Below are 56,214 nucleotides of genomic sequence, written 5' to 3'. Positions count from 1 at the left end.
GTCGCTGGCCGCCGTCGACGTCGCCTGCAAGGAACTGGTCACCGGGACCAGCGACGTCGTCCTGTGCGGCGGAGCCGACCTGCACAACGGCATCAACGACTACATGCTCTTCTCCTCGGTGCACGCGCTGTCCCCGACCGGCCGCTCCCGCACGTTCGACAGCTCGGCGGACGGCATCGCGCTCGGCGAGGGCGTCGCCTGCGTGGTGCTCAAGCGGCTGGCCGACGCCGAACGGGACGGCGACCGCATCTACGGCGTGATCAAGGGCGTAGGAAGCTCCAGCGACGGGCGGTCGCTCGGCCTGACGGCACCGCGCCCCGAGGGCCAGCGGGCCGCCCTGGAGCGCGCCTACCGCAACGCCCGCGTCTCGCCCTCCGACGTCGGCCTGGTGGAGGCCCACGGCACCGGTACGGTCGTCGGCGACCGTACCGAACTGACCGTCCTCAGCGCGGTGTTCACCGACGCCGGGGCCGGGCCAGGGCGCTGTGCGCTGGGCTCCGTCAAGTCCCAGATCGGCCACACCAAGTGCGCCGCCGGGCTGGCCGGCCTGGTCAAGACCGTGCTGGCGCTGCATACCGGTGTCAAGCCGCCGACCCTCCACCTGAAACAGCCGAACGCCGCCTGGGAGCCGGGGAGCAGCCCCTTCTCCTTCCATACCGAGGCCCGTCCCTGGGCGGCGCCACCGGCCGAACGGATCGCTGGAGTCAGCGCGTTCGGCTTCGGCGGCACCAACTTCCATGTGGTGCTGGCGGCCCACGACGGCGGGGCGCCGCCGTCCCACGGCCTCGACGCGTGGCCCGCCGAGCTGTTCACCTTCCGCGGCGCCGACCGCGCGGCGGCAAACCGCGCCGTCGAGGAAACGCTGAAGACGGCCACGGCGAACGACGCGGCCGGGCGGCCCTGGCGGCTGCGCGACCTCGCGCTGGCCGCCTCCCGCCGCTCCGACACCAGCCACGAGCCCGTACAAGCAGCCGTGGTGGCCACACGCCTCGACGGGCCGGGCGGCCTGGTTGGGCAGCTGCGGCGGGTGCTGGCGGGCGAACACGATCCCGCCGCAGGAGTCCACCTCGCCGGTGCGGAACAGCAATCCGGCGGTACGACGGACAGCTCGGGACCGGGGACGGAAGTGCGGGCGGAACCGGGTCCCGGCAAGGTCGCCTTCCTCTTCCCCGGCCAAGGCAGCCAGCGGCCCGGCATGTTCGCGGAGCTGTTCGTCGCCTTCCCCGAACTCCAGCACCTCCTCGAACTCGGCCGTACGTACACGGATGTGCTCTACCCGCCGGCCGCCTTCGACGAGTCCGCGAAGGCGCGGCAGCAGGCCGGGATCACCGACACCCGGATTGCGCAGCCGACCCTCGGAATCGTCGGGCTGGCCGCGTACTCCCTGCTCACATCGGCCGGTGTACGGCCCGACATGGCAGCCGGGCACAGCTACGGAGAGCTGGTCGCGCTCTGCGCGGCGGGCGCCTTCACCCCACGCGACCTGCTGGAGCTGAGTGCCCAGCGAGCGGCCTCGATCCTGGAGGCCGCGGGGGAGGAGCAGGGCACCATGGCCGCGGTGGCGGCCGGGGCCGAAGACGTTGAGCGGGTTCTGTACGAGGCAGGGCTCGCCGGCCGGGTCGTCCTCGCCAACCGCAACGCGCCCCGGCAGACCGTGGTCTCCGGTCCGGAGCAGGCGGTGGGCACCGCGGTGCAGCTGTTGCGGGAGGCGGGGTACGGAGCCAAACGGATTCCGGTGGCCTGCGCCTTCCACAGCCCGCTGGTCGCCGGCGCCGGGGACCGGTTCGCCAAGGTCCTGGCGAGCCGACCGGTGATGGTGCCGGAGTTCCCGGTCTGGGCCAACCGCACCGCGGCCGTGCACGGCGACGCTCCGGACGCGCTCCGCGCGGAACTCGCCGCCCAGATCGGGGCGCCGGTCCTCTTTGCCCCGCAGATCGAGGCCATGTACGAGGCGGGGGCCAGGGTCTTCGTCGAGGCAGGGCCCGGCAGGGTGCTCACCCGGCTGGTCGGGGAGATCCTCGGCGACCAGCCGCACCGCGCCGTCGCCTGCGAGGGGCGGCGAGGTCACTCCGGCGGCGTGCGCGGCCTTCTCGACGCCCTTGCTCAACTGGCCGTCGCCGGGCTGCCCGTGCGTACCGGCTGGATGTTCCGTGACCGCGACGCCGTGGACGCGGGGCGCACCGCGCCGCCGAAGCGGCCCGGCTGGACGGTCGACGGCCAGCTGGTCCGTACGGCTGCCGGTGAACTCCTTCCCGGTGCGCTGGCACCGGCTCGACGTGTCATGGAGGCGAGTGTGAGCCAGGCGGAGCGGGCAGGCGGCACGCAGGGCGACGGGGACGCTCTGGTCTCCGAATTCCTCAAGGCCAGCCGGGAGATGGTCGCCGCGCAGCGGGACGTGCTCCTCAGCTACTTCGCAGCCGCGCCGGGCGGCCGGCCCGCGGCGCCGGCTGCGCTCGCCGCGTCCGCACCCGCTGTGTCCGCACCCGCATTCCAGGCGCAGCCGGTGTCCGGCGAGCCTCCGCACGGCATCACTCCGCAACCCGCACCCGCAGCGGTCCCCGCACCCGCAGCGGTCCCCGCACCCGCAGCGGTGCCCGCTCCCGTCGCGGTCACCGAGGACGAGGTGCTGCGGGTGGTCTCCGAGATCATCAGCGAACGCACCGGATACCCCGTCGACATGATCGAGCCCGACCTCGACCTCGAAGCCGACCTCAGCATCGACTCGATCAAACGGGCGGAGATCGCGGGTGAACTCGCCGAGCGTCTGGGTGTGGCCGGTACGGGTGCCGCGGCCCTCGGTGACGAGGAGCTGGAAGAGCTGGCGAAGGCCCGTACCGCCGCCGCCGTCACCTCCTGGCTGACCGGACGGCCGGCCGCCCCCGCCGTCCCGCAGTCCGCCCCTGAAACCGCCGCCCCGCCCGCGGCGGCACGGCAGGAGCCGCCTCCCATGAGCGGCGAGGCCCCCAGGCGGCTCCGGCTCCGGCCCGTGTCACTGGGCGATCCGGGCCGCGCCGCCGATCCCGGGTCCGTACTGGGCGGCAAGCGCTTCGTCCTGCTCGGGGACGGCGACGGAGCGGCTGACGCGGTGTCGGACCGGCTGGCCGCGTACGGCGCCGAGGCGCTGGCCGTATCCGCCGGGCATCTGCTCACCGAACAGGACGGCCCGGTGGACGGAGTGATGCTGCTCGACCCGCTGGCCGGCATCGGCGCACCGGTACTGCCCGAGGCGTTTCCCGTGGTCCAGGCGGCTTTGCGGCGCGGCCCGCGCTGGCTGTTGGCCGCCCGTCCGGCGGAGCCGCAGAGCCTCCGTGCGGCCGGGCTGCACGGGCTGTTCCGCACGGTGGCCAGGGAGTACCCGCAGACCGTGGCCAGGGTGGTGGACATCCTCGCCCCCGAAGCCCCCGAAGCCCCCGAAGCCCCCGAAGCCCCCGAAGCCCCCGAAGCCCCCGAAGCCCCCGAAGTTCCCCAAGTCCTCGAAGTCCTTGAGGCTCCCGAAGCCCCCGGCCTCACGCCCGCCGTCGTCGCCGACGCGCTGCTCGGCGAACTGCTCGCCCCCGACGGCCCGCCGGTTGTGGTGCGCAGCGCCGCCGGCCGGCACGGTCTGGAGCTGATGGAGAGCGGACTCGGCGTCCTCGGTTCCTCAGGCGCCGGCCCCGCGGGGGACGGAGCGGCGGAGGCCGCGGCCATCGGCCTCGACCGCGACTCCGTGGTCGTCCTGGCCGGCGGGGGACGGGGCATCACCGCGCGATTTGCCGCCACCCTCGCGGCAGCCGCCCGCTGCCGGATCGAGCTGCTGGGCCGCACCCCCGAGCCCGTCGGGCCCGAGGATCCGTCCACCGCCGGGGCCCGCGACGAGGCCGCCTTGCGCGCGGCTCTCGCCGCCCAGGGCAGCCGGACGCCCGCCGAGATCCAGCGGACCGCCGCCCGGATCCTGGCACAGCGCGAGGTGGCCGCCACGGTGGAGGAGGCGCGGAGCCTCGGCGGGCAAGTCCGGTACCGCTCGGTGGACTTCCGGGAGCCCGATGCGGTGCGCCAGGCGGTGAAGGGGATTCACGCCGACCACGGCCGGCTGGACGGCGTCGTCTACGCGGCGGGCGTCATCGAGGACCGGCTGATCGAGGAGAAGTCCGCCGAGTCGTTCCAGCGGGTCTTCGATACGAAGGCGGGTGGCGCGAGCACGCTGCTGGAGGCGCTGGAACAACTGCCGGACGGGCCGTCCTTCGCCGTGCTCTTCGGCAGCATCTCCGCCGTGCTCGGCAACCGCGGCCAGGTGGACTACGCGGCGGCCAACGACGTACTGGAAGCCCTGGGCACACAGTGGGCGGCCCGTACCGGCCGCCGGGCGCTGACCGTGCACTGGGGCCCGTGGGCTCCTGCGGGTTCGCACACCGGCATGGTCACCCCGGAGCTCGGGCGCGAGTACGCGCGGCGCGGTATCAAACTCATCGATCCCGAGGAGGGAACGCTCGCGCTGCTGCGGGAGCTCGCCTGGGGCGACGAGTCGGCCCGTGCCGTCGTCTACACGGCATCGGGATGGTGACCGTGGCGGACGGGAGGACGGCCGGCCGGATGCCCCCGGTCGCCATCGTCGGCATGGCGGTTCTGCTGCCCGGCGCCCCCGACCTGGCGGCGTACTGGCGGAATCTGGTGAGCGGCGCTGATGCGATCACCGACGTCCCGGCCGGGCGGTGGGACGCCGATTTCTACGATCCGGACGGCGGGCGCGGTCCGGCCGCGGCCGACCGGGTGTACTGCCGACGGGGCGGGTTCGTCGACGAGTTCGCCGAGGTGGAGGTCACCCGGTTCGGGATCATGCCCGCCACGGTGTCCGGCACCGAGCCCGACCAGCTGATCGCGCTGAACGTGGCCGCCGCTGCCGTCGCCGACGCGGGCGGCGAGGAGCGGCTGCCCGACCGGCACCGGGTGGGTGTGGTGCTGGGTCGCGGCGGCTACCTCACCCCCGGCCTCGTCCGGCTCGACCAGCGGGTGCGCACGGCCCGGCAGCTCGTACGCACCCTCGGCGAGCTGCTGCCCGGCCTCGGGTCCGACCAACTGGAGCGCGTCCACGCGGCCTTCACCGACCAGCTCGGCCCCGACCATCCCGAAGCGGCCATCGGTCTTGTGCCCAACCTGGCCGCCTCGCGTGTGGCCAACCGGCTCGACCTGCGCGGCCCGGCGTACACCGTGGACGCCGCCTGCGCCTCGTCGCTCGTCGCGGTCGACCAGGCTGTGGGAGAGCTGGCCTCCGGCCGGTGCGACGTGATGCTGGCGGGCGGCGTGCACCACTGCCACGACATCACCCTGTGGAGTGTCTTCTCGCAGCTCCGCGCGCTGTCGCCGAGCCAGCGGATCAGGCCCTTCCACCGAGGGGCCGACGGAATCCTGATCGGCGAGGGCACCGGCGTCGTCGTGCTCAAACGGCTCGCCGACGCGGAACGGGACGGGGACCGGGTCTACGCGGTCATCCGGGGTACCGGGGTGGCCGGTGACGGCCGTGCCGCGAGCCTGGTCAGCCCGGACCCGGGTGGTCAGGCGCGGGCGGTACGGCAGGCGTGGCGGGCGGCCGGCCTCGACCCGCGGGAGCCGGGCTCGATCGGGCTGCTGGAGGCGCACGGCACGGCGACGCCGACCGGCGACGCGGCCGAACTGGCCACCCTGGCCGCGGTGTTCGGCACCGACGCCACTCGCGGCACCGGCGGCACCGACCTCACCGGCGGCGACACCACCCACGACCGGGCCGTGATCGGGTCGGTGAAGTCGATGATCGGCCACACGATGCCGGCCGCCGGGGTGGCCGGCCTGGTCAAGGCCGCCCTGGCGGTCCATCACGGACTGCTGCTGCCCACCCTGCACTGCGACGACCCGCACCCCGCGCTGGCGCCCACCCGGTTCCGTACGATCGACAAGGCCGTGCCGTGGGAGACCGGCCCGGACCGGCCCGTACGCCGCGCCGCGGTGAACGCCTTCGGCTTCGGTGGGATCAACGCCCATGTGGTGCTGGAGCCCGCACCCGCGGCCGCCGCGCCGGGGCCCGCCCCGGCCGTACCCGCGGCCGCCGTACCTGGGGCACCCGTACCCAGGGCACCCGTACCCAGGGCCGCCGTGACCGAGCCGGAGCGCGTCCTGGCCCTGGCCGCCGACACTCCGGAGCAGCTGGCCGGGCTGCTCGCGGCGGACGACTCCGGCGTGCTCGCCACCGCGTCCGCGCGGCCCGACGACGCGCGGCGCAGCAGGCTCGGCATCGTCGACCCGACTGCCAAGCGGCTGGCCCTGGCCAGACGCATGGTGGCCAAGGGCCGCCCCTGGCGCGGCCGCAACGACATCTGGTTCACGCCCCGTCCGCTGCTCGGCGCCTGCGACCACAGCGACCCCGGCGACCCGGGCAAGCTCGCCTTCGTCTTCCCCGGCCTCGAGGGGGAGTTCGAGCCCCGGGTGGACGGCGTCGCCGAATACTTCGGGCTTTCCGGTCCCGCTGCCGACCGCTCCGTCGGGCAGGTGCGGGTCGGCGACATCGGCCGGCACGGGGCCGGCGTCTTCGGCGTCGGCCGCCTCCTGGACGGCGCGCTGCGGCGGATGGGAGTCGTGCCGGACGCGGTGGCAGGGCACAGCGTCGGCGAGTGGACCGCGATGGCGGCGGGCGGACTGTACTCCGGTGACGCGGTAGACGACTTCCTCGACTCCTTCGACCCCGACGCGCTACGCGTGCCCGGCCTTGCCTTCGCCGTCCTGGGCGCTCCCGCCGAGCGGGTGCTGGCCGCCCTCCGGGAGCGTACGGACGACCGCGTCGTGCTCTCCCACGACAACGCGCCGAACCAGTCGATGGTGTGCGGACCCGAGGCCCCCGTCGAGGAGTTCGTGCGAGCGATGCGTGCCGAGGGGGTGATCGCACAGGTCCTGCCGTTTCAGTCGGGCTTCCACACGCCGATGCTGGCCCCCTGCCTGGGGCCGATCAGGGCCGTCGCGGAACGGTTCGAGCTGTTCCCGCCGGCCGTCCCCGTGTGGTCGGGGACGACGGCCTCCCCGTATCCGCCGACCGAGGCCGGGGTGCGCGAGCTGTTCGTGCGGCACCTGCTGGAGCCGGTGCGCTTCCGGCTTCTGACGCTGGCCATGTACGAGGCGGGCTTCCGGGCGTTCGTACAGGTCGGCACCGGACAGCTGACCTCGCTCATCGGCGACACCCTGAACGGCAGGGAACACCTCGCCGTGGCCGCGAACTCGCCGCGCCGCGACGGTGTCGCGGGGCTCCGCCGGGTGGCCACCGCCCTGTGGACGGAGGGCGCGACCGTGGACCCGTCGCTGCCCCGTCCCGCCGCGGGGCATGGAGCGGTACGTTCCGCCCGGCCCGCGGCTGCCGCGCGACCGCCGGTGCGGCTCGACCTGGGGGGTGCGCTGATCTCCCTCGACGGGCCCGGCGTGGCGATCCTGCGCGGCGAACTCGCGTCCCACTCGGCGGACCTGACCCCTGATCGTGGACCGGAGTCGGCGCTCGCGCTGGACGCTTTTGCGGAGCGCTTCCCGGTGGCGGCCGAGCTCGGGGCGCTGCTGCGGGAGACGGCCGATACGGCCGCCGAGCTGATCGCGGCATCCGGCCGGCTCCCGTCCGCTCCCGAACCTCCGGCGGCCGCCGAGCCCGTGGCTTCCTCCGGCGGTGCGGCGGCGTCCCCGCCGACGGGGCTGACCGCACCCCGGGCGGAGGCGGCGGGCCCGGCCCGCGAGTGGCGCACCGTCCTGCGGGTTTCCACCGACGCCATGCCGTACCTGCGCGACCACTGCTTCTTCCAGCAGCGGCCCGGCTGGCCCGACGAGGCGGACCGATGGCCTGTCGTCCCGGCCACCACGATCGTCCAGCACCTCATGGACTCGGCGGAGCAGGCCATGCCCACGCTGCGGGCCGTCGGCGTGCACAGCGCCCGGTTCGACCAGTGGGTGACCGCCACACCGCCCACCGATGTGCCGGTCACCGTGACGCCGTCGCCCGACGCCTCGGACCGGTTCGCCGTCGCCTTCGGCCGCAGCGCGCGCGGCGAGGTGGAACTCGCGCCCCGGTACGCGGACATCCGCCCGGCCCCGTGGCGTACGGACCCGGCCGCCGAGCGCATTCCCGACCACAGCGCGGCCGAGCTCTACAGCGAGCGATGGATGTTCCACGGCCCGGCGTTCCAGGGCATCACGGAGATCACCGCGATGGGGGAGCGGCACGTACGCGGAAGGATCACCACGCCGCCCGCGCCCGGCGCGCTGCTGGACAACGTCGGCCAGCTCCTCGGTTACTGGATCATGGCGACCCGCACCGAGCGGACGGTGGTCTTCCCCGTCGGCATACGGCATCTGCGCTTCTTCGGTCCGCACCCGCGCCCCGGCACCGAGGTGGAGTGCCTGGTCAGGATCGCCTCGCTGACGGACGCCGTACTCGAAGCCGATGTGCAGCTCGTCGCGGACGGCGAGGTGTGGGCGGAACTCACCGGCTGGCAGGACCGCCGTTTCGACAACCATCCCGAGACCAGAGCGGTGGAGCGCTTCCCTCAGCGCAGCACACTGTCCAGGCCGCGGCCCGGCGGCTGGGTCCTGCTGCACGAGCGCTGGCCGGACCTGGCCTCCCGCGAGCTGATCATGCGCAACCATCTGGGCGGCGCCGAGCGGGCCGAGTACGAGCGCCGTCCGCCGCGCGGGCGCAGGCAGTGGCTGCTCGGCCGGATCGCGGCCAAGGACGCCGTGCGGCAGTGGCTCTGGGAGCGGGGAGAGGGCCCGGTCTTCCCCGCCGAGATCCAGGTGCGCAACGACGAACACGGCCGCCCGTACGCCACCGGCATCCACGGCCGGACGCTGCCGGAGTTGGCCCTCTCGCTCGCGCACCGGGCGGAGGCCGGGGTGGCGCTGGTGGTGCAGCGCCCACCCGGTCACCACACGGGCCACCACGGCGGGCCGGGCCCCGGCATCGACATCGAGGAGATCGCCGACCGCGACCAGCAGACCCTCACCGTCGCCTTCGCGGAGCCGGAGCGGAAACTCCTCGCCGCGGTGTGCGCCGCCACTGGTGAGTCGGAGGCACGGTGGGCCACGGCCTTCTGGGCGGCGAAGGAAGCCGTCGCGAAGGCGGAGGGCACCGGCTTCCTCGGCCGGCCGCGGGACTTCGCCGTGGTCGCGGCGGAACCGGAACGGCTCCTGGTCGAGGTGGCCGCGGCGGGCGAACGGCCGCAGCGCCGCTACCGGGTGCACAGCACATGGACGGTCAACCCTCCGGGGCTGCCGAGCAGGGACTACGCCGTGGCCTGGACGACCGGCCCGGCAGACGAGACCGAGGAGACCGATCAGTGACCAGCAGCGAGCGGACCGCCCCGGCGCCCGCGGCGGACGAGCCGGCCGTCCTCGCGGACATCGCCGGGATGCTCGAGGCGATGCTCGACGAGTACGGCCTCGACGACATCGAGATCACCATGGAGACCCGCTTCACCGAGGACCTGGAGCTGGAGAGCATCGACCTGGTCACTCTGGGGGGCAGCCTGGAGGCCCGCTACGGGCGGCAGGTCAACTTCGCCGAGTTCGTGGCCGGTCTGGAGCTCGACGAGATCATCGGCCTCACGGTCGGACGACTCGTCGAGTACGTCGTGCGCAGCCTCAGGGCCGCGGAGGAGAGAAGCCTCAGCGCTGCCGAGGAGAGCAGCCTCATGGCTGCCGAGGGGAGCTGACCCATGACGATGATCCACACCGGCGACGGGCCGGGCGGCATCAGGCTCCATGTGCAGCGCCTGGCCCCTGCCCACGGCCGCCCGGCCACCGCCACCGCCGTACTCCTGCACGGGCTGCTCACCGACAGCCTGGCCAGTTACTACTTCACCGTTGCCCCGGGCCTCGCCGCCGCCGGGACAGATGTGGTCATGTACGACCAGCGGGGCCACGGACGCAGCGAGCGCCCGGCCGACGGGTACCAACTCGACGCGTTCGTCACCGATCTGGAGCGGCTGCTCGACCGACTGGAGATCACCGGCCCGGTTCATCTGGTCGGCAACTGCTTCGGCGGAACGGTGGCCTTCGAGTACGCCATCCGCCACCCGGAGCGGGTGGCCGGCCTCTCGGTGATCGAAGCCAAGCCGGCCACCGAAGCCTGGGCGGCGGAGATCACCGGGATCCTCCGGCGTATCTCCACCGAACTGGTCGCGCACGAGGCCGAAACGCTGGCCTGGATCACTGCTCACCAAGGTGCGCACACCGCCCGGCTGGCGAAGTCGGCGGCCCGGCTGGTGCGTACCACCTCCCTCGCCCAGGAGGTCCCGGAAAGCCGACTGCTGAGCGAGGATCAGGTCAGGGCGGTGTGCTGCCCGGTGCTCGCCGTCTACGGCGCCGACTCGGAACTCGCCGGGGAGGTCCGGTGGTTGGAGGCGCTGCTTCCCGGCACCCGTTCGGTCGTCGTCCCGGGCCACGGACACTCCGTGCTGGCCGAGGCGCCCGCGCAGGTTCTCGACCTCCTCCTGTCATGGATCCGCGAGCCGGGCGGCATGCCGCCCGGCCTTGCCCTGGCGGAGGCTGACGCGCGGTGAGCCGCTTCCTCTTCGTCGTGCCGCCCCTCGTCGGGCACATCAATCCGACCATCGGCGTCGGGGCGGAACTGGCTGCCCGCGGCCACCAGGTGGCCTGGGCCGGAATGCCGGAGTTCGTCGGACAGCTGACGGGGGACGGGGCGGTGGTCTTCCGCTGCGCCGGGCAACGGCTCGGTGAGGGCGGTGCCGTCCGCCCGCCGGATGTGCGAGGGCCGGGCGCGCTGAAATTCCTCTGGGAGGGGTTCCTGGTGCCGCTCGCGGAGGAGATGGCCCCGGGTGTGCACGCGGCGGTCGAGGCGTTCCGCCCGGATGTGCTCGTCGCCGACCAGCAGACCGTCGCCGGCGGTCTGATCGCCGAACGGCTGGGCGTGCCGTGGGCCACGTCGGCCACCACCTCGGCCGAGTTCACCGGAGCGCTCGACGGCATGCCCAAGATCGACGCCTGGCTCAGCGGGCTGCTCCATGAGCTGCGCGGCCGCATCGGCGACCCGGCCGCCACGGCCGACCCCCGCTTCTCGCCGCACCTGGTGCTCGCCTTCACCACCGAGGAACTCGCCGGCCGGGCCTCCCGGGCCGGCGAGCGTATCCGCTATGTCGGCCCGTCGATCGCCGCGCGCCCCGTGGCGCCGGACTTCCCCTGGGAGTGGCTCGACCCCGCGCGCCCCACGGTACTGACCACCCTCGGCACCGCCAACGCCGACGCCGGGGCACGGTTCCTCGCCGAGTGCCGAGAGGCCGGGCGCAGCCGCGCCGACCGCCTGCAGATGGTGATCGTCGACCCGGCCGGTTCGCTCGGCACTCCGCCCTGCACCCCGGCCGGCCCGGAGGACAAGGACATCCTGGTGCTCCCGAGCGTCCCTCAACTGTCCTTGCTCGAACGCGTCGGCGCCGTCGTCTGTCACGCCGGGCACAACACCGTGTGCGAGGCCCTGTGGCACGGCGTCCCGCTGGTCGTGGCGCCCATCCGCGACGACCAGCCCGTCGTGGCCGCGCAGGTGGTGGACGCCGGGGCGGGCATCCGGGTCAGGTTCGGCAGGGTCAGGGCGCCACAGCTCGGCGAGGCGCTGGACACCGTCCTCCACGAGCCGGGTCTCCGCACCGCGGCCGAGCGCGTCGGGGCATCCTTCCGCGCCGCGGGCGGCGCCGCCGCAGCCGCCACCCACCTCGAGCAGCTGGCCGTCGAAGCCGCCGCCGAAGGCCCCAGGGAGAAGCGATGAGCAGCAGCACCGACGGACGACCCGAAGAGCCCGCGACGGCCGGCCGCGCCGGGGCCGTCTCCGCGCTGCGTCCGGGCTACCAGGCCGAGTTGGCCCAGGGCACCGAGCGGTTCTTCGAGCCGCGGCGGGACGACTGCCCGTGGTGCGGCTCGGGCCGGCTCCGGGAACGGCTTCGGACGTCCGATCTCTTCCAGCACAAGCCGGGCCGCTTCCTGCTCGACCGGTGCCTGCAGTGTGGTCACGTCTTCCAGAACCCCAGACTGAACGCCGAGGGCCTGGAGTTCTACTACCGGGACTTCTACGACGGGCTGGGGGAGAAGAGTCTCGGCGGCGTCTTCGCCGGACGGCAGAAGATGTACCGGCAACGCGCCGAGTCTCTGCGGCCCTTCGCCGAACGCCCCGGGACCTGGCTGGACGTCGGCACCGGGCACGGCCACTACTGCGAGACGGCCCGCACCGTCTTCCCCGGCACATCCTTCGACGGGCTCGACCTCAGCGCAGGCGTCGAACTTGCCGAGCAGGCCGGCCGGGTGGAGCGGGGAATCCGCGGCAGCTTCGTCGACCTGGCCGAAAGACTGGGCGACGGCTACGACGTGGTGAGCATGTTCCACTACCTCGAACACAGCACCGAGCCCAGAGAGGAACTCCGGGCGGCACGGCGGACGATCCGCCCCGGGGGCCATCTGCTGATCGAAGTGCCCGACCCGGAGAGCCGCTGGGCCCGGCTGCTCGGCCGATGGTGGCTGCCGTGGCTCCAGCCACAGCACCTCCACTTCATCCCGGTGGCCAACCTCCGCCAGGAGCTGGCCGAACTCGGTTTCACCGTGGTCGCGGAGCAGCACGCCGAGCCGCATGACCCGGTCGACCTGCTCGGTGCCGTATGGCTGCTGCTGGATGCCGTCGCCCCGCCGGAGGACGCTCCCTGGCTGGCGACGCCGCCGACCCGGCTCCGCCGTCTGCTGCGCACCGCGACTCTGCTGGCGGGCGTTCCCGCTCTTCTCGCCGCAGCCCTGCTGGACCGGCTCCTGGTCAAGCCCTTGGCACGCCCGTGGGGCCTGGCCAACGCCTATCGGGTGGTCGCCCGGCGGGACTGACGGTTCTCAATCCCCAGGGGAAATCGGCTCTTCCGCTATTTTCTCGTCCGGCCATTGCGGCTGCGACTCCCGTTTTCCCGGGGGTAGTTGAACATTCCATGTCTGTGGGGAAGGGGAATGCCCTCGAGAGCGCGAATGCTGTCCCCGGCGGCGTCCCCCGCTGGTCATCTCTTCGCAGGTGGGACGGCAATCACCGTCCCGCCGTCCCAAGATCCCCGCTCCCGGTTGTGCGGCCCTGACGCCTCCGGCGATTGTGCGGGCACATTGACGCCTTACATCAAGGGAGGGCAATGCCCAGGCCAGAAAGAGTGATAGATCCATCGGCCGGCACCGTGCAGCGGTTCGCCCATGAACTGCGTGAGCTGCGAAGGGATGCCGGAAGACCTTCTTACCGAAAAATGGCGGAGTCCGTTCACTACTCGGCCGCGACCCTCGCCGAGGCCGCTCGGGGACTGCAACATCCCTCTCTGGCCGTCACGCTGGCCTATGCCGAGGCGTGCGGCGGAGACGTGGACCTGTGGGAGAAGCGGTGGCACGCGGCCGCCGAGGAGATCGCGAACGAGCCGGAATCCAGGGGCTCACCTGTGAAGACCGAGGCTCGGCAGGCCCAGCGGGACGAGGCGGGGGACGCCGCGCCGCCGCCTGTCGCGATCTCCGTGGCCCACCGGGCACAGCTGGAGGCGTGGCGGCCCGCCCAGGCGTTGCTCGTCGTCGGTGCGGCGTCCGCCGCCATCGCCATCGTGGCCGCGATCGTGGGCTTCGTCGTGGGGGCGGCGGTGGTGTCCGATTGACCTGCCCCCGCAGCCCGCACGGTTGACAGGTTTTATGCGGGACGCCCTTGAAAGAAGCCGCCATCCCTCCCGCCGGATTCCCATACCGCTGACACGTTTTTGTGGCTAGCTTTTCGCTCGGTTCAACCCGCACTCCAGGTTGAGTAATAGTCGAGGAGGAACGAATGGCAACCATGTTGCAGAAGGTGAACGCCAGCGAGGAACTGCGTTCCGCCGCCTCCGGTCTCGCGGACGTGGAGAGTCTGTCCGCGAGCGAGCCGGTGCTCGCCACCCCCGCGGCCGTGGCCGCAGGCGTGACCGTCACCGCCGCCGCGTTCGGCGGGGGCATCGCGGTCAGCTGGGCCGTCAACGACTGATTCGTCCGAACCAGATCTGAATCCATAGAAAGCCAAGGAGAAGTAGATGTCTTCTGTCCTGGAGAAGGTGAACGCCAGCGAGGAGCTGCGTTCGGTTTCGATGCACTCGGCGGAGTCCGAGTGGATCAGTGCGATGAGCCCGGTGCTGGCCACCCCGGCCGCCTTCGCCGCGGGTGTCGCCGGCGCAGCCGCCTCGGCCGGTGCCTTCGCGGCCGGCGTGGCGGTCGGACAAGCGGTTTTCGGCTGAAGTCCCCGCCGCCGGGCGGTATCGACGCGCAAGCGTATGCGTATGACCGCCGTTGATTCCGGACGGCACATGAAGATCGATGGTCGGGGAAAGGAACGGGAACAGCAGTGGGGTCGGCAATTTCCTCAATCGCGAGGAGAGTGTTCTCCTCCCCGGCCATCGGTCGGAACACGGCCCTGACCGCCGGAGAGCAGATCAGCGCGATGACGCACCTCGTCAGCAGCCTGGAGCTCCTGGTCACCGAGCGGGACCGGCGCGAGGGCGGGCTGAACAACTGGGACCTGGCCCGGGAGAACTTCGCGGCGGCGCCACCCGTGGTGCGCAAGGCCCTCGACTTCATCGCGGACCGGAGAACCACCAGGATCATCCACGGCGCCCGGGCGGCCGCCGCCGCGTCGCTGCTCCTGCCGGGCACGCACCGGAACCACCGTGCGGCGGCGAACGGCTTCCTCGCGCTGTCCGCCCTTGCCACCTATCCTCGCCACCACTACGGCACCGACGGCTCGGACCAGCTCTCCTTCCTCGTACAGACCGCGTCGACCGTCGCCCGGATCGGCGAGCGGCAGCCCAGGATCGTCGACGCCTGCCTGTGGTACATCGCACTGCAGTCGACGATGTCCTACGCGATCTCGGGATACGTCAAGGTCGTCAGTCCGACCTGGCGCACCGGCGCGGCGCTGCCCGGAATCATGCGCACCGAGACCTACGGGGACGCGCAGGTCTTCCGGCTCATCCAGCGCTACCCCCGGTCCTCCAAGATCCTGGGGCACGCGGTGCTCGCCATGGAGTGCGCCTTCCCGGCGGTGTTTCTGGCGAAGGGCAGGGCCGCCGCCGCGCTGTTGACCGCGACCGGGGCCTTCCACCTGGTCAACGCCCGCGTGATGGGTCTCGGTCGGTTCGTCTGGGCGTTCGTGGCGACCTATCCGGCCGTGCTGTACGTGACCCAGCGCCGCGAGCTTCCCGGAGGCGGGCGATAAGCGGCAGGAGCAATATCCTTCCCCGCGTCGCGGGAGGGCTGCTGGGCGTCACGTGCGCGACGGGAGTCGCGGCCCAGTTCCTGCGCCACCGCGAGGTGCTGCGCGGTACGCGGGACGAGGAGCTCTTCGAGACGAGCGCGGGCAACCTGCTGGCGTACCGGTTCACCGGGACGGACCGCCAGACGGCGCCCCTCGATCCGGTCGTGGTCTTCGAGACGGGCCTGCTGTCCACCTCGGAGCACTGGGTGTGGCTCCGGCGCGCGCTGGCCCGCGACCACCCGGTGCTGTCGTACAACCGCGCCGGCTACGGCCGGAGCGAATACCGGCGGACGGATCCGTTCACGCTCGGCGCGGCGGTCGCCGACCTCACCGACCTCGTACGCGGGGTGGCCGGTGAGCGCCCCGTGGTGCTCGTCGGCCACTCGCTCGGCGGGTATCTCATCGTGCGGGCGCTCGAGTCGCTGCGCGACATCGCCGTCGGCGCGGTGCTCATCGACCCGAGCCACCCGGCCGAGCTGCACAGGTCGCAGTCCCAGGCCGAGGGCGCCCGGACCCTCACCTTCGCGCTGTCGCTTATGCCGCAGTCCATCCGCCTGGGCCTCGGCGCGCTGCTCCCGCCCCCGGAGTGGCTGGCCTGGCTGCCCGCGGACACGCGGGCGCTCGCCCTCGCCCAGTACCGCGACCGGAAACTGTGGCAGGCGGGCCGCCGCGAATGGCGGGCCGCCTATGCCGAATTCCTCAACCACGACGGAATCCTTCCCAAAATCGGTGTTCCGCTGCGCCTGGTCGCCGCGACCAGGACGCACCACAAGGACAGGGCCCAGGCGGAACTCCACGCGGAACTCGTGGCGTCGGCGCCGAGCGGCGACCAGCACTGCATCGACGATGCCGAACACGACGAACTGCTGCTCAACCAGCGGCCGGCAAGCGAGATCTCCGCGCTGATCGGCGCATTCGTCACCCAGCTCAGGACAACGGACGAGGGGCGGTGATGCCGATGCCCGGAAGAGGCAGGTCCGTGCCGGGGAAGGGGGCCGCCGCGGCCCGCGCGGTGGAGTTCGCTTTCGCCTCGTGGCTCGTGGTCACGCTGCTGAGCCAGCATCCGCTCCGGACGTTCGACCGGCTGCGCAGATACGACCACGTCGGCCTGCTGATACCGAACTGGAGGTTCTTCGCCCCCGAGCCCGCCAGACACGACTTCCATCTGCTGTTCCGGACCCTGTCGGTCACGGACGAGGAGTCACCGTGGAAGGCGGCCTCCCGGATCCACGAGAGGAAGTGGCGGCAGGTCGTGTGGTTTCCCGGCCGGCGCCAGGAAAAAGGGGTCTTCGACACCTGCAACGAGATCGTCGGAGTGGTGGGGAAGAAGGACGTGAAGATCGTTGACACCGCCGTGTACCGGTTGCTTCGCGACTTCGTGATCCGCCGGATCAGGGAAGAGGAGGACGAACGGCATGCGGCGATCAAGGGATTCCAGTTCCTGGTGGTGCAGTACAGCGGCCACGACGATTCGGAAGATCCCCAGTACGCCTTCATCTCACCGTTCGTACCACTGAATTCGGCAGGTATCGCATGACTCAGGTCGACGACATCGGATACGGCCGCCAGTTCGCGGCATTCTACGACCAACTGTTTCCCAAGGACGCCTCCGCGGACAGCACGGCCGGCACACTGGCCGCCTTGGCCGGTGACCGCGGTGCTCTCGAACTCGGGGTGGGCACCGGCCGGATCGCGATCCCGCTCGCCCGGCGGATCGGCACGGTCGTCGGGGTCGACTCGTCCCCCGAGATGCTCGACAGGCTCCGCCGCGATGCGGAGCACGCGGGTGTGGATGTGACGGCGGTCCACGCCGATCTGCGCACCTATACCGATGAGCGCGTCTACGACCTCGTGTACTGCGTCTGCGGCACGCTGTCGATGGTGCTGGACGCCGGGCAGCAGAAGGAGGCCGTTCGGCACGCGGCGGACCGGCTCGCTCCCGGCGGCCACCTGGTCATCGAGACGCACAACGCCCCCGGCATCCTGGCGATGGCCGAGGGAAAGCGCACCGCCACCTTCTTCGTCCCGTACGGCGAGCCGAACACCGGCCTGTTCACCTCGTGGATGATCGATGCGCAGGCGTCGCTGTGGCAGGCCTCCCACATCTGGTTCCACCAGGGCGAGTTCCGGATCGGCACCGAGCTGAGCAGGCTGACCACCCCCGCGGAGATCGACGGCTACGCCGCCGGCGCGGGCCTGGAGCCGGTCGGTCACCACGCGGACTGGACAGGCGGCCCGTACGCCGAGGAGGGGCCCATGTTCGTGGCGACCTACCGGAAGCCGGAGCAGAGCCGGTGAGCGCGGGCGAGAGCACCCAGGGCCTCGACATCGTCGGCCTCGTCAAGGCCTACGCGGACAAACCGGTGCTGCACGATGTCGGCTTCTCCGTACCGGCGGGGCGGATCGTGGGGTTCGTCGGAAGCAACGGCGCCGGCAAGAGCACGACCATGCGGATCGTGCTCGGCCTGACCTCGGCGGACTCCGGACGGGTGCTCGTCGACGGCGAGCCCATCGGCGTCAGGGAACGCAAGCGCATCGGCTACATGCCGGAGGAGCGCGGCCTCTACCCACGGATGCGCGTCCTGGAGCAGTTGACCTACCTCGGCCGGCTGAGCGGCTTCTCCGCGGAGGAAGCGGGCGAGGCTGCCAGGCAGTGGACCGGGCGGCTCGGACTCGGGGCGGCCGGGCAGGCCAGGCTGTCCGAGCTGAGCCTCGGCAACCAGCAACGGGTTCAGCTCGCGGCGGCCCTGCTGCACGATCCCCGGATGCTCATCCTCGACGAGCCCTTCTCCGGGCTCGACCCCACCGCGGTCGGTGTCATGAGCGACGTGCTCAAGGAGCAGGCGGCGCTGGGCAAGCCCGTGCTGTTCTCCAGCCACCAACTCGATCTCGTGGAACGGCTCTGCGACGAGGTGGTCATCATCTCCGGTGGCCGCATCGTGGCGTGCGGGTCGGTCGGCGCACTGCGGGAGAGCGAGCCCGTGAGCTACCGGATCGTCGGCGACGGGATGACGCCCGGATGGACCGCGAGCCTTGAGGGAGTGACCGAGCTCGAGTGCGAGCACAACGCCTGCCGTGTCGAGATCGAGAGGGGCCGTGACCAGGAACTGCTGGCCGCGGCCCAGTCCCTCGGACCCGTCCGCGAGTTCACCCTCGCCCAGCCCAACCTGACCGATCTCTACCGAGACGTGGTGAACTCCGATGGCCCCGAGCGAACCTGACCATCTCTCCGCGCCCACGTCCGTACGGCTCGTGGCCTCGCGGGAGCTGCGCACCCGGCTGCGCTCCGCGGGTTTCATCGCCGGCACTCTGCTGACCATGGCGATCGTCGCGATACTCGCGCTGCTGCCGAGCTTCTTCGGCGGCGACAACGGCAAGTCGGTCGCGATCGTCGGGCTGTCCACGCGTCAGAAGGCGGCACTGACGGCCCAGGGAGCTGCGGGTGAGCAGGTCGGGATCCGCGAGGCCGGGAGCGTGGCCCGAGCGCGTGGCCTGTTCGACGCTGAGGACGTCGACGGCATGGCCGTCGTCAACGGCGCGGATGTGACGATCACCGTGCGGCAGACGTCCGACCGGGCCTTGGCCGACTGGCTGACCGCCCGCCTGGAGCGGCAGGCGTTCACCGACGAACTGCGGCGGCAGGGCGCGGACGTCGAGGCACTGGCCGTCCACCCCCAGGTCCACTTCACCACCACCGACTCCGGTGACGAGCAGCGCGTGGTCCTGGCCTATGTCGTCTCGCTCATGCTGTTCAGCCAGATCGTCGGCTCCGGCGGCTCGGTCGCGCAGGGCGTCGTGGAGGAGAAGAGCACCCGGGTGATCGAGATCCTCCTCGCCAAGGTACGCCCGACTCCGCTGCTGATCGGCAAGGTTCTCGGGATCGGCGCGGTCGGCCTGATCCAGCTGCTCGCCGTGGCGGCCGCGGGTGTCGTGACCGCTTCGGTTTCGGGCGCGTTGGCCATCGAGTCAACCATCCTGCGGGTGGCCGGGGCGAGCCTGGCGTGGTACCTCCTCGGGTTCCTCTTCTACGGCTTCGTCTACGGGGCCGTGGGCTCGATGGTCTCCCGCCAGGAAGAGCTGGCAGGCCTGACGATCCCCCTGCAACTGGTCAACACCACGGCGCTGGTCATCGCGGTGATCGGGCTGCAGGACATCGGTGCGGGCTGGCTCGCCGCGTTCAGCTACATACCGCCGTTCTCCGCCATTCTCGTCCCCCTGCGGATGGCCGGAGGCGTGGCTTCCCCGGCCGAGATCGTGCTTCCCGCGGTGATCCTGCTGGCGGTGACGGCGTTCGTAGTCTGGTTGGGCGGGGTCATCTACAACCGGTCGATCCTGCATACCGGCAAGCGCATGAAGATCACGCAGATCCTGCAGAACGTCTGACAGCGGCACGGCGAACCGAAGGGCTCCACCTGTGACACCGAACGCCAAGCTGATCGAACTGCGGACGTTCCGACGGCTGATGAGGGCCCGGCCACTACTCGCCCGCGGCGGCGTCGTGCTCGTGTGCCTCGGCGTGGCGCTGCTCATCGTCGTCCCCGACCGCACGGTGCGCACCCTGCTCGGCCTCGGCGCGGTGTTCACCGGCCTGTTCTTCTGCACGGCGGGTTTCGGGCTGCTCTTCCTGCCGATGGGGCCCCGGCGCGACTCCCGCGTCACCGGGGCGCCGGTGGCAGGGCGCTGGATGGTGGTCAACAGCCCGGGCAGCGCGGTGCCGAGCCACGGCATCCACTCCCTCGCCCAGACCTTCGCCGTGGACATGGTCCATGTGCCCGAAGGCGTTCCCGGGCGCGGCGAACCCGCGGAGAAGGGCCTGATCGCCCGCGAGAAGTTCCCGTCCTTCGGGCGACCGGTCTACGCACCGGCCGACGGGGAGGTCGTCGCCGTCCACGACTCGGCGCGGGACCACAGGGCGCGCACCGGCCCTCTCGGTCTGGCCTGCATGTTCGCCGAGGCGATGGTCCGCGAAGCCGGCGGGGCACGGATGCTGTTCGGCAATCACATCGTGCTCGACGTGGGCGAAGGAGCGTACGCGGTGCTGGCCCACCTCAGGAAGGGCACGGTCACGGTACGGGCAGGGGATGCGGTCCGCTCCGGCCAGCAGGTCGCCGAATGCGGCAACTCCGGGAATTCCAGCGAACCCCACATCCACTTCCAGTTGATGGACCATCCGCGTGCGAGCCGTGCCGTCGGCATCCCGTTCGCGTTCGCCGACATCAGTGTGGAGGACGGACGGGGCACGTGCGTTCCGGCGAACGACAAGACACTGGTGGCTCGTGAACCGCAGGCCGGATGCGGGTAGCCGCGCGCGATGATGGGATCCGGCGGTGCACCGGACGTGGCTGCGGGCCGCTGATCCGGTCTTCGCCGAGCCGTGAATCAGGGCGCGCCGCGGGTCGCCCGCGGAGAGGGACTGGCCGTCTCGTACGCCTCGTTGCACGTCCAGGCACGGAAGTCCTTGGTACGCGACCACAGCCGGCGTGCCGCGCGGATGTTCCACTCGGGGTCCAGCGCCTGCAGCCGCGTTCCGCCCAGCTCTCTCAGGGCGCGGTCGGAGAGCTGGAACACGCCCCAGTTACGCGTCCCGTTGGAGTTGGCCAGACTGAAGAGCGCATCGAGATGCGACTGGCAGCGCGCGATCCCGACTGCCCGATCCGGTTCCTCGGCGAAGACCTCCCGGATCCGGCGCTCCAGCCGGGGCGCGGACCACGGCCGCAAGCGCACCTTGCCTTCGTAGAGAGCCCGTTTGGTGCGCTCGTCGACGATTCCGTTGGGATTCAGTCCGGCGAAGAGCTGGAAGACGATCACCCGCATCTGAGTGACCGGCCCGAACATGCCGTCGATGTCCAGCGAGGCCCCCGCCTTGGCCAGAAGCTGCTGGGTCTCCCGTACACACGCATCTTCCTCGCCCATGCTCAACACGACAGGGCATGTGGTGCTCAACAGCAGTTTCCCTGAAGAGCCGGTTTTCGGGTCACCGGCCGGATGCGCCGGATCCTCGCCCGCCCCCGGTGTGAAGGCCACGGCCAGCGTGACGAAGGCCACCAGGGCGAGCGCCAGTCCACCGGTGATCAGCCATCGCGTGGGGTCTTCGAACTCCCGCACCGGCGGGCGGGACGGTGCGGGCTCCGCGACTTCTCCGGCCCGTACTCCCGCCCGTTCTTCGGTCCGTTCTCCGGCCGCTTCTTCGGTCCGCGTGGAGTGCTCGGCGGCCGACGCAGGCTCGTCTGCCGCACCGTTGCCCGGTGCGCCCTGCAGGCTCTGACCGGTTCGCGACTGGCGCCGGCGCCACTCCGCATCCGCGAGGACCCACAGTTTGTGCAGCTCGGCTAACTCCTCGGGAGTCGCCCCGCACACCCTGGCGATGCGCTCCGCCGAGGTGTACTCATGGGGAACGCCCGCGCCCGAGCAGTAGCGGTGCAGGGCCGAACCGCTCAACCCGGTCCGCTTCGCCAGGGCCGCGTAGCTACGGTTGGTCCGGGTCTTCAACTCGTGCATCAGCGCGGCGAACTCGGCCACGTCACCGGATGCCGGCACTCCCCCTCCCTCGGGTGGAAGCAGCGATTTACGGCAATGGATCCTTCCCGACCGCCTGCAGTACGTCAACGTTGACGTTCATGCTCCTTCGAATGGCCGTCCCCAGCCTCGGCCGAGTGCGCAGTCCGCCCCAACTGGCCGACCTGGAGCGGCACTTCACGCGTGCCGGACAGACCCCGCTGTCGCCATCCGCGTCCGCCCGGGGCCCGGGATCTCCCCGGAGCCGCGCGCGATCAACTCGGTCGGGATCACGAAGGTACGGGGAGGCTCATCGAGCCCGGCGACGCGGTCGAAGAGCCTGTGGGCCGCTGTCCGCCCCATGGCGGCCGGGTCGTGCGCCACGACCGTGACCGGCGGGCTGAGCAGGTCGGCGGTCTCGAAGTCGTCGAAGCCGACCAGGGCGAGACGGTCCCGCACACCGGCTTCGTGGAGCGCCAGGAGAGCGCCCGTGGTGCACACGCTGTTCAGGGTGAACAGCGCGGTGGGAGGGTCCGCCGAGCCGAGCAGCGCGGCGGTCGCGGCCAGCGCCGCCCGGATGTCCTCGACGCCCAGACGTACGAGGTCGTCGCCGACAGGAGTTCCCGCACGGTGCATCGCCTCGCGGAAGCCGCGAACGCGCTCGTCGACCGTGTACTGCCCCGCGGCCGCCCCGATGACGGCCGTCCTGTGGTGGCCGTGTCGCAGCAGGTGCTCGGCGACTCCGGCGCCCGCCGCGGCGTCGTCGGCGAGGACGGTGTCCGCGGACAGCCTCCGGGGCGGGCGGTCGACGAAGACGAGGGGGATGCCCGTCGCCTGCTCGGGGGCCAGGAAGGAGTGATCGTCGCCGGTCGGAACGATGAGCAGACCGTCGAGCCGCCGCGACGACAGCATCTGCAGGGTCTCCTTCTCCCGGCCGGCAGTGCGGGTGTTCGCCGTGACCACCACCGAGTTCGCCTGCGCCGCCACTTCCTCGACCCCGCGGACGAGCTCCCCGAAGAAGCGCGTCGCCGAGTGCTTCAGCGCCAGGCCCACCACACCTGAACGTGTGCCCTGGCGCAGGTTGCGGGCGAGATCATTGCGGCGGAAGCCGAGTTCCCGGGCGACATCGGTGATCCGCTGGGCGGTGGCGGGGGAGACCCCCGGCTCGCCATTGAAGACGCGGGACACGCTCTTGATACTCACGCCGACCCGGCACGCGATGTCCTTCATGGTCGGCCTTGAGGACCTCGCCTCCTGCATGCGTATGCACCCTCCGCCTCGGCGTGAGCCTATCGCGACACATCCGGCGATGATCAACCCGCCTTGACGGGCCCGTGAGACCTGTGCCCGCGTCAACGACGCACGTCATGGATGATGCATCCCGGGGTGAGAGCGTGTCCATGCCGCCCTGACCGGTGCGGTGCGAGGGCCCATCGTTCCCTGCGGCTTGACGCCGACGACTACTGAGCGTGGTTGCCCGCACGTCAGCCGCCCACTCAGGCGATCGGTGCAGGTCAGAGGCTTGCGCCCAGAGGACCGGCGCAGGAGCCGTAGGCAGTCAGGCGGCCGGGCGGGGCCAGTGGTCCAGGTCGCCGCCGCGCCACTCGATGAGCGTCCGGTCGTTGAGCGAGACCTCCGCCGGATCGAGTCCTGCCGCGCGCAGGAACTCGGCGACGTCCCCGCGGCCGTGGGCCAGCCCCACGATCTGGCCGTGCACGGTCACGCGCCGCCCGCCGGACGGGGACGGCGGGTGCACGATCACGGGCGGGTGCTCGGCAGCCATACGTCCAGGGTGCTGCGGGACGCGCCGTGCCGCATCCCGGTCGGGAGAGCCGGGAGCGGGCGCGGCGGGGAACCACGGCCGACGGTTGACCTTCTCCCTGGGGGAAGCCTCAGCATCGCGGTGGCCGGGCGATGTGTCCGGCATGGAGAAGGTGGTGGTGAGTATGGCGCTGCTGACGATCGGGGTCTTCGCGCGGGCCGCGCGGCTCTCGCCGAAGGCGCTGCGCCTGTACGACGAGCTCGGGCTGCTGACCCCGGCCCGCGTCGACCCCTCGTCCGGCTACCGGCTCTACGATCCGGCTCAGCTGGAGCAGGCCCGGCTCGTGGCCTGGCTGCGCCGCCTGGGCATGCCGCTGACGCGGATCCGGGCGGTGTGCGGACTGGAGCCGGGCGCGGCGGCCGCCGAGGTCGCCGCGTACTGGGTCCAGGCGGAACGCGACACCGCCGCCCGCCGGGATCTCGCCGCCTTCCTCATTGACCATCTGTCCGGGAAGGACAACGCGATGACTTCTGCCCGCAGCACTTCCGGAACGTTCGGCATCCGCTACGCCTCGGCCTCCCACACCGGCACCGTCCGCGAGCGGAACGAGGACACGGCCTACGCGGGCCCGCGGCTCCTCGCCGTGGCCGACGGCTTCGGCGGCGGGGAGGCCTCGAAAGCTGCCGGCGCTGGGAGCGCTGGGAGCGCTGCGAGCGCGCCCACCGGTTCGACCGTCCGCACGCCCGCCAGCGCCGTCGCCATCGACGCCCTCAAGCGGCTCGAGACCGGCGACGCCCCGCTCGGCGATCTCCTCAACGCCCTTGAGGAGGCGGCCCGCCAGGCCAACGACACCGTCAGCGAGCTGGCCGGGTCCGACCCGGCCCTGGCGGGTGTGGGCACCACGCTCACCGCGATGCTGTGGTCCGGCTCCCGGCTGGCCCTCGTCCACATCGGTGACTCGCGCGCGTATCTCCTCCGCGATGGGCGGTTCTTCCAGATCACGCTCGACCACACGCTCGTCCGGTCAATGGTCGACGAGGGGCGCATCACGGCAGAGGAGGCCGCCTCGCACCCGCAGCGGGCGCTGTTGCTGCGTGCCATGGGCGGCGGCGGAGAGTTCGCCCCCGACCTGGGCGTACGCGATGTGCGCGCCAGTGACCGCTATCTGCTGTGCTCGGACGGCTTGTCCGCCGTGGTGGACGCGGAGGAGATCCGCCGCGTCGTCGGCTCGACGCCTGAGCCCGCCGACGCGGTCCGGGCGCTGATCGACGCGGCCATACGGGCGGGCGGGCCGGACAACGTCAGCTGCGTCGTAGCCGATGTCGTGACGGATGTCGTGGCCGATGTCGTGGCCGACGCGGTGGCAGACGGGGTGGAGCAGGCCGGGCCGCCGGTGCTGACGCCGTAGGCTTCCCGCATGGTTGTCCGCAGGATCGAGGCCGTGGCGTTCGACATCGGGGAGACCCTCGTATGCGACGACCGCTACTGGGCATCGTGGGCCGAATGGCTCGGCGTTCCACGGCATGCCCTGTCCGCGCTGGTCGGGGCGGTCGTCGCGCAGGGGCGGGACAGCGCCGACGCCATCAGGATCGCGAAGCCCGGCGCCGACGTGGCCGCCGAGTACCGGGCGCGGGAGGCCGCCGGGCACGGGGAGCGGCTCGAGGAGAGCGACCTGTACCCGGACGTCAGGCCCGTCCTGTCGGATCTGCGGCAGGCCGGCGTGCGGGTCGTGATCGCCGGGAACCAGAGCGCGCGCGCCGCCGAGCTCCTGCGCGCGCTCGACCTCCCGGCCGACGCGATCGCCACCTCGGGGGAGTGGGGCGCCGCCAAGCCGGAGCGCGAGTTCTTCGACCGCGTGGTCGGCCTCGCGCAGGCCGTTCCCGAGCGGATCGTGTACGTCGGCGACCACCCCGCCAACGACGTCGGCCCCGCGAAGGCCGCCGGGCTGCGGGTCGCGCACATCCGCCGCGGGCCCTGGGGCCACCTGTGGGCGGGGAGCGCGGCGTCCGCGGCGGCGGACTGGCACATCGGCTCGCTCGCCGAACTCCCGCCGCTCATCGAGGAGTAGCCCGGCCCGCTCGCGGAACTCCCCGCGCTCGTGCCGAATAGCAGCGCCCGACTCCGTTCCGCACAGGTTCACACCGGGTGTGAAGCGCGCGCATGCAGATAATTGCGCGCACACCCTCGGCACGTGCCGCTCCGCGCGGTTCACTCGAGTCCTGGGCCGCCTCTCCCCGCTCCGCGGCCCGCCCCGCCCCCGTCGCGTCCCCCCTCCCTCCCAGCGGCGAGGGCGGGGGTCGATGCGTTTGCTGCACCAGCGAACCCATGCCCCGCCCAAACTCCGGACTCCTGTGGGCCGTTCGTCCAGCAAAGCTTGGAGGTCTCCCCGGAGTTACTTCGCCCCGGACTCCGGCTGCTCGACTCCGCCGCCCGGGGGCGGGTCGGTGGGTGGGGTGGTCTGGTCGGTCGGGGTGGCGGGGGCGGACGGGGTCTGGTCGCCCGCGGGGGGCTCACCGCCGCCGGCCGGCGGCGTGGAGGTGGGGTTCTGGGCGGGCCCGGACGCGGAGGGCCGGCCGCCAGGCTGCTGCGGAAGGTCGCGCCCGCTCTTGCCGTCCGACGGCGGCGAGGCGGTGCCGTCGCCCGCGGCGGCGGACGCGTCGGATGCGGACGGCGAGGCCGATGTCGCGGACGGGCTCGCGTCGGCCTCCTCCCCGTCGGACGAACCGGCGGCGCCGCCGCGCCCCGCCGCGCCGTCCCCGGACTCCGCCTGCCCCTCGCCACCGCCGATGGGCGCGGTGGCGGGGACCCCCGGCAGCGGGAGCAGGGTCCGGGGAGCGATGGGCGTCGCGCCGGCCAGGCTCAGTACGAGACCGGTCGCGTAGAGGGTGCACACCGTCCCGGCGACCCACCAGGCGCGCCGTACGTACCTGGTCCGGCGGGCGGGTACGACCGCGGCCCGTGCACGCGTACGCCCGGGGTCGGTGGTCGCGGCGGATCCCGGTTGTTCCGGTTGTTCCGGTTCCTGAAGTCTCTGCTGTTGCTGCGGCTGCTGCGTGCGCTGCGGCTGTTGTGCTCGCCGCGGGCGGTCGAGTGCGCGGGCGTCCTGGTCGGCCGACGGACTGCCGGGCTCGGGCTGCGGCCACGCGACGGCTTCGCCGTACGGCTCGGTGGGGACCTTCGCTGCGGCGGGAGGCTCCTCGGGAGAGGGCTCCGACGGGGTGTGCCTGGAGAGCATGCCGCAAGGTAGCGCGCAGTCACCTCCCAAGGAGGGAGATTTCCGCACTCAGTCGAAGTGTCGCCCCAATCGGTCATATTCAACCGCAAGTTCGATGCCTTGCCTGGCTGAGGACTCGACCGGGACCTCGGCCGCGGCCTCGACGGCGAGCCCGAGTTCAGCCGCCACACGACCGGCCCCCTCGACCGCTACCCCGACCGCGGCCTCACCCACGGCCGATGTACGGCATGGCCGTCGCCATCACCGTCGCGAACTGCACGTTCGCCTCCAGCGGCAGCGACGCCATGTGCAGCACCGTCCGCGCCACATCGGCCGCGTCCATCACCGGCTCGACCGCCAGCGTCCCGTTCGCCTGCAGCGTCCCGGTCTGCATCTGCTCGGTCATCTCCGTCGCCGCGTTGCCGATGTCGATCTGCCCGCAGGCGATCCGGTACTTCCGCCCGTCCAGTGACAGCGACTTGGTAAGGCCGGTCATCGCGTGCTTCGTCGCGGTGTACGCGATGCTGTTCGGGCGCGGTACGTGAGCCGAGATCGAGCCGTTGTTGATGATCCGTCCGCCCTGCGGGTCCTGGTTCTTCATCAGTCGGTAGGCGGCCTGTGCGCAGAGGAATGCGCCGGTGAGGTTGACCTCCACCACCGACCGCCAGTCCTCGTACGCCAGTTCCTCCAGCGGCACCGGCGGACCGAAGCTGCCCGCGTTGTTGAAGAGCAGGTCCAGCCGCCCGAAGTGCTCGCGGACCGCGCGGAAGAGTGCGTCCACGTCCTCGGGCCGCGTGACATCGGTCCGCACGGCGAGGACGGGCGCACCCTCCCGCGCGAGCGCCGCCGTCGCGTCGAGCGCTTCCGTGCGGCGGCCCGCGAGCGCCACCGCCCAGTCCGCGCGGGCGAGTTCGAGGGCGACGGCCCGGCCGATCCCCGACCCGGCGCCCGTCACCACGGCGACCTTCCGCGCCGCATCCGCCGCGTTCGCCCCGTCCGCCTGCCCCAAGTTGATCTCCGTCATGGGGCGCAGGGTACGCGAGACAGGCCGGGCGGAAGCGCTGCCGCCCGAGGAGTGCCCGAGCCACCCGTCGGCCTGACGGGCCATTGCTTCTGCGACGGATTGCCCCCGAACGCCCCAAGTGGACGCGAAGCTCACCGAGTCGACATGTGTGTGTAGTGCACGCGACAACGACCCGCCGTCCCCCGTCACTGCAATTCCCCACGACAACACCCGTATGGGGAGGGTCAGATGACCGACACGTCCTACCAGCAGGCGTACCAGCAGGAGCTCCGTGCCGCCGCCGCGCACCTCGGCCGGCGTCGCTTCCTCACCGTCACCGGCGCCGCAGCCGCGCTCGCCTTCGCCACCAACCTGCCCGGCAGCGCCCAGGCCGCGGATGCCGATGCCCGCAAGGCCATCACCGCCGACCCGTTCACCCTCGGCGTCGCCTCCGGCGACCCGCAGCCCGGCTCCGTCATCCTGTGGACCCGGCTCGCCCCCAGCCCGTACGAGCCCGGCAACGGCCTGCCGAACGCCCGGATCGAGGTGGGCTGGGAGATAGCCCACGACAGCCGGTTCACGCGCATCGCCCGGCGCGGCACGGCCACCGCCCACCCCGAGTTCAACCACACCGTGCACGTCGAGGCCGCGAACCTCGGCAGCGACCGCGTGTACTACTACCGCTTCCGCGCCGGGAAGTGGATCAGCCCGGCAGGCCGCACCCGCACCGCCCCGGCGCCCGGCGCCCGCCCCACCGACGTCAAGCTCGCCGCCGTCTCATGCCAGGCGTACCACGACGGCTACTTCACCGCGTACAAGCACCTTGCGGCCGAGGACCTCGACGTCGTCTTCCACCTCGGCGACTACCTCTACGAGTACGCGGTCAACGCCGCCGGCGGCGCCCGCGCCTACACCGACCGCACGCTGCCCGCGATCTTCAACCGCGAGACGGTCACGCTCGAGGACTACCGGCTGCGCTACGCGCTCTACAAGAGCGACCCGGACCTGCGTGCCGCGCACGCCGCGCACCCCTTCGTCGTCACCTGGGACGACCACGAGACCGAGAACAACTACGCGGACGACATCCCCGAGAACGACGTCCCGCCGGAGGAGTTCCTGATCCGCAGGGCCGCGGCCTACCGCGCGTACTGGGAGAACCAGCCGCTGCGCCGCCCGCAGCAGCCCTCGGGCCCGGACATGCAGCTCTACCGGCGGCTGCAGTTCGGCACGCTCGCGCAGTTCGACATCCTCGACACCCGCCAGTACCGCTCCGACCAGGCGTACGGGGACGGCTGGGACGCCCCTGGCCCGGAGTCCGACGACCCGTCGCGCACCCTGACCGGGGCGACGCAGGAGCGCTGGCTGATCGATGGCTGGCACGCCTCGGACGCGCTGTGGAACGTGGTGCCCCAGCAGGTCGTCTTCTCCCGGCGGCGCAGCGACGCCACCGACGCCTTCAAGGTGAGCATGGACGCGTGGGACGGCTACGCGGCCTCCAGGGAGCGGGTGCTCGCGGGGGCTGAGGCGGCCGGGGTGGACAACCTCGTCGTGCTGACCGGGGATGTGCACGTCTCGTACGCCCTCGACATCAAGCGGGACCCCGACAACCCGAACTCTCGTACCGCAGGCACGGAGTTTGTCGCGACGTCCATCAGCAGCGGCAAGGACGGCGCGGACAAGCCCGCCAACTGGGACACCTTCATGGCGGCGAACCCGCACATGAAGTGGTACAACGGCCGCCGCGGCTACACGAAGATCACCCTGGGCAGGGACGCGGCCCGCGCGGACTACAGGACCGTCTCCGCGGTGACCACCCGGGGCGCCCCGGTCACCACGGCGGCGTCCTTCGTCACGGAGGCGGGCAACCCGGGCCTGAAGCCGGCGTAGTGGCCCCTGCCGGGCTGTGGGCATTCGTGCCGCCCGCGGAATGAATGCCCACGACCCGGCCACCGGGCCGCAGCCGGATCCATCCACTGATGAATTGCTGAGAGCATGGGCAAGGATTCAAGGAGGTGGAGAGCCGCATGCCGGAGACCGGCCCGTCCAGACCGGAAGAGAGACCCGTCCAGACATCGCAGCAGGCCGAGCCGGGCGGTTCCGCCCGTTCCGGGGAGGGCACCCCGCGCTCACAGCGGCGTACCAGTCTGCTCGTCACGCTGATCCTCGGCGGGCTGACGGCGCTGCCGCCGCTCTCCATGGACATGTATCTTCCGGCGCTCCCGGAGGTCACCGAGTCGCTGCGCAGCCCCGCCGCGACCGTGCAGCTCACCCTCACCGCCTGCCTCGCGGGCATGGCGCTCGGCCAGCTGGTCGTCGGCCCGATGAGCGACCGGTGGGGCCGCCGCCGCCCGCTGCTCGCCGGGATGGTCCTCTACGTCGTCGCCACCGCCGTCTGCGCCTTCGCGCCGACCGTCGGGCTGCTCATCGCGTTCCGGCTGGTGCAGGGCCTGGCCGGGGCGGCCGGGATCGTGATCGCCCGGGCAGTCGTGCGCGACCTGTACGACGGCGTGGCCATGGCCCGGTTCTTCTCCACGCTGATGCTGGTCTCCGGCGTGGCCCCGATCGTGGCTCCGCTCATCGGCGGCCAAGTGCTCCGGATCACGGACTGGCGCGGCGTCTTCTACGTCCTGGCCGGCATCGGCCTCCTGCTGACCCTCGTCGTGGCCCGGTGGCTCAAGGAGACGCTGCCGCCCGAGCGGCAGCACAGCGGCGGCCTCGGCGCGACCCTCCGCACGGTGCGCGGCCTGCTCGCGGACCGGGTCTTCACGGGCTACGTGCTCACGGGCGGCTTCGCCTTCGCCGCGCTCTTCGCGTACATCTCCGCCTCGCCGTTCGTCGTCCAGGAGATCTACGGCGCCTCCCCGCAGACGTACAGCCTGCTCTTCGGCCTCAACTCGATCGGCCTGGTGAGCGTCGGGCAGCTCAACGGCAAGGTGCTCGTCGGCCGGGTCAGCCTCGACAAGGCGCTGGGCCTGGGCCTTGCCGTGATCACGGCGGCGGCGGTCGCGCTGCTGCTGATGGCCTCGGGCGTCTTCGGGCGGGTCGGGCTCGCGCCCATCGCGGCGGGGCTGTTCGTGCTGATGTCGGCGATGGGCCTGGCGCTGCCGAACACCAACGCGCTGGCCCTGATGCGCACTCCGCATGCCGCGGGCTCCGCGTCCGCCCTGCTGGGCACGTCCTCGTTCCTCGTCGGGGCGGTCGCCTCGCCGCTGGTGGGGATCGCGGGCGAGGGCACGGCGGTGCCGATGGCGGTCGTGCAGGTGGTGTGTGCGGTGGCGGCCGTGGGCTGTTTCCTGGGACTGTGCAGGCCGTGGAGGCACGAGGACGCAACGGGCGGAATGAGCGGAACGGGCGGAACGGGCGGAACGGGCGGAACGGGCGGCTGAGCATGCCGGGGCGGCTGAGCGTGCCGCGCCTGCGCGGAGGCACCCCGGCGGAGGCCGGCCTCGACGCCGCACAGCTGGACCTGCTCGTACGCGAGGTGCGGCGGCTGCCGGAGAGCCGCCCGGAGGGCGAGGACCCCTGGTGCGCGGGCGCGGTGGTGCTGGCCGGGCGCGGGTCCGTCGTGGCGGTAGAGGAGGCGGCGGGCTGGGCGGTCCGGTACACGGCCTACGACGAGGAGGCGGACCGCGGCGTCGAGCTTCCGCGGGAGCGGAGGGTGCCGATGCGCACCGGCACACTCTTCGACCTGGCCTCACTGACCAAGCTCTTCACGGCGGTCGCGGCCGTGCAGCAGGTGGAGCGCGGCGCGCTGGACCTGGACCGGCCGGTCGCGGCGTACGTCCCCGGCTTCGGCGCCGCGGACAAGGCGGCCGTGACCGTACGGCAGCTTCTCACTCACACCTCGGGCCTCCGGCCCGAACTGCCCCTGTACGAGCGGGAGGGGCGCGCAGCGCAGCTCGCCATGGTGTGGGAGGACGCACCGCTGACCGCGCCCGGCACGGCGTACTGCTACTCCGACCTGAATCTGATCGCCCTTCAGGCGGTGCTGGAGGGGGTGTCGGATCGACCGCTGGACGAGCTCGTGCGGGAGGGCATCACCGGGCCTCTGGGCATGGCGGCGACGGGCTTCGGCCCGGTCGGTGCGGTGGGTGTGGCCGGTGCGCGGGCGGTGGCCGCCACCGAGGACCAGCGCAGGCCGTGGGCGAAGCTCGACCGCGGCATGCTGTGCGGCGAGGTGCACGACGAGAACGCGTACGCGCTCGGGGGCGTCGCGGGCCACGCGGGGCTGTTCTCCACGGCCGGTGACCTGGCGGTGCTGTGCCGGGCGCTGCTGGGCGGCGGCACGTACGGCGCGGCGCGGATCCTGACCCAGGAGTCGGCGGACGCGCTGCTGGACCCGCCGGGGCTCGGCTTCGGGATCGACCAGCCGTGGTTCATGGGCGAGCTCGCGGGCCACGGGGCGGCGGGCCACACCGGCTTCACGGGCACGAGCCTGATCCTCGACCGCGCCACGGACACCTTCCTGATCCTGCTGGCCAACACGATCCACCCCCGTCGCCGCCCCGCGAACAACGCCCCTCGAGCCATGGCCGCCACGCGCCTGGCCCGCGCGGTGCGGGCGCAGACCGAGGGGTTGGCCTAGGGCGCGGCCACCCGGGCTCGCCTGCAGCCGAATGCCCACACCCGACTGGGTGCCGGCAGCGTCGGGGCCAATCCCAGGGCGTGGGCGGCGGCCTGGGCTGTGGAGGGAGTGTCTCGGGCGGCGCCTAGACTCGGGGGAATGCATTCCCCCGAGTCCATCCGTCCCGGCGTCGCCGCGCCGCCCGCCGTGCCGGAGGCGTTGCGGGCCGGGCTCGCGCGGCTGCTCGACGGGCTGCCGCCGCGGCAGGCCGCGCAGGCCGTCGAGCGGCTGATCGCCAACTACCGGGGACGCACCCCGACCGACGCGCCCGTGCTGCGCGACCGCTCGGACGTCGCCGCGTACGCCGCGTACCGGATGCCCGCGACCTTCGAAGCCGTCCGGGCCGCGCTCGCCGCCTTCCGCGAGCGGCTGCCGGACTGGACCCCGGGGAGCCATGTGGACGTAGGCGGCGGCACCGGCGCGGCGACCTGGGCCGTGGCCGGGGCATGGCCGGAGGGGGAGCGGCGGACGACGGTCCTGGACTGGGCCGAGCCCGCGCTCGCGCTCGGCCGCGAGCTGGCCGCGGACTCCGGGCAGCCCGCCCTGCGCGGCGCCGAGTGGCGCCGCCAGGCGATCGGCGGCGGCCTCGCGCTGCCGGACGACACGGACCTGGTCACCGTCTCGTACGTGCTGAAGGAGCTCCCGGAGGACGGCCGCAGGGCGGTCGTCGACGAGGCGGCGCGCGCCGCGCAGGCCGTACTGCTCATCGAGCCGGGCACACCGGACGGCTACCGGCGCATCGCCGAGGCCCGGGACCGGCTGATCGCAGCCGGGCTGCGGGTCGTCGCACCGTGCCCCCACAGCGCCGCGTGCCCGATCGAGCCGGGCGCGCCAGGCCCCCCGGAGGCAGGCCCGCCCGGACGGAGTCCGGGGGAGAAGCGAAGCGGAGACTGGTGCCACTTCGCGGCCCGTGTCGGCCGGTCCTCCCTCCACCGGCAGGTGAAGGGCGGCTCCTTGCCGTACGAGGACGAGAAGTTCAGCTACGTGGCGGCCGTGCGCGGGGCGGCCGCGTTGGGCATTGGCGTCCCCTCAACCGCGGGCACGGGTGCGGGCACGGAGGCGGCCGCCCGCGTGGTGCGGCACCCCCAGCTCCGCAAGGGCCAGGTCCTGCTGGACCTCTGCACGCCGGGCGACGGCCTGCGCCGCACGACGGTCACCAAACGCCAGGGCCCGCTCTACCGGGCCGCGCGCGACGCGCAGTGGGGCGACGCGTGGCCGCCAAGGGGCGAGGCGGGGCAGGCCGGGTGCACCTGAGCGAGCCCCGCCGGGCCGGCCGCGGCAGCCGGGCCCTGCTACCCCATTCGCAGCTCCATCGTGCAGCACTTCACGCTGCCACCCCCCTTGAGCAGCTCCGACAGGTCGATCCCGATCGGCTCGTAACCCCGCTCCCGCAGCTGGTCGAACAGCCCCACCGCCGCCTGCGGCAGCAGCACGTGCAGGCCGTCGGACACCGCGTTGAGGCCGAGCGCCGCCGCGTCCCGGTCGGTCGCGATGATCGCGTCGGGGAAGAGCCGGGCGAGTACGGCGCGGCTGCCGGGCGAGAACGCGGCCGGGTAGTACATGACGTCGTCCCCGCCGAGCGCACAGAGCGCCGTGTCGAGGTGGTAGTAGCGCGGGTCCACCAGATCCAGGCCGATGACCGGGCGGCCGAAGAACTCCTGGGCCTCGGGGTGCGACAGCGGGCTGCTGCGGAAGCCGCGGCCTGCGAGCAGCCAGGAGCCGGTGACCGCGAAGTCCCCCTCGCCCTCGTTGACGTGCTCCGGCTCGCGGATCTCGGTGAAGCCCTGGGCGCGGAACCACTCGCGGTGGATCGCGGCCTCCGCGGCGCGCTGCGGGTGGGCGAAGCGGGCGCCGAGCACCCGCCCGTCGACCACGGTCGCGCCGTTCGCGGCGTAGACCATGTCCGGCAGGTCGGGCCGGGGCTCCAGGACCTCGACGGTGTGGCCGAGCGCGCGGTAGCGGTCGCGCAGGTCCTCCCACTGGGTGAGGGCGAGCGCCAGGTCGACCGGCTTCGACGGGTCCATCCAGGGGTTGATGGAGTACGTGACCTTGAAGTGCGCGGGTGGGCACATCAGGTACCTGCGGGGGGCGAACGATGGGCGCAAGGAGGCTCCTCACGTGTGTGACGGGGGCGCAGAGGCGAGCTGCCCGCGCGCTCACATGGTGCCCCCTAAGGCTCTCCCGTCACAGTGATTCGTTCGGGTGGCTTGCGGAATCCCGGGAAAACGTCAGGCGTCGACGCGGTTCTCCCGCGCTTCCTCCCGGCATTCGGTACGCGCTCCGCGGGGTGTCACCCCGCCGCAGCGGTCGGCACCCGCTGCAGCCGTCGGCCCCGCTGAGGTCCTCAGCCCGCTGTAGTCCTCAGCCCTCGCCGAGGCCCGCGCGTACCGACGCCCGTACACGCGCGCGTGCAGGCGCCGCCGCCAGCCGCCCCGGAGCGTCCGTGATGATGCCGTTGCAGCCGATTCTCAGTGCGCGGTCCCGGTCGCCCGGTGTGTTCACGGTGTGGGCCCACACCCGGGGGATGCCGGACCCGGCCGCCCGCCGCAGGTCCGCGTCCCGCGCCTCGTGGTCCACGTCCAGCAGTGCCACGAAATCGCGCCACCGCTCGGGCCGGTCGTGGCGCATCTGGTCCGCCGAGCGCCACAGCTGTGCCATCAGCCCCATCCGGTGCGCCCGCCGGGCCACGGACGGCCGGTTGGTGTTCACGAACACCGAATGGGCGAGTCCGCGCTCCTGGATCAGCCGGGCGAGGCCGGGCAGGCTCGCCGGGTCCTTGGCCTCCACCATGAGCACCGCCCTCCCGCCGAACCGGTCCAGCACCTCGGCCACCGTCGGCGGACGCTCGGGCCGCCACCTTCCCGGCCGCCACCGCTCCGGCAGCCACGAGCCCGCCCGCAGCCGCAGCCGCCGCCACTCGCGGCGGGAGAGACTCCGCACCTGCCCCCGCCGGCCGGTCGTACGGTCCAGGGTCGGGTCGTGCATCACCACCAGCGTGCCGTCCCGCAGCATCCGTGAGTCGACGTCCAGCACCTGGACGACGCCGCTGCGGAGCGCCGCCGCCAGCCCCGCCATGCTGTTCTCCGGCACCTCGAGTGCCCCGCCGCGGTGCGCCACGTAGACCGTCTCCGGCAGCCTGCCCGCGGAGGGCCCGCGGCCGAACTCGAGGGGAGTGACCGGCCCCGCCAGGGAGATCGAAAGGACCCCCGCCAGCAGCGACCTTGTGACCATGAAGACAACGCTAGGTCCGGAAATCCTGGTATGCCCTGCCTTAGCACCCCAATGGATGGCGGTCCCCGAGGCCCCGGATGCGGACTCGGGCCACTCGGGGAGGAGGATGGTGGCAGCATTGATCGGGCAACGGCTCGAAGTGAGGGGATAGATGCAACGCCAGAGCAGGTTCTCCGAGTGGCTGCGCCGTCGTCCGAGGGGCGGTACGGGCGCCGGTACGGGGGCGGGCGCGGCGGACGCCCGCCGCGAGGACCTGCTGCTGTCCGCTGCCGCCGCCGGATTCCCCCTCGCCCAGGCCGCGTATCCCGAAGGCTACGGCTGCTCCTGCGAGCGGATCGGCTGTCCCACCCCGGGGCGGCACCCCGTCTCCTTCGCCTGGCAGACCCAGGCGTCCACCGACGCGGAGCAGGTCGGCCGCTGGCTGCGCGCCCAGCCGCAGGCCAACTTCATCACCGCCACCGGCATCAACCACGACGTCCTCGACGTCCCGGCCGAGGCCGGGCACAGCGCGCTGCAGCGGCTCGAGGCCGAGAGCATCGAGGTCGGGCCTGTCGCCGAGAGCGGCGAAGGGGCGCAGAGCCGCGTGCTGTTCTTCACCGCCACCCGCGGCCACCCGGACGACGAGGACGAGTGGTGGCCGTGCGAACTGGACTGCCACCCCGAGACGATGGACGAGCACCCTGGGCTGCGCTGGCACTGCCGCGGCAGCTATGTGCTCGTACCGCCCGCGCAACTGCCGTCCGAGGGCTCGGTGAGCTGGCTGCGCGGCCCCGAGCGGCCGCTGCCCGATCCGCTCACGCTGCTGGAGGCGCTGACGGACGCGTGTGCCCAGTTCGCGGACGGTAACGCCGAGCACGAGTCGGCGGTCTGGCCGCTGCGGCGGTGAGCGCGGCCGCAGCCGCCGCCTACTTCCCCAGGGTCGCTCAGCCGCCCTTCGCCGACGTCACGCCCTCCAGGCGGTTGAGGAACTCCACCGGGCCCTGCGCCGGTATCCGCACCGCGGACTCCGAGATCCGCGACAGCGACAGCCACGTCCGCGGCTTCCCGGTCACCAGGGCCTTCGCCGTGCCGTCCTTGATCTCGCCGACCCTGAACCCCTCCGCCATCGTCCGCTTTTCCGCGTGGTGGGCCGCGAAGAAGGCCAGCGCGCCGCCGTCGGCCGTCCGCAGTGCCACCGGCGCGTACTGCGGAGGCTTCGCGGGCTGGTCGACGTACTCCGTCCAGAACTGCGGCGTCCGCTGCAGCTTCTTGCGTATCTCGCGCTGCCCCGACGTCGCCTGGCCCTCGGCGAACGTCTCGCCCTCGCCCGTGCGCAGATAGTCCGTGTACGCGGTGCTGAGCTCGCCCGGCTTCACCGCCAGGTCCGGTCCCGCGCCGGGCGTGACGGGCTCGGCCCAGCCGTCCTTGTCGGTCTTGAACTCCGGGACCTCGTCCTCGCTCAGGATCGACAGGTACGCGGCCTTCCACGGCTCGTCGGCCCCGCCACGGGTGAACAGCAGCAGCCAGCGGTTCTCGTCCCGGTTGCTGTCGGCGTCCGCCAGGAAGAACTTCGGCCAGCCGGCCTGCTTCGGGATCGTGTACGCGGCGTCCGTCAGCTTCAGATCGGGGTAGCCCGGGAAGCCGTCGGGCCGGTTGACGCGCTGCGCCCGCACGCCGGGCTGGTTCATCGCCTGGAGCGGCCCGGTTTCGACGCCCGCGAGGGCCGCGGGGTCCGACTCGCGGTACGCCGTGTTGTACCCGTCCGCGAACCGCTCGAGGGCCTTGGCCGCCTCAGCCTTCGTCACCGCCGGGATGATCTCCCGCTCGCCGTGCACCGTCACGCACCCCGTGAGCACCGGCGTCAACAGCGCTGTGGCTGACAGGAACGCCGTCATCTTCGGCAACCTGCGATTCATCGGGCTGGTGCTCCTTCGCGGACTCATTCGGGGCTGCTTGAGTCGGCGCAACCCTACCGGGGGCGAAGAAGAGCGCGAGAGTGGGTACCAGATACAGCACCCAGACGATGACCTGCAGCACCGTCGGATCGGGCTGGAAGTTGACCGTCCCCTTCAGCAGCGTGCCGTACCAGGTGTCCGGCGGGATCGTCGTGCTGATGTCGAACGCCTTGGTGCCCAGGCCCGGCAGGAACCGGGCCTCCTGCAGATCGTGGAAGCCGTACGCCAGCACGCCCGCCGCGACGACCACCAGCAGCCCGCCGGTCCAGGTGAAGAACTTCGCCAGGTTGATCCGCAGCGCGCCCCGGTAGAACAGCCAGCCCATGACCACGGACGTGGCCAGGCCCAGCACCACGCCGATCAGCGGCCGGGCCGTGCCGTCGTCGGTCGCCTTGACCGCCCGCCACACGAACAGCGCGGTCTCCAGGCCCTCCCGGCCCACCGCGAGGAACGCGGTCGCCACCAGCGCGCCCGTGCCGACGGCGAGCGCCTGGTCCAGCTTCCCCTGCAGCTCGGCCTTCAAGTGCCGGGCGGTGCGCCGCATCCAGAAGACCATCCACGTCACCAGGGCGACCGCGACGATGGACAGCGAGCCGCCGAGCAGCTCCTGCGCCTCGAAGGTCAGCGCCTGCGAGCCGTATTCGAGGATGGCGCCGAAGGCCAGGCTCAGGCCGACCGCGATGCCGATCCCGGTCCAGATCGGCCGCAGCGCGTCCCGGCGGCCGGTCTTCACCAGATACGCGACGAGGATGCAGACGACCAGGCTGGCCTCGAGGCCCTCGCGCAGGCCGATCAGGAAGTTGGCGAACATCAGGAGGCCTTCCCCTCGGATCCGGGCGACTCCCCGGTTCCCTCGAAGAGTTCCCGGCCCCACCAGTCGTCCTTGTCCCGGACGCCCGGCGGGACGGCGAACAGCCCGGAACTCACGTGCTGGATGTACTCGTTGAGCACGTCGGCACGTGCCAGGCTCTGCTGGACGGGAACGAACCCGGTGCGTACGTCGCGCTGGTAGGCGATGAAGAACAGCCCGGCGTCGAGCAGGCCGAGCCCGTCCGTGCCGTCGGTGAAGGAGTAGCCCCGGCGCAGGATCCTCGCCCCGCCGTTGTTGTCCGGATGCGCCAGCCGTACGTGCGCGACGTCCGGCATCGCCTTGAGGTCCGGCTCGTCGCGCTCCCGCCGCTTGCCGTACGGAGCGCCCTCGCCCTTCGTACGGCCGATGATGTCCTCCTGCTCCTTGAGGGAGGTGCGGTCCCAGGGCTCGATGCGCATCCGGATGCGGCGGGTAACGACGTAACTGCCGCCCGCCAGCCAGGCGGGGCCGTCCTTCTCGGCGACCCAGACGTGCTTGCGGAGGGAGGGCGCGTCGGTGCCCGCGATGTTGCGGGTGCCGTCCTTGAAGCCCATCAGGTTCCGCGGGGTCTGCGCGTCGGGCGTGGTGGAGGAGGTCTTGCCGAAGCCGAGCTGGGACCAGCGGATGGCGACCTTGCCGAAGCCGATGCGGGCGAGGTTGCGGATGGCGTGCACCGCCACCTGCGGGTCGTCCGCGCACGCCTGCACGCACAGGTCGCCGCCGCTGCGGTCGGGGTCGAGGTTGTCGCCGGGGAAGAGCGGCAGCTCGATCAGGGCTTCGGGCAGCTGCGACTTGAGGCCGAAGCGGTCCTCGCCGTCCTTCTCGAACAGCGTGCGGCCGAAGCCGATGGTGACGGTGAGGCGGGACGGCTTCAGGCCGAGTGCCTCGCCGGTGTCGTCCGGCGGGGCCTCCGGGATGCCGCCGACCGCGCCCTCACCGACCGGGCGGCCCGCGGTCATGGCCGCGGCCGCCTTCGTCCACTCCTTGAGGAGCGCGATCAGCTCCTCGCGCGAGTCCGTCTTCACATCGAAGGCGGCGAAGTGCATCCGGTCCTGGACGGGGGTGGCGATCCCGGCCTGGTGGAGGCCGTGGAAGGGCACCGCCGCGCCCTCGTTCGCGACGGGCCGGGGGTCGCTGCCGGTGCTCAGCGCGGCTGCCGTGCCGCCGGCCGCTGCCGCGCCGAGCGCGAGCCCGGCGCCGCCCCAGCCCAGGAGGGAGCGGCGCGACGGCGCCGCCTGGGCGTCCTGCTCCGTCTGCTCGGTCTTCCCGGCCTGCGCTGCCGTGTCGTCGGTCTCGTCGGCCATCTGCCTGTTTCCCCCCTGCTACTTGACGACGGCGGCGGCGAGCTTGGACAGCGGCTCGGCGAGGGCGTTGACTCCGTCGGACAGCTCCTTGCGCTCGGCCTTGCCGACCTTGTCGTAGGACTCGAAGTCGTACGAGGCCTTGTCCTCGCGGTACTTGTCGAGCAGGCCGCCCAGGGCCGCGAACTGCCTGTCCAGCTCCTTGACCAGCGTGGGGTCGTTCTCGGCCGCGACCGGCTTCAGCAGCTCGTACGACTTCTGCGCGCCCTCGACGTTGGCCTTGAAGTCGACCAGGTCGGTGTGGCTGTAGCGCTCCTCCTCGCCGGTGACCTTGCCGGTGGCGACCTCGTCCAGCAGCTCCTTGGCCCCGTTGGCCATGCCGGCCGGGTTGATGTCGGCCTTGCCGACTCGCTTCTGCCAGTCCTCGAGGTCCTTCACGAGCGTGCCGGCGAGCTCCTTCTCCTTCTCGCCGATCTTCTTGTCCTGCCACAGCGCCTTCTCCAGGCGGTGCCAGCCGGTCCACTCCTGGCCCTTCTCCAGGCCGTCCTCGCGCAGGTCCACCTTCGGGTCGATGTCCCCGAAGGACTCGGCGACCGGCTCGGTGCGCTCCCAGCCGATGCGGGAGGGAGCGTACGCCTTCTTGGCGCCCTCGATGTCGCCCTTCTTCACGGCGTCCGTGAAGACCTTGACCAGTGGCAGGGTCTCGTCGGCCTGCGTCTGCGCGTACTCGCGGTACTCGGCGACGGCCTTGTCCAGGCGCGGATCGCGCTTCTGGGGCGCGCCCTTGCCGGTGGCCTGCACCTTCTGGCGGATGCCGACGCCCTTCATGCCGGGCTTGCAGGCGATCTCGTACGAACCGGCCTTCACCTCGGCGGTGATGTCGGCCGTGGTGCCGGGGCCGATGTTCTCCCGCTCGGTGACGATCCGGTCGCCGGGGGCGTAGATGTAGACCTCGGTGACCTTGGCGCCCTTGTTCTCCACGGCGAGCTTCACATGGCCCGCGGGGAACTCCCTCTTGGACACCTCGCACGCGGTGTCCGACGCGGTGACCTCAATGGCGTCGGAGTCCTTGGCGTCGCTCTTTTCGGCGCAGCCGGCGACGGCGGTCAGGGCCGCTGCGGCGGCGAGGGCGACGGCGGCGCCAGAGGGGTTACGGACGGCTCGCATTCGGGCTCCAGGCAGACTCGGACAATCGTGACGGGCGCTGGGTGAGGCCGCCCTAACTTATCTGAGGCTTACCTGAATAGTTCCCGGGGGGCCAGTGATCCCGGTCTCACTGTTCATCGGCCGGACCGGCTGTCAGTGGGCCATGCCATCATGATCGAGTCGTTGTGCTCCCTTTGCGGCAGCATTTCGTACGGGTGCGACATCTGGGGGGATGGTGGCTCGAACCATGGCTTTCGGCGCGGCTCTTCGGGAGCTGCGCGGCGCGCAGAAGACGGCGAAGGGGGTCTCGCTGTACTCGCGCCACATCAACCGTCCGGCGGGCCGGGTGATCGCCGCTGCGGCCTACCGCTCAGGGCTGACCCCGAATCACGTCACGCTGCTCAGCGCAGCGTTCAGCTTCGGGGCGATCGCGGCCCTCGCGTTCGTCCGGCCCTCGTGGGCGCTCGCCTTCACGGTCTATGCGGGGCTCGCGGTGGGCTTCGCCTTCGACTCGGCGGACGGTCAGCTGGCCCGGCTGCGGGGGCAGAGCAGCCCGGCGGGGGAGTGGCTGGACCACGTGGTGGACTGCGCGAAGATCACCGCGCTGCACGCCGCCGTGCTGATCTCCTTTTACCGGTTCTTTGAACTCCCCGGGCCGGGCTGGCTCCTGCTGCCGCTCGGGTTCCAGTTCGCCGCCGTGGTCACCTTCTTCGGCGGCCTGCTCACCGACAAGCTCAAGCCGAAGGCGGGAGCCTCCGCTCCGCTCACCGCACCTTCGCGCATACGGGCCGTCGCCCTGCTCCCCGTCGACTACGGCGTCTTCTGCGGTGTCTTCCTGCTGCTGGGCAGCGAGCGAGCCTTCCTCGGTGCGTACGCGGCGCTGTTCGCCGTGCATGCCCTGTTCCTGGTGGCCTTCACGGCGAAGTGGTTCCGGGAGCTGACTGCGATACGCCCGGCGTGACGGGGGAGTTCATGACGTCCAGGGCGCGGCGCAGCTGGGTGCTGGACGTGTGAACGGTGTAGGGGAAGTAGACGACCTCGACGCCCACCGTGCTGAAGTCGCGCTCCAGCCGGTCGCCCTTCGGCGTGCCGCGCCAGTCGTCGCCCTTGAAGAGGACGTCGAACCGGACCTGCTTCCAGGTCTCCAGCTTGTCCGGCACGGTCTCCACGAACGCGGCGTCCACGAACCGGATGCTGCGGACGATCTCCAGGCGCTCGACCAGCGGCACCACCGGCGCGCGGCCCTTGGCCAGCTCCGCCATCTCGTCGGAGACGACCCCGGCGACGAGGTAGTCGCACCGGGCGCGGGCGTGTCTGAGGATGTTGAGGTGGCCGACGTGGAAGAGGTCGTACACCCCCGGCGCGTAACCCACGATCTGCGGCATGCGGAATGGAACCCCCCACTCGCGATGCGCTCCCCAGCGCATCTGAGCCACCGACGATAGCCGGGCCGCGGACACTCCCACCGGAACATTGCGAAACCGTGGGCGACCGGAGAAAGACAACATGTTGCACTCTTGAAGAGCTAGGGTGCATTTGATCGACTCTGGGGGGAGGAGATGCGCCATGCCGGAACATGGGGGGCGGCGCCTGCTGCTGGTGTCCACCAACTACGCGCCCGAGCAGGCCGGAATAGGGCCGTACGCAACGCAGATCGCCGAGCATCTGGCCGCGGACGAGCGGCAGGCCGAGGTGCATGTGCTCGCCGGGATGCCGCACTACCCGGCCTGGCGGACCGACCCCGCCTACCGCGGCGTGTGGCGGGCCGAGGAGGAGCGCGCGGGGGTCCTGCTGCACCGCAGGCGGCACACCGTACCGCCGCGCCAGACCGCCGTACGCCGGGCGCTGTACGAGGCGTCGATCCTCGCCCACGGGCTGGCCGCGCCGCCGCGCATGGGCCGGCCCGACGCGGTGCTCGCCCAGCTGCCGAGCCTGGCCGGCGGGGTCATCGGCGCGCGGATCGCTCGGCGGTACGGGGTGCCGTACGTCCCGGTCGTGCAGGACCTGATGGGCGCGGCGGCGGCGCAGAGCGGCATCCGCGGCGGAGGCAGGGCGTCGGCGGCCGCGGCGGGCGCGGTCGAGGCGTACGTGCTCAAGCGCGCCCGGCTGGTCGGCGTCATCCACGAGAGCTTTGTCGACAAGGTGACGGCGATGGGGGTGGCGCGCGACCGGATACGGCTCGTCCCCAACTGGTCGCATGTGGCGCGCCCGTCCCGGCCGCGCGCCGAGATGCGCGCCCGCCTCGGCTGGCGTGAGGGCCGCATCGTCGTCCTGCACTCCGGGAACATGGGCCTCAAGCAGGGCCTCGAAGTCCTCGTCGAGGCCGCCCGTGAGGCACCGGACGTGCACATCGTCCTGATGGGCGACGGCAACCAGCGCGAGCACCTGCGCGCGCTCGGCGCGGGACTGCCCAACCTCCACTTCCTGCCGCCCGCCGAGGAGGCCGAGTTCCCCGACGTGCTCGCCGCCGCCGACGTCCTTGCCGTCACCCAGCGGGCCTCCGTCCTCGACATGAGCATCCCGTCCAAGCTCACCTCGTACTTCGCCGCCGGACGGCCCGTCGTCGCCTCCGTCGCCGAACAGGGCGGCACGGCGGAGGAAGTGCGCCGCTCGGAAGCGGGAGTTCTCGTTCCGCCGGAGAATCCGTCCGCGCTGCTGGCCGCGGTCCGTAAGCTGGCGGAAGACCCCGCCGCCGCGGACGCGCTGGGGTCGCGCGGCCCCGCGTACGTCGACGCCCACCTCAGCCGCGAGGCGGGCCTGGCCCGGATCGCCGGACTGCTCGACGAGGCGCTCGAGGGCCGCCCGGTACGGCCGAGGGGGGCCCGCGGATGACAGCGACGACGACAGATCGTGCCGGTGGCGGCGGGCCGCAGGCGCACGAGGAACCGGACCTGCTGCGCGACCAGTTCAAGCAGCTGCTGCGCTACCGCCTGCTGCTGGTGCTCGGCGTGGTCGTGGGCCTGCTCGGCGGCGCCTGGATCGGCCTCGCGGGCGGCAGGTCGTACGTCGCGACGAGCGAGGTCACCGTACGGCCCGCCAGCGTCGACCCGTTCGCGCCCGGCAGCACCACCCCCGACAAGCAGGTCAGCATCGGCTCCGAGCGGCAGACCGCCGTCAGCAACGCGGTCGCCTCGCGCGCCGCGAAGGACCTGGGCACCCCCGACGACACCGAGAGGCTGCAGGAGGGGCTCCAAGTCACCAACCCGCCCAACACCCTTGTCCTGCGCTTCGCCTACACCGCCTCCTCGCCGGAGACCGCAGCGAAGCGGGCCAACGCCTTCACTCAGGCCTATCTGGACAACCGCAGGAAGCAGACCCAGTCCCTGATCGACAACATGGTCGAGGGCTACGAGAAGCAGCTGAAGCCGCTGGAGAAGCAGCGCGACGAGCTCGCCGAGCAGATCGCGGGCCTGAGCGACGGCCGGAACCTGGACACGACCCTGTCCGTCCAGTCCGGAGTCATCGGCAGAATCTCCGAGCTGAACTCCAGCATCACCAAGCTCAAGGCGCTCGACACCACGCCCGGCTTCGTGGTCCGCACCGCGACCCCGCCCGCCTCGCCCTCTGGGCCGGGCCTGCCCATGATTCTCGGCCTCGGCGCGGCCGTCGGCATCGGCCTCGGGCTGCTCGCCGCATGGGTGCGGCTGGTCTTCGACCCCACGGCGCGCTCCGAGAGCGACGTCGTACGGGCGCTGCGGGCGCCGGTGCTGGGCAGTCTGCCGCGGCCGGGGCGGCGTGGGCGTGCTGCCTCGCTTCTCGCGGAGGGGCGCCTCGCGGAGGAGTACCGCTCGGTCGCCTTCCGGCTCGCGTACGACCAGCGGTTCGCCGACCGGCGCCGGCTGATGGTCGTCGCCCCGCGCGGCGGCATCGACATGGCGGCGGCCGTGTCCGTGAACCTGGCCGCCTCCTTCGTCGAGATGGGCCGCGAGGTCCTGCTCGTCGAGGCCGACCTGCGCACGCCGTCGCTCGCCGCGCGGCTGCGCGCGACCGACGGCATCCGGCCGGGGTGGGCCGCCCGCACGGCCCCGCGCGGCGACGGCGGCTGGCCCACGGGTGAGGAACTCCCCATCGACGCGGGGGAGTCCGGGGCTTTCGACCTGATACCGGGCAGCCGGGTGCGCAACGTCGCGCGGGCGCTGACCTCGGCGCCCGCGAGCCGCCTGATCGCCACGGCCGACGACCCGGAGGCGGTGGTGGTCGTCCTGGCCCCGGCCGTGCTCTCGTACGCCGACGCGATCGCGCTCGCGGACCGCGTCGACGGCGTGCTCGTCGTCTGCGACCCGCGCGAGGTGCGCCGCGACGACCTCGACCGCATACGGGAACTGGTCAGCGGGGCAGGCGGCACGGTGCTGGGAGCGGTCCTCCACGCGGAGGGGAGCGGGCCGCGGCGCGCGACGGCGCCGAAAGGCGCCGGTTCGGGCGCCCGCCGCCGCACGGCTCCCGAACCGGCGACCGTGCCGGCCGACGAGGCGGCCGAGGCCACGGCTGTTGCGGAGGCGGACGGGCCGGGCACCCTGGCCCTACGGGCAGTCGACCCCGCGGACCTCCCGGCCCGCCGGTGACCCTCTCGGAAGCGGGCGGCGGCGACCGTAGGATCGGGACCCGCCTCGGCGTCGTCTGTTCCGTCGCCGATCAAGGCGTGGCCGCGCTCACGAACATCGTCGTGCTCGTCGTGGCCGCGCGGCTGTCCACCGCCGCCGGGTTCTCCGTCTTCTCCCTCGTCTACACGGTCTTCACCGTGCTGCTCGGCGTCTCCGTCTCCTACATCGGCCAGGCGCTGGTCCTGGAGCGCGGCCCGTCGGCCGAGGTGCGGGCCGCGTGCCGGTCGGCCGTGGCGTTCACCGCCGGCGCGTCGACCGCGGTCGGCCTGGCCATGGCCGCCGCGCTGGCCGCCGTACCCGGTGACACCGCCCGCGGACTCGCCGCGCTCGGCCTCGTCCTCCCCGCCGTCCTCACCCAGGACGGCATGCGCTACTGCTTCTCCACCCTTCACCTCCCGCACTACGCCCTCGCCGCCGACCTCGTACGCCTCGCCGCGGCCGTACCCGCCCTCGCCGCGCAGCCGCAGGGCGCGGGCCCCGCTCGACTGATTGCCGTCTGGGGCGTATCCGCGGTCCCCGCCCTCCTCACCGGTGCCGCGCTGCTCTTCCCGCGCCTGCGCGGTCTGCCCGCCGACCCGCGCCGCTTCCTGCGCCGTGGCCATCTCGGGCAGCGGTTCGTCGTCGAGTTCGCCGTCGGCAACGCGTCCAGCCAGCTGGCGATCGTCGGACTCGGCCTGTTCGCGAGTCAGTTGGCGGTCGGCGCACTGCGCGGCGTGACGACGCTCTTCGGCCCGATGAACGTCCTCTTCAACGCCTCGACGGCCTTCGGCCCCCCGCTCCTCAACCGCTATCCCTCCGCGTCCCGCAAAGTCCGCGCGACCGCCCTGCTCGCCGCCGTGCTCGCCGCGGTCGCCGCCGCGTGGGGCGCGGTCCTCATCGCCCTTCCCGACCGCGCGGGCCGCGAACTCCTCGGTGACACCTGGGCCGCGTCGTCCGCGCTCCTCCCGGCGACCGGCAGCCAGTACGCGGCCATCGCCGCCGGTACCTGCGCCCTGCTCACGCTCCGCGTCCTCCGCCCGCGCACGACGCTCCCGATCCAGGTCGTCTTCTCGTCCCTGTCGGTGGGCTTCCTGCTCACCGGTTACGCGCTGGGCGGCGTACTCGGCGCGGCCTGGGGCCTGTGCGCCGGGTCCGCCCTCAAGGCGTGCGCGGCCTGGCTGCGCGTCGCCGTACTGCGCCTCACGGCACGGCGCGGCACCGCGGCACCGACCTCCGCGACCTCCGCAGACCCGGTCAGAGCAGGTCGTCAGGGCCGCCGGGAAACCGGTGCAGATGACGCCCCGCACTGACCATGTCCGTCAGGAGCCGGTAGCCGTCCGGGGCGGAGAGAATCCCGCGCGTCGTGGCGGTCCGTACGAGGTCCATGGTCTGCAGCGCCGTGATGCCGCGCCGCACCGCGTACCTGTAGGCCTCCATGTCGTCCGTGATCCATCGTCCGCCCCGGAACTCGTCCCACTGCTCGATGACATGGCAGGTCTGCGCCTCGCCGAGGTGCTGGAGCGGGCGGCCCCGGTGTCCGCCGAAGACCGCGCGCCGGATGGTCTCCACCCGCCGTACGTCCGCGGCCCGCGTGATCTCCACCGGGTCGCCGAGCCAGCCGCCGACGAAGACCCCGTCCAGCGCGGGCAGATGGCGGACGGACCGCCGCGCCTCGAAGGCGACGGCCTCCGTCCACCGCCCCCGGCTGTCGAGCACCTTCTCGAGCACGTCGATCCGCCGCACCGCCGCGAAGTTGCATAAGACCGTGTTGTCCGGGAACCACCAGGCGCTCATGGAGTGAAGACCGGCTCCCCGGTGGCCGCGTCACCCGCGTCGGCCTCGGCGTCGGGGTCGGTGTCGCCCGCCTCGGCGAGGAGGGTGCGCAGATCGTCCACATCGCTGTCGAGGAGGGCGGCGAGCGGCCGCAGGGTCGTCTCCCCGTCCCGGTACGCGGTGAAGAGCCCGTGCACCAACCGGACCGGCGGCAGCGGGGTGTTGGACGCGGCGGACTGGGTCATATAGGCGTCGATGACGCCGGTCCGCTCGTGGCAGGCCGCCGTTGTCAGCCGCCGGAGCCGCTTTCTGCGCTCGTCGTCTATCAGACCGAGCGCGCGCAGCCGGGCGGCGAGGGCGCTGGGGGAGACGCGATAGCGGGTCACGAGTTCGGCGAACGCCGCGTCGTCGAGCGTGCCGTGAGCGCCCGCGTCCGCGGACCCTGCGGAAGCGCCGGGTCCTGCGGAAGTCCCGGACTCTGCGGAAGTCCCGGACTCTGCGGAAGCCCCGGACTCTGCGGAAGCCCCGGGCCCTGCGGATGTTCCGAAACCTGCGGAAGCCTCGGAAACTCCGGAAGCCTTGGAGACCTCGGACCGGATGTCGTCCTCCGGCATGAGCAGGGCCGCGGCGAAGGCGTTCGCCCGGATCTCGCCCGGCTCGGCCGCGAGCCCCGGCGCCATCCCGCTCTCGGCCAGCAGGTCCTGCGCGTCACCGGCCAGCACATGGCCCAGCTCATGGGCGAGCGTGAATCGCTGCCGCGTCCATACGGGATGCGTGCCGAGGATCGCCAGCCGGAAGCCGTCCGCCTGCCAGCTCAGCCCGTCCATGCCGCCCGGAAGCCGGGTGATGGCGACGTCCACCCCGAAGACCCGCGCCCACGCGGCGATCATCTCGCTGATGTCCAACTCGGCGAGCGGCGGCACCCCCGCGTCCCGCAGTGCAGCGAGCACTCGCTCGGCAAGCCGGTCCCCCTGCTCGTGGGGCGTGCCGCCGGATGGGACGGCCGGGAGCGGCGGCATCTCGGGCGCACGGCCGAGGAGCGAGAGCACGTCGAACGCGGCCGTGTACCGCCCGGCCAGATCCTCGAGCGCCTGCCGGTCGGGCGCCGAGGCGGCCGCGGTCGACCGCGCGGCGAGCGCGGGCCGCGCGGGCGTACGGCCGCCCAGCAGCCAGTCGACCGTGACATCCCCCGCGTCGGCGATCAGCGCCAGCTCGAGCGAGGTGAAGCGGCGCGCCCCGCCGAGCGACTTCGACAGCTTGTCGCCCGTCATACCGATGACCTCGGCGAAGGCAGCCTGACTCGGCGCGACCCGCCCAATGATCGCGCGCACCCGGTCAGCCATGGTCTCGTTCATACCACCAAGCTACGCCCTGCTTGCGAAAATCGCAACGCCCGCCTGCAGCGCCCGGATCGCACCCCGGGATTCCAGACGCTCGCCTTCACCAACTACGGCCACTTCACCAGCCTTCGCGTGGACGACAGCCGTGTTCGTGGGCTGTCGCTCCATCTCGACATGCTGATGCGAGACTGCCGAGCGCACGGCAGCCCTGCCGCTGCCTCTCCTCCGGGTGAAGTCGGTCACGTACGTGCGCGATCACCCGCATCGAAGACGTGGATTCCCCGGCGATCATGCCGTCATCGAAGCCCTGCGCAAGGCATACAGAGCCGTGGTAGGTGAGGTCCTGTAGTCCCTGAGACATCGCTCCAAGCGCTTCGGAAGCCGCGCACTGCGGATGGCCTGGCGCTCGCCGACTCCTCACCGAGCGCATCAGGGGCACCGCTTGCCTGGCCGGTGGTGGCTGATCAGACCGCGAACGGGCCCGGTTCGCCGCGGGGCGGGCGAACCGGGCCCGGGTGGAGCCGCTGCGCAGATCTCGTCAGCCGAGGGTCGCGAGGGCCTCGTTGAAGATCTTCGACGGACGCATGACGGCCGCCGCCTTGGAGGCGTCGGGCTGGTAGTAGCCGCCGATGTCGGCCGGCGAGCCCTGCACCGCGATCAGCTCGTCGACGATGGTCCGCTCCTGCTCGGTCAGCGTCGTGGCGAGGGCCGCGAACGCCTCGGCGAGCTGGACGTCGTCGGTCTGCTTCGCCAGCTCCTGGGCCCAGTAGAGCGCCAGGTAGAAGTGGCTGCCGCGGTTGTCGATGCCACCGAGGCGGCGGCTCGGCGACTTGTTCTCGTTGAGGAAGGTGGCCGTCGCGCGGTCGAGGGTGTCCGCGAGCACCTGGGCGCGCGCGTTGCCCGTCGTCTGCGCGAGGTGCTCGAAGCTGACCGCCAGCGCGAGGAACTCGCCCAGGCTGTCCCAGCGCAGGTAGTTCTCCTTGACGAGCTGCTGCACGTGCTTGGGCGCGGAGCCTCCGGCGCCGGTCTCGAACAGTCCGCCGCCGTGCATGAGCGGGACCACCGAGAGCATCTTGGCGCTCGTGCCGAGCTCCAGGATCGGGAACAGGTCGGTCAGGTAGTCGCGCAGCACGTTGCCGGTGACCGAGATCGTGTCCTCGCCACGGCGGATGCGCTCCAGGGAGAACGCGATCGCGTCGACCGGCGCCATGATCTCGATCTGCAGACCGTCGGTGTCGTGCTCGGGGAGGTACGCCTTGACCTTCTCGATCAGCTGCGCGTCGTGCGCGCGGCCCTCGTCGAGCCAGAACACCGCCGGGTCGCCGGTCGCGCGGGCGCGGGTGACGGCGAGCTTGACCCAGTCCTTGATCGGAGCGTCCTTGGTCTGGCACATGCGGAAGATGTCACCGGCGCCCACGACCTGCTCAAGGACGACGTTGCCGCTCTCGTCGAGCACGCGCACCGTGCCCGTGGTGGGGATCTCGAAGGTCTTGTCGTGGCTGCCGTACTCCTCGGCCTTCTGCGCCATCAGGCCGACGTTGGGCACCGAGCCCATCGTCGCCGGGTCGAAGGCGCCGTTGGCCCGGCAGTCGTCGATGACGACCTGGTAGATCCCGGCGTAGCTGCTGTCGGGGAGGACCGCGAGGGTGTCGGCCTCCTGGCCGTCGGCGCCCCACATGTGGCCGGAGGTACGGATCATGGCCGGCATCGAGGCGTCGACGATGACGTCGCTGGGCACGTGCAGGTTGGTGATGCCGCGGTCGGAGTCGACCATCGCCAGCTCCGGGCCCTCGGCCAGCTCGGCCTCGAAGGACGCCTTGATCTTGGCGCCTTCGGGCAGCGACTCCAGACCCTTGAGGATGCCGCCGAGCCCGTCGTTCGGGGTCAGGCCGGCCGCGGCGAGCGCCTCGCCGTGCTCGGCGAACGTCTTCGGGAAGAACGCCCGGACGACGTGGCCGAAGATGATCGGGTCGGAGACCTTCATCATCGTGGCCTTCAGGTGCACCGAGAACAGCACGCCCTCGGCCTTGGCGCGGGCGACCTGCGCGGTGAGGAACTCGCGCAGCGCGGCCACGCGCATGACGGACGCGTCCACGACCTCGCCCGCCAGCACCGGCACGGACTCGCGCAGGACGGTGGTGCTGCCGTCGTCGCCGGCCAGCTCGATGCGCAGCGAGCCCGCCTCGGCGATGACCGCGGACTTCTCGGTGGAGCGGAAGTCGTCGGCGCCCATGGTGGCGACGTTCGTCTTCGAGTCGGACGTCCAGGCGCCCATCCGGTGCGGGTGGGCCTTGGCGTAGTTCTTCACCGACGCGGGGGCGCGGCGGTCGGAGTTGCCCTCGCGGAGCACCGGGTTGACGGCGCTGCCCTTGACCTTGTCGTAACGGGCGCGGATCTCCCGCTCCTCTTCGGTCTTCGGGTCGTCCGGGTAGTCCGGCAGCGCGTAGCCCTGCTGCTGCAGCTCGGCGATCGCCGCCTTCAGCTGCGGGATCGAGGCCGAGATGTTCGGCAGCTTGATGATGTTGGCCCCGGGCGTCTTGGCCAGCTCACCGAGCTCGGCGAGCGCGTCGTCGATGCGCTGGCCCTCCTCGAGGTGCTCGGGGAAGCCTGCGATGATCCGCCCCGCCAGGGAGATGTCGCGGGTCTCGACACTGACCCCGGCCGTCGAGGCGTACGCCTGGACCACAGGCAGGAACGAGTACGTCGCCAGGGCCGGGGCCTCGTCAGTGTGCGTATAGATGATGGTCGAGTCAGTCACCGCTACTCCGCTTCACGTCGTACATCGTCTCGATGTCAAGATATCTCGTGACCGCCCGTCCCCGACAGCCAGCCCCCGCGTCCGGCTTCCGGGCCGGACCGTAAGCCCGTCACGTACACGTACGGCACCTTCCGCGCCAGCTCCGTGTTGTCGGCAGCGGGCCAGACCGACGCGAGTCTCGGCGCCCGCCGTCCGCCGTCGCCGATCAGGCTAACCGCCGTCTCGAAGCCTGCGAAGAGCAGGCCGAAGGCCGTCTGTCTCCGCAGACGATCCGGCTTGTCTCCAGTAGTACAAGTTCATAGATTTCGAAACCGTGAGGTCCGAATCCGTTCCATCTGGTTGGTCGGCCCTGCTGGCGCTCCAGCAGGCCGCCCACGCCACTCTGCAGGCGCTCGCCGCAGAGCTGGCCGGCCTGGACCTGACCGCCTCAGAGATCAATGTGCTGGCCAACCTCGCTGACGGCCATGGCCGGACCGTGTCCGAACTGAGCGCGGCCGGGGGTATCCGCCCCAACACGCTGACCGGCGTCCTGGACCGTCTGGAACGACGCGGCCACATCACGCGAAGGCGAGGGGGCCGCCCCGGAGACCGCCGGTCGGTGCTCATCGAGCTCACCTCTTCCGGGCGCCTGGCCGCCGCCACGATCCGGAAGGCCATCACCGACCTGGAGCGCCGCGCGCTCGGCCACCTGCCCGCCGACGCGATCGCCGTCCTGCGCGCCTCTCTGCAATGCCTCGCGGAAGGGTCCGGTGACTGAGCTCCAATCGTCGGCACGGCCCGGAGAGCTCGGCGTCCGCGCTCGGCCCGTCCGAGACGTCGTGCACCTGTACCGGCTGTTCCGGCCAGTCGGGTCACAGATCGCGGCCGTGATCTGTGGACCGCATCCCCTACTCAGTCGCGGGTCGCGCCGTCGGGCCAGATCACCTGGACGGGCACGCCGATGCGCCGGGCGTAGGCGACCACATCGGCCGTGCCGCCGTAGCCGCGGGCGGGTCGGCCGTCCCAGACCGCCAAGAGCTCATCGACGATGCCGACCATGACTTCGCTACCGGCCATGTGAGCCTGGGCGTCGGAGTCCGCGAGGCCTGTGCGGTGAACGTCGGTGGCACGCTGCATGAGGGCGTCGTACGTGGGCCGGTGCCAGGCGGGGAGGCCCGCGCGGTAGCTCTCGGCCGGGACGACGACTTCGAGCTGACCCCCGTGGCGGAGAATACTCTCCGCGAACCACGCGTCGGGGCCGTCGGCGACGCAGGAGACCCCGACGAGGTCGTCGGCGGAGAGGCCGCGCATCACATCCTCGATCGCGGTACGCACATGCCGCGCCACGTTCTCCGGCAATCCTCGATGTCCCGTGATTCCCAGCCGCATCCTGACTCCCCCTCTCGTCTTCTGCCGTCCCGCGCTGCTGCTACAGGTAGACGCCGTGCAGCCGATCGTCGAAGTCCCGCACGACCTTCGGCGGGGTCGCGCTCGTGATGGCACGCCGGAAGGTACGGGCTCGCTCCACCACCCGTCCGGACCGGTACTGGATTCCGGTTTCAACGGCCCGTGTAGCGAGCGCGAACGCGGCGTCCACCCGTCCGGCTGCCAAGTGACCGGCTGCGGTATCCAGCGTGAGCAGCGCCTGTTGCTTGGCGTGCCCGGATGGCTTCGGCATCGGGCCGGCCTGCGCTGCAAACACCCATTGATGCAACCCAAGCCGCGCTCCACAGGACACCCGGCAGGCAGTCACCTTGGCCTCTGTCAAGGTTCCTATGACGCCATGGACAGCACTACGCGCCACGAGCGCCACGGCCTGCCGTGCCACGGAGCATCAGCCGCCGCAGTTCACGGCGCCTCGGCGTGCGGTGCCGCTCCGTGTTCCGGCACAACAACGGCCCCCGCCGTGTGGCGAGGGCCGGTCACTCGGGGGTCTGTTGCGGGTGCTCAGGCGTCGAACTCTCCGCCCTTGACACCATCGACGAACGCCTTCCAGTCGTCCGCCGGGAAGACGAGCGCGGGGCCGTGCGGGTCCTTGCTGTCTCGGACGGGGACAACACCTGAGTCGGCGAACGACGGTGCCCACTCAACACAGTTGCCGCCCCCATTGCCGCTATAGCTCGACTTGACCCACTCCGCGCGGGAGAGGTCAGGTGTGGTGCTCATGTCGGAAGTGCCTCCATTACGGACTGGATGAATGCCGCCGAGTCCTGTGGCGACAGGGCTGACGCCCTCAGCAGATCGTATGCCCGCTGACGGTCCGCAACGCTCTCCAGGTCTTCCAACAATGTGCCGGTTGTGATGCTCTCTTCGTAGGCCACCCGCGCGCCATCATCCAAGGTCATCAGCGTCAGAGAACCGCCTACCAACGCATGTCCCCCGTGTTCGAATGGGAGAACCTGCACCATGGTTGTCTGCGTGAGCGTCAGCTCAGCGAGGTGGGCTAGTTGTGCCCGCATCACAGCGGGTCCGCCGAAGCCACGTCGGAGCACTGCCTCGTCTAGTACAGCTGAGTAGTCCAACGGCGGGCCAGCCCGCAGCCACGCTTGGCGGCTCATGCGCGCCGTGACCAGCTCCTCAATCCTGTCTCGCGCTGCCCAGGGGTTAGCTTCCCTGAACTGAGCGCGTGCGTAGTCCTCCGTCTGCATGAGCCCCGGCACAATCTGACCGCTGTACTCCCCGATCACCTGCGCTCGTGCCTCAAGATCCATGCGGCGCTGGAACTGATCCGGGTGGATCTCCTTGCTCGCCAGCCGGTACAGCTCCTCAAAGATGCCGTCCGTACCGAAGGCAACATCCAACCGGGGCGGCAGATCGGGCGGTGGCATCGACTCTGCCGTCTCGATGCGGGACAGGTGACTACGGCTGATGTTCACGACGTCTGACAGCGCCTCAAGGCTCATGCCTCCCCGCTCTCGATGAGCGCGCATCTTCGCGCCGAACAGGTGCCGGGCGCTTCGATCGGGTGTCAGTTCGCGCGGACGTGCGGGCACGGTACATCTCCCATCTCCCCAACGACGACAGGGGACATGAATGCCTACTGATTGCTGTCGTAAGGGGGCAACGCTTGAGGTGCGCAAGATAACTGATGCCCCATCGGGGCTGCTGGCGAACCAACGGAGCAGTAGGCATGGCGACGGAGCGGCGAGCAGTGAAGAAGATCAGGGAAGCTGAGAAGGCACGCGAGGCACTCGGCGCGGCACTCCGCCGCGCAGGTATCCAGCTCCCTGCGATGGACACCCGAACGTATGGGGGCGCGGACGAGTTCGGTTACGCCCTCGTGAGCCTCGGGGAGTGCTCCGCGATCGTGGCCCGCAAGTTGGCGGCCGTCATCGAGAAGGGGGCAGCGCGGTGACCCGGCGGGTGTTCCGTTACGTCCCGTTCACCATCGAGCAGGACGAGACGGCAGAGCCCGAGTACGAAGCCCGTTGCGTGTCCGGTGACGAAGCCGAGTGCGGCGCGCAGTCCGGTATGCACAGCCACCCGCGGCCCGTCGAGCAGTGGCAGCGCAGGCACACGCAGGAGACTGGGCACCTGCGCTACCGCCGGGACTTCGGCGACTACGCGGTTATGCAGCCCCCCGGCGGAGCTGGGCGAGCTGCTGCGGGTGAACGGGGGTACGGCGTGACGTTCGCCCTCGCCCTTGAGCGTCCATGGCGCGATGTGTGGCCACTGGTCGCGCAGACGGACGACGGTAACCGGTGGGTGACGGGTGCCTGTTGGCTGTACTGCCGACGGAAGGCGTGCGCGTGCTGTGGGTCGGGTGCGTGGCTACCCCCGGCGCGATGGGCGACGCGTACGCGTGTGGGCCGTGCATCGCGGAGCTTGACCGCATGGTGCGCGTCCAGTCGCACGGGCGGGACGGGATAGCCGACCGCGCCGGGCAGTCCGCGACGCTCGCCGTGCCCGCTCACGCACCCCCGCCGCGTGCGCTGCCCTCGGGCGGGTCCGGTGGCCGTCATCGGCTGCCCCGTCGCAAGCGGTCCCCCGTAGCCCTACCGGTCGGAAGACGCGATGACCAAGACCGAGACGTGCGAGCACCGGCAGACCGAGAAGCGCAACGGCAAGACCTACTGCCGCACCTGTAAGCGACAGCTCTACCTATGAGACTCCCGCCCCCTGCCGGGGAAGACCTGTTTCCATTCCCTACGGCAACAAGCCCCCCGTAGGGGGCGGGCAAGACCCCGCCCGGCTGTATGCGTGACGGTCGGCAGTCGTGCGGTTTCAAGGAAACAACAGCCAAGGAGAATCATGGATTACATGTTGGCCAACGGTGGCGACGGATTGCCCGGCGAGCCTGCCCCGCCGCCCCCGCCGCCCACTCCGGATGGTGGCCCCGGCGTCCCCAACCCGCCCAAGCAGTAAGGCTGTCCTACCAGTGACCGCCAACGCACACCAGGAGCGCCCCAGCCGCACAGAGCTGGGGCGCGTCCTCATGGCTGCTGGAGCTCTTTCTTCGGATTGGGCACCTGCGTACGCCAGGGTTCCGCGCTCCGCATTCCTTCCGGATCTCATGTGGCCTTTCGACATGAGGGCAGGGAAGAGCGTTCCCGTATCCAAGTCGAGTGATCCGGCTGTCTGGCAGGAGTACGCCGACTCAGATGTGCCGATCGTCACGCAATGGGACGACGGCACGCACACCGGCACCGATCCGGGGAAGGTGTCTACGTCTTCCGCATCCATGCCTAGCGTGGTGTTCCGGATGCTGAAAGAGCTAGACGTGTCGGCGGGAATGCGCGCGCTGGAAGTCGGGACGGGTACCGGCTGGAACGCCGCACTACTCGCTTATCGGTTGGGCGCTGAGAATGTCGTCACGGTCGAGGTTGACCGGGCCGTTGCCGACGCAGCACGCACGGCCCTTGAACGGTGTGGAATGCCTGTGCGTGCCGTCCATGGCGACGGATTCGCGGGATACCCCGAAGGTGCACCGTACGACCGGATCATTGCTACCTGCGGACTCCGGGCCAT

Annotated in this window: 50 protein-coding genes and 1 pseudogene (2 of these 51 cut by a window edge); 32 read left to right on the top strand and 19 right to left on the bottom strand. The window is 71.9% G+C overall.

The window, feature by feature from the left end; genetic code table 11:
• The 16 genes from ACTWP8_RS00750 to ACTWP8_RS00675 all read left to right on the top strand — a co-directional run.
• On the top strand, positions 1–4,540 hold the 3' portion of the coding sequence (locus ACTWP8_RS00750; RefSeq protein ID WP_443320176.1) for an SDR family oxidoreductase. Its footprint begins 2,765 nt before the window's first position; the window shows 4,540 of its 7,305 coding nt (coding positions 2,766–7,305); the start codon falls outside the window, past its left edge; it ends in the stop codon at positions 4,538–4,540.
• Positions 4,534–9,315 carry a beta-ketoacyl synthase N-terminal-like domain-containing protein gene (locus tag ACTWP8_RS00745; protein ID WP_443320175.1) on the top strand — a complete coding sequence of 1,594 codons (4,782 nt, stop codon included), beginning with the start codon at positions 4,534–4,536 and terminating at the stop codon, positions 9,313–9,315. The genes ACTWP8_RS00750 and ACTWP8_RS00745 overlap by 7 nt, the downstream gene beginning before the upstream one ends.
• A gap of 68 nt (positions 9,316–9,383) precedes the next feature.
• Complete coding sequence (locus tag ACTWP8_RS00740) at positions 9,384–9,686, top strand: acyl carrier protein (RefSeq protein ID WP_443320435.1); 303 nt, start codon at positions 9,384–9,386, stop codon at positions 9,684–9,686.
• 3 nt (positions 9,687–9,689) lie between these two features.
• Positions 9,690–10,535: an alpha/beta fold hydrolase gene (locus ACTWP8_RS00735; RefSeq protein ID WP_443320174.1), complete on the top strand. Its 846-nt coding sequence runs from the start codon at positions 9,690–9,692 to the stop codon at positions 10,533–10,535.
• The gene (locus tag ACTWP8_RS00730; protein WP_443320173.1) at positions 10,532–11,752 is read left to right on the top strand and encodes a glycosyltransferase; all 1,221 of its coding nucleotides are present in this window, start codon (positions 10,532–10,534) and stop codon (positions 11,750–11,752) included. Before ACTWP8_RS00735 ends, ACTWP8_RS00730 begins: the two co-directional genes overlap by 4 nt.
• Positions 11,749–12,846 (top strand): class I SAM-dependent methyltransferase, encoded by a 1,098-nt coding sequence (locus ACTWP8_RS00725; protein ID WP_443320172.1) that lies wholly within the window; start codon positions 11,749–11,751, stop codon positions 12,844–12,846. The genes ACTWP8_RS00730 and ACTWP8_RS00725 overlap by 4 nt, the downstream gene beginning before the upstream one ends.
• Positions 12,847–13,244: 398 nt before the next feature.
• Positions 13,245–13,637, top strand: coding sequence for a hypothetical protein (locus ACTWP8_RS00720; protein WP_443320171.1), 393 nt, complete (start codon positions 13,245–13,247; stop codon positions 13,635–13,637).
• A gap of 164 nt (positions 13,638–13,801) precedes the next feature.
• Entirely contained in the window at positions 13,802–13,993 is a 192-nt protein-coding gene (locus ACTWP8_RS00715) for a hypothetical protein (RefSeq protein ID WP_443317995.1), read from the top strand.
• 46 nt (positions 13,994–14,039) lie between these two features.
• Positions 14,040–14,240, top strand: coding sequence for a hypothetical protein (locus ACTWP8_RS00710; RefSeq protein WP_443317994.1), 201 nt, complete (start codon positions 14,040–14,042; stop codon positions 14,238–14,240).
• Positions 14,241–14,380: 140 nt separating this feature from the next.
• Positions 14,381–15,217 (top strand): hypothetical protein, encoded by an 837-nt coding sequence (locus tag ACTWP8_RS00705; protein ID WP_443320170.1) that lies wholly within the window; start codon positions 14,381–14,383, stop codon positions 15,215–15,217.
• A 95-nt stretch (positions 15,218–15,312) separates the two neighbouring features.
• Positions 15,313–16,209, top strand: coding sequence for an alpha/beta hydrolase (locus ACTWP8_RS00700; RefSeq protein ID WP_443320169.1), 897 nt, complete (start codon positions 15,313–15,315; stop codon positions 16,207–16,209).
• 86 nt (positions 16,210–16,295) lie between these two features.
• Positions 16,296–16,793: a hypothetical protein gene (locus ACTWP8_RS00695; RefSeq protein WP_443320168.1), complete on the top strand. Its 498-nt coding sequence runs from the start codon at positions 16,296–16,298 to the stop codon at positions 16,791–16,793.
• Positions 16,790–17,554, top strand: coding sequence for a class I SAM-dependent methyltransferase (locus tag ACTWP8_RS00690; protein ID WP_443320167.1), 765 nt, complete (start codon positions 16,790–16,792; stop codon positions 17,552–17,554). Before ACTWP8_RS00695 ends, ACTWP8_RS00690 begins: the two co-directional genes overlap by 4 nt.
• Entirely contained in the window at positions 17,551–18,477 is a 927-nt protein-coding gene (locus tag ACTWP8_RS00685) for an ABC transporter ATP-binding protein (RefSeq protein ID WP_443320166.1), read from the top strand. The genes ACTWP8_RS00690 and ACTWP8_RS00685 overlap by 4 nt, the downstream gene beginning before the upstream one ends.
• A complete protein-coding gene (locus ACTWP8_RS00680; protein ID WP_443320165.1) occupies positions 18,458–19,639 on the top strand; it encodes an ABC transporter permease in 1,182 nt (393 codons plus the stop codon). Before ACTWP8_RS00685 ends, ACTWP8_RS00680 begins: the two co-directional genes overlap by 20 nt.
• Before the next feature lie 31 nt (positions 19,640–19,670).
• Positions 19,671–20,558, top strand: coding sequence for a peptidoglycan DD-metalloendopeptidase family protein (locus tag ACTWP8_RS00675; protein ID WP_443320164.1), 888 nt, complete (start codon positions 19,671–19,673; stop codon positions 20,556–20,558).
• A 77-nt stretch (positions 20,559–20,635) separates the two neighbouring features.
• On the opposite strand, the gene ACTWP8_RS00670 is transcribed toward ACTWP8_RS00675, so the two are convergent.
• The 3 genes from ACTWP8_RS00670 to ACTWP8_RS00660 all read right to left on the bottom strand — a co-directional run bounded on the left by ACTWP8_RS00670 (position 20,636) and on the right by ACTWP8_RS00660 (position 23,534).
• The gene (locus ACTWP8_RS00670; protein WP_443320163.1) at positions 20,636–21,793 is read right to left on the bottom strand and encodes a helix-turn-helix domain-containing protein; all 1,158 of its coding nucleotides are present in this window, start codon (positions 21,791–21,793) and stop codon (positions 20,636–20,638) included.
• Positions 21,794–21,949: 156 nt separating this feature from the next.
• The gene (locus ACTWP8_RS00665; RefSeq protein ID WP_443320162.1) at positions 21,950–23,011 is read right to left on the bottom strand and encodes a LacI family DNA-binding transcriptional regulator; all 1,062 of its coding nucleotides are present in this window, start codon (positions 23,009–23,011) and stop codon (positions 21,950–21,952) included.
• Positions 23,012–23,309: 298 nt separating this feature from the next.
• Positions 23,310–23,534: a hypothetical protein gene (locus ACTWP8_RS00660; RefSeq protein ID WP_443317984.1), complete on the bottom strand. Its 225-nt coding sequence runs from the start codon at positions 23,532–23,534 to the stop codon at positions 23,310–23,312.
• A 163-nt stretch (positions 23,535–23,697) separates the two neighbouring features.
• Here ACTWP8_RS00660 and ACTWP8_RS00655 point away from each other — a divergent pair, with 163 nt between their 5' ends.
• Both ACTWP8_RS00655 and ACTWP8_RS00650 read left to right on the top strand, forming a co-directional pair.
• Positions 23,698–24,921, top strand: a complete 1,224-nt coding sequence (locus tag ACTWP8_RS00655; protein WP_443320161.1) for a MerR family transcriptional regulator — start codon at positions 23,698–23,700, stop codon at positions 24,919–24,921.
• A gap of 9 nt (positions 24,922–24,930) precedes the next feature.
• On the top strand, positions 24,931–25,581 hold the full coding sequence (locus tag ACTWP8_RS00650) for an HAD family hydrolase (RefSeq protein WP_443320160.1): 651 nt from the start codon (positions 24,931–24,933) through the stop codon (positions 25,579–25,581).
• A 324-nt stretch (positions 25,582–25,905) separates the two neighbouring features.
• Here ACTWP8_RS00650 and ACTWP8_RS00645 read toward each other — a convergent pair whose 3' ends face one another.
• Together ACTWP8_RS00645 and ACTWP8_RS00640 are read right to left on the bottom strand one after the other, a co-directional pair.
• On the bottom strand, positions 25,906–26,748 hold the full coding sequence (locus tag ACTWP8_RS00645) for a hypothetical protein (protein WP_443320159.1): 843 nt from the start codon (positions 26,746–26,748) through the stop codon (positions 25,906–25,908).
• A 205-nt stretch (positions 26,749–26,953) separates the two neighbouring features.
• On the bottom strand, positions 26,954–27,751 hold the full coding sequence (locus ACTWP8_RS00640) for an SDR family oxidoreductase (protein ID WP_443320158.1): 798 nt from the start codon (positions 27,749–27,751) through the stop codon (positions 26,954–26,956).
• Between the two features lie 228 nt (positions 27,752–27,979).
• Between ACTWP8_RS00640 and ACTWP8_RS00635 the strand changes: the two genes are divergently transcribed.
• The 4 genes from ACTWP8_RS00635 to ACTWP8_RS00620 all read left to right on the top strand — a co-directional run bounded on the left by ACTWP8_RS00635 (position 27,980) and on the right by ACTWP8_RS00620 (position 33,608).
• Complete coding sequence (locus ACTWP8_RS00635; protein WP_443320157.1) at positions 27,980–29,617, top strand: alkaline phosphatase D family protein; 1,638 nt, start codon at positions 27,980–27,982, stop codon at positions 29,615–29,617.
• A gap of 137 nt (positions 29,618–29,754) precedes the next feature.
• Positions 29,755–31,116: a Bcr/CflA family multidrug efflux MFS transporter gene (locus ACTWP8_RS00630; RefSeq protein ID WP_443320156.1), complete on the top strand. Its 1,362-nt coding sequence runs from the start codon at positions 29,755–29,757 to the stop codon at positions 31,114–31,116.
• Between the two features lie 2 nt (positions 31,117–31,118).
• Positions 31,119–32,315 carry a serine hydrolase domain-containing protein gene (locus ACTWP8_RS00625; RefSeq protein ID WP_443320155.1) on the top strand — a complete coding sequence of 399 codons (1,197 nt, stop codon included), beginning with the start codon at positions 31,119–31,121 and terminating at the stop codon, positions 32,313–32,315.
• A 138-nt stretch (positions 32,316–32,453) separates the two neighbouring features.
• Entirely contained in the window at positions 32,454–33,608 is a 1,155-nt protein-coding gene (locus ACTWP8_RS00620) for a small ribosomal subunit Rsm22 family protein (protein ID WP_443320154.1), read from the top strand.
• Positions 33,609–33,646: 38 nt separating this feature from the next.
• Here the strand turns inward: ACTWP8_RS00620 and ddaH are convergent, their stop codons facing one another.
• Both ddaH and ACTWP8_RS00610 read right to left on the bottom strand, forming a co-directional pair.
• The gene (gene ddaH, locus ACTWP8_RS00615; protein WP_443320153.1) at positions 33,647–34,459 is read right to left on the bottom strand and encodes a dimethylargininase; all 813 of its coding nucleotides are present in this window, start codon (positions 34,457–34,459) and stop codon (positions 33,647–33,649) included.
• Positions 34,460–34,715: 256 nt separating this feature from the next.
• Positions 34,716–35,585: a glycerophosphodiester phosphodiesterase gene (locus ACTWP8_RS00610; protein ID WP_443320152.1), complete on the bottom strand. Its 870-nt coding sequence runs from the start codon at positions 35,583–35,585 to the stop codon at positions 34,716–34,718.
• A 151-nt stretch (positions 35,586–35,736) separates the two neighbouring features.
• Here ACTWP8_RS00610 and ACTWP8_RS00605 point away from each other — a divergent pair, with 151 nt between their 5' ends.
• Positions 35,737–36,471 (top strand): bifunctional DNA primase/polymerase, encoded by a 735-nt coding sequence (locus ACTWP8_RS00605; RefSeq protein WP_443315920.1) that lies wholly within the window; start codon positions 35,737–35,739, stop codon positions 36,469–36,471.
• A 37-nt stretch (positions 36,472–36,508) separates the two neighbouring features.
• Here the strand turns inward: ACTWP8_RS00605 and ACTWP8_RS00600 are convergent, their stop codons facing one another.
• From ACTWP8_RS00600 to efeO, 4 genes are read right to left on the bottom strand one after another with little or no spacing between them, the layout of a single operon-like run.
• On the bottom strand, positions 36,509–37,369 hold the full coding sequence (locus ACTWP8_RS00600; RefSeq protein WP_443320151.1) for a hypothetical protein: 861 nt from the start codon (positions 37,367–37,369) through the stop codon (positions 36,509–36,511).
• Positions 37,356–38,330 carry an iron uptake transporter permease EfeU gene (gene efeU / locus ACTWP8_RS00595; RefSeq protein ID WP_443320150.1) on the bottom strand — a complete coding sequence of 325 codons (975 nt, stop codon included), beginning with the start codon at positions 38,328–38,330 and terminating at the stop codon, positions 37,356–37,358. The genes ACTWP8_RS00600 and efeU overlap by 14 nt, the downstream gene beginning before the upstream one ends.
• The gene (efeB, locus tag ACTWP8_RS00590) at positions 38,330–39,673 is read right to left on the bottom strand and encodes an iron uptake transporter deferrochelatase/peroxidase subunit (RefSeq protein ID WP_443320149.1); all 1,344 of its coding nucleotides are present in this window, start codon (positions 39,671–39,673) and stop codon (positions 38,330–38,332) included. The genes efeU and efeB overlap by 1 nt, the downstream gene beginning before the upstream one ends.
• An 18-nt stretch (positions 39,674–39,691) precedes the next feature.
• Positions 39,692–40,837, bottom strand: coding sequence for an iron uptake system protein EfeO (efeO, locus tag ACTWP8_RS00585; RefSeq protein WP_443320148.1), 1,146 nt, complete (start codon positions 40,835–40,837; stop codon positions 39,692–39,694).
• 226 nt (positions 40,838–41,063) lie between these two features.
• Between efeO and ACTWP8_RS00580 the strand changes: the two genes are divergently transcribed.
• On the top strand, positions 41,064–41,777 hold the full coding sequence (locus tag ACTWP8_RS00580) for a CDP-alcohol phosphatidyltransferase family protein (protein ID WP_443320147.1): 714 nt from the start codon (positions 41,064–41,066) through the stop codon (positions 41,775–41,777).
• On the opposite strand, the gene ACTWP8_RS00575 is transcribed toward ACTWP8_RS00580, so the two are convergent.
• The gene (locus tag ACTWP8_RS00575) at positions 41,731–42,201 is read right to left on the bottom strand and encodes an adenylyltransferase/cytidyltransferase family protein (protein ID WP_443315914.1); all 471 of its coding nucleotides are present in this window, start codon (positions 42,199–42,201) and stop codon (positions 41,731–41,733) included. The two genes, ACTWP8_RS00580 and ACTWP8_RS00575, sit on opposite strands and share 47 nt — an antisense overlap.
• A gap of 181 nt (positions 42,202–42,382) precedes the next feature.
• Here ACTWP8_RS00575 and ACTWP8_RS00570 point away from each other — a divergent pair, with 181 nt between their 5' ends.
• Genes ACTWP8_RS00570 through ACTWP8_RS00560 form a run of 3 tightly spaced genes read left to right on the top strand, consistent with a single transcriptional unit; the run spans position 42,383 to position 46,706 of the window.
• Complete coding sequence (locus tag ACTWP8_RS00570) at positions 42,383–43,648, top strand: glycosyltransferase family 4 protein (RefSeq protein WP_443320146.1); 1,266 nt, start codon at positions 42,383–42,385, stop codon at positions 43,646–43,648.
• Complete coding sequence (locus ACTWP8_RS00565) at positions 43,645–45,378, top strand: lipopolysaccharide biosynthesis protein (protein WP_443320145.1); 1,734 nt, start codon at positions 43,645–43,647, stop codon at positions 45,376–45,378. Before ACTWP8_RS00570 ends, ACTWP8_RS00565 begins: the two co-directional genes overlap by 4 nt.
• Positions 45,379–45,410: 32 nt before the next feature.
• Positions 45,411–46,706 (top strand): hypothetical protein, encoded by a 1,296-nt coding sequence (locus ACTWP8_RS00560; RefSeq protein ID WP_443320434.1) that lies wholly within the window; start codon positions 45,411–45,413, stop codon positions 46,704–46,706.
• On the opposite strand, the gene ACTWP8_RS00555 is transcribed toward ACTWP8_RS00560, so the two are convergent.
• Both ACTWP8_RS00555 and ACTWP8_RS00550 read right to left on the bottom strand, forming a co-directional pair.
• Positions 46,651–47,190, bottom strand: a complete 540-nt coding sequence (locus ACTWP8_RS00555) for a hypothetical protein (RefSeq protein ID WP_443320144.1) — start codon at positions 47,188–47,190, stop codon at positions 46,651–46,653. The two genes, ACTWP8_RS00560 and ACTWP8_RS00555, sit on opposite strands and share 56 nt — an antisense overlap.
• Positions 47,187–48,524 carry an ImmA/IrrE family metallo-endopeptidase gene (locus ACTWP8_RS00550; protein ID WP_443320143.1) on the bottom strand — a complete coding sequence of 446 codons (1,338 nt, stop codon included), beginning with the start codon at positions 48,522–48,524 and terminating at the stop codon, positions 47,187–47,189. The genes ACTWP8_RS00555 and ACTWP8_RS00550 overlap by 4 nt, the downstream gene beginning before the upstream one ends.
• A 42-nt stretch (positions 48,525–48,566) precedes the next feature.
• Between ACTWP8_RS00550 and ACTWP8_RS00545 the strand changes: the two are divergent.
• Positions 48,567–48,704: pseudogene (locus tag ACTWP8_RS00545) on the top strand (aminotransferase); the annotation flags it as partial.
• A 343-nt stretch (positions 48,705–49,047) separates the two neighbouring features.
• On the opposite strand, the gene ACTWP8_RS00540 reads toward ACTWP8_RS00545, so the two are convergent.
• Positions 49,048–51,267, bottom strand: a complete 2,220-nt coding sequence (locus ACTWP8_RS00540; RefSeq protein WP_443320142.1) for an NADP-dependent isocitrate dehydrogenase — start codon at positions 51,265–51,267, stop codon at positions 49,048–49,050.
• A gap of 313 nt (positions 51,268–51,580) precedes the next feature.
• Here ACTWP8_RS00540 and ACTWP8_RS00535 point away from each other — a divergent pair, with 313 nt between their 5' ends.
• A complete protein-coding gene (locus tag ACTWP8_RS00535) occupies positions 51,581–52,024 on the top strand; it encodes a MarR family winged helix-turn-helix transcriptional regulator (RefSeq protein WP_443320141.1) in 444 nt (147 codons plus the stop codon).
• A gap of 134 nt (positions 52,025–52,158) precedes the next feature.
• On the opposite strand, the gene ACTWP8_RS00530 is transcribed toward ACTWP8_RS00535, so the two are convergent.
• The 4 genes from ACTWP8_RS00530 to ACTWP8_RS00515 form a co-directional block, all read right to left on the bottom strand.
• Positions 52,159–52,635 (bottom strand): hypothetical protein, encoded by a 477-nt coding sequence (locus ACTWP8_RS00530; RefSeq protein ID WP_443320140.1) that lies wholly within the window; start codon positions 52,633–52,635, stop codon positions 52,159–52,161.
• 40 nt (positions 52,636–52,675) lie between these two features.
• Positions 52,676–52,924: a hypothetical protein gene (locus ACTWP8_RS00525; protein WP_443320139.1), complete on the bottom strand. Its 249-nt coding sequence runs from the start codon at positions 52,922–52,924 to the stop codon at positions 52,676–52,678.
• 269 nt (positions 52,925–53,193) lie between these two features.
• Positions 53,194–53,412 carry a DUF397 domain-containing protein gene (locus ACTWP8_RS00520; RefSeq protein ID WP_443320138.1) on the bottom strand — a complete coding sequence of 73 codons (219 nt, stop codon included), beginning with the start codon at positions 53,410–53,412 and terminating at the stop codon, positions 53,194–53,196.
• Positions 53,409–54,239 carry a helix-turn-helix domain-containing protein gene (locus ACTWP8_RS00515; protein ID WP_443320137.1) on the bottom strand — a complete coding sequence of 277 codons (831 nt, stop codon included), beginning with the start codon at positions 54,237–54,239 and terminating at the stop codon, positions 53,409–53,411. Before ACTWP8_RS00515 ends, ACTWP8_RS00520 begins: the two co-directional genes overlap by 4 nt.
• Before the next feature lie 137 nt (positions 54,240–54,376).
• Between ACTWP8_RS00515 and ACTWP8_RS00510 the strand changes: the two genes are divergently transcribed.
• From ACTWP8_RS00510 to ACTWP8_RS00500, 3 genes are all read left to right on the top strand, one after another.
• Positions 54,377–54,601 (top strand): hypothetical protein, encoded by a 225-nt coding sequence (locus ACTWP8_RS00510; protein WP_443320136.1) that lies wholly within the window; start codon positions 54,377–54,379, stop codon positions 54,599–54,601.
• Entirely contained in the window at positions 54,541–55,116 is a 576-nt protein-coding gene (locus tag ACTWP8_RS00505) for a DUF7848 domain-containing protein (RefSeq protein WP_443320135.1), read from the top strand. The genes ACTWP8_RS00510 and ACTWP8_RS00505 overlap by 61 nt, the downstream gene beginning before the upstream one ends.
• Positions 55,117–55,624: 508 nt before the next feature.
• Positions 55,625–56,214, top strand: the 5' portion of a protein-coding gene (locus ACTWP8_RS00500) for a methyltransferase domain-containing protein (RefSeq protein WP_443320134.1). Its footprint extends 589 nt past the window's final position; the window shows 590 of its 1,179 coding nt (coding positions 1–590); the start codon lies at positions 55,625–55,627; its stop codon lies beyond the right edge, outside the window.

The sequence above is a fragment of the Streptomyces sp. 7N604 genome, from assembly GCF_052245475.1.
In the GTDB taxonomy this organism is placed as follows: domain Bacteria; phylum Actinomycetota; class Actinomycetes; order Streptomycetales; family Streptomycetaceae; genus Streptomyces.
Note: the sequence above shows the minus strand (reverse complement) of the source record. Positions and strands in the feature narration are given on the sequence as shown.

What these genes read in the sequence shown, in the direction of transcription:
- ACTWP8_RS00745 (WP_443320175.1), top strand. Translation starts at nt 4,534, where the DNA reads ATGGTGACCGTGGCGGACGGGAGGACGGCCGGCCGGATGCCCCCGGTC.
- ACTWP8_RS00740 (WP_443320435.1), top strand. Translation starts at nt 9,384, where the DNA reads ATGCTCGAGGCGATGCTCGACGAGTACGGCCTCGACGACATCGAGATC.
- ACTWP8_RS00735 (WP_443320174.1), top strand. Translation starts at nt 9,690, where the DNA reads ATGACGATGATCCACACCGGCGACGGGCCGGGCGGCATCAGGCTCCAT.
- ACTWP8_RS00725 (WP_443320172.1), top strand. Translation starts at nt 11,749, where the DNA reads ATGAGCAGCAGCACCGACGGACGACCCGAAGAGCCCGCGACGGCCGGC.
- ACTWP8_RS00720 (WP_443320171.1), top strand. Translation starts at nt 13,245, where the DNA reads ATGGCGGAGTCCGTTCACTACTCGGCCGCGACCCTCGCCGAGGCCGCT.
- ACTWP8_RS00715 (WP_443317995.1), top strand. Translation starts at nt 13,802, where the DNA reads ATGGCAACCATGTTGCAGAAGGTGAACGCCAGCGAGGAACTGCGTTCC.
- ACTWP8_RS00710 (WP_443317994.1), top strand. Translation starts at nt 14,040, where the DNA reads ATGTCTTCTGTCCTGGAGAAGGTGAACGCCAGCGAGGAGCTGCGTTCG.
- ACTWP8_RS00690 (WP_443320167.1), top strand. Translation starts at nt 16,790, where the DNA reads ATGACTCAGGTCGACGACATCGGATACGGCCGCCAGTTCGCGGCATTC.
- ACTWP8_RS00680 (WP_443320165.1), top strand. Translation starts at nt 18,458, where the DNA reads ATGGCCCCGAGCGAACCTGACCATCTCTCCGCGCCCACGTCCGTACGG.
- ACTWP8_RS00665 (WP_443320162.1), bottom strand. Translation starts at nt 23,011, where the DNA reads ATGCAGGAGGCGAGGTCCTCAAGGCCGACCATGAAGGACATCGCGTGC.
- ACTWP8_RS00660 (WP_443317984.1), bottom strand. Translation starts at nt 23,534, where the DNA reads ATGGCTGCCGAGCACCCGCCCGTGATCGTGCACCCGCCGTCCCCGTCC.
- ACTWP8_RS00655 (WP_443320161.1), top strand. Translation starts at nt 23,698, where the DNA reads ATGGCGCTGCTGACGATCGGGGTCTTCGCGCGGGCCGCGCGGCTCTCG.
- ACTWP8_RS00650 (WP_443320160.1), top strand. Translation starts at nt 24,931, where the DNA reads ATGGTTGTCCGCAGGATCGAGGCCGTGGCGTTCGACATCGGGGAGACC.
- ACTWP8_RS00645 (WP_443320159.1), bottom strand. Translation starts at nt 26,748, where the DNA reads ATGCTCTCCAGGCACACCCCGTCGGAGCCCTCTCCCGAGGAGCCTCCC.
- ACTWP8_RS00640 (WP_443320158.1), bottom strand. Translation starts at nt 27,751, where the DNA reads ATGACGGAGATCAACTTGGGGCAGGCGGACGGGGCGAACGCGGCGGAT.
- ACTWP8_RS00635 (WP_443320157.1), top strand. Translation starts at nt 27,980, where the DNA reads ATGACCGACACGTCCTACCAGCAGGCGTACCAGCAGGAGCTCCGTGCC.
- ACTWP8_RS00630 (WP_443320156.1), top strand. Translation starts at nt 29,755, where the DNA reads ATGCCGGAGACCGGCCCGTCCAGACCGGAAGAGAGACCCGTCCAGACA.
- ACTWP8_RS00625 (WP_443320155.1), top strand. Translation starts at nt 31,119, where the DNA reads ATGCCGGGGCGGCTGAGCGTGCCGCGCCTGCGCGGAGGCACCCCGGCG.
- ACTWP8_RS00620 (WP_443320154.1), top strand. Translation starts at nt 32,454, where the DNA reads ATGCATTCCCCCGAGTCCATCCGTCCCGGCGTCGCCGCGCCGCCCGCC.
- ACTWP8_RS00610 (WP_443320152.1), bottom strand. Translation starts at nt 35,585, where the DNA reads ATGGTCACAAGGTCGCTGCTGGCGGGGGTCCTTTCGATCTCCCTGGCG.
- ACTWP8_RS00605 (WP_443315920.1), top strand. Translation starts at nt 35,737, where the DNA reads ATGCAACGCCAGAGCAGGTTCTCCGAGTGGCTGCGCCGTCGTCCGAGG.
- efeU (WP_443320150.1), bottom strand. Translation starts at nt 38,330, where the DNA reads ATGTTCGCCAACTTCCTGATCGGCCTGCGCGAGGGCCTCGAGGCCAGC.
- efeB (WP_443320149.1), bottom strand. Translation starts at nt 39,673, where the DNA reads ATGGCCGACGAGACCGACGACACGGCAGCGCAGGCCGGGAAGACCGAG.
- efeO (WP_443320148.1), bottom strand. Translation starts at nt 40,837, where the DNA reads ATGCGAGCCGTCCGTAACCCCTCTGGCGCCGCCGTCGCCCTCGCCGCC.
- ACTWP8_RS00580 (WP_443320147.1), top strand. Translation starts at nt 41,064, where the DNA reads ATGGCTTTCGGCGCGGCTCTTCGGGAGCTGCGCGGCGCGCAGAAGACG.
- ACTWP8_RS00575 (WP_443315914.1), bottom strand. Translation starts at nt 42,201, where the DNA reads ATGCCGCAGATCGTGGGTTACGCGCCGGGGGTGTACGACCTCTTCCAC.
- ACTWP8_RS00570 (WP_443320146.1), top strand. Translation starts at nt 42,383, where the DNA reads ATGCCGGAACATGGGGGGCGGCGCCTGCTGCTGGTGTCCACCAACTAC.
- ACTWP8_RS00565 (WP_443320145.1), top strand. Translation starts at nt 43,645, where the DNA reads ATGACAGCGACGACGACAGATCGTGCCGGTGGCGGCGGGCCGCAGGCG.
- ACTWP8_RS00555 (WP_443320144.1), bottom strand. Translation starts at nt 47,190, where the DNA reads ATGAGCGCCTGGTGGTTCCCGGACAACACGGTCTTATGCAACTTCGCG.
- ACTWP8_RS00550 (WP_443320143.1), bottom strand. Translation starts at nt 48,524, where the DNA reads ATGAACGAGACCATGGCTGACCGGGTGCGCGCGATCATTGGGCGGGTC.
- ACTWP8_RS00530 (WP_443320140.1), bottom strand. Translation starts at nt 52,635, where the DNA reads ATGCGGCTGGGAATCACGGGACATCGAGGATTGCCGGAGAACGTGGCG.
- ACTWP8_RS00525 (WP_443320139.1), bottom strand. Translation starts at nt 52,924, where the DNA reads ATGCCGAAGCCATCCGGGCACGCCAAGCAACAGGCGCTGCTCACGCTG.
- ACTWP8_RS00520 (WP_443320138.1), bottom strand. Translation starts at nt 53,412, where the DNA reads ATGAGCACCACACCTGACCTCTCCCGCGCGGAGTGGGTCAAGTCGAGC.
- ACTWP8_RS00510 (WP_443320136.1), top strand. Translation starts at nt 54,377, where the DNA reads ATGGCGACGGAGCGGCGAGCAGTGAAGAAGATCAGGGAAGCTGAGAAG.